At 52.3% G+C, this 57,671-nt stretch carries 50 protein-coding genes and 1 pseudogene (2 of these 51 cut by a window edge); 20 read left to right on the top strand and 31 right to left on the bottom strand.

All coding sequences use genetic code 11. The annotated features are described in order from the left end of the window. From M0220_RS02695 to M0220_RS02680, 4 genes are all read right to left on the bottom strand, one after another. A protein-coding gene (locus M0220_RS02695; RefSeq protein WP_264018601.1) for a YcjF family protein crosses the window boundary here: on the bottom strand, positions 1-159 show its beginning. Its footprint begins 879 nt before the window's first position; only the first 159 of its 1,038 coding nucleotides appear in the window; its start codon is at positions 157-159; its stop codon lies off the left edge, out of view. Next, positions 156-1,544 (bottom strand): YcjX family GTP-binding protein, encoded by a 1,389-nt coding sequence (locus M0220_RS02690; RefSeq protein WP_030070147.1) that lies wholly within the window; start codon positions 1,542-1,544, stop codon positions 156-158. Before M0220_RS02690 ends, M0220_RS02695 begins: the two co-directional genes overlap by 4 nt. 4 nt (positions 1,545-1,548) lie before the next feature. Continuing rightward, complete coding sequence (locus tag M0220_RS02685) at positions 1,549-1,737, bottom strand: hypothetical protein (protein WP_030070148.1); 189 nt, start codon at positions 1,735-1,737, stop codon at positions 1,549-1,551. A gap of 61 nt (positions 1,738-1,798) precedes the next feature. Further along, the gene (locus M0220_RS02680; protein ID WP_030070149.1) at positions 1,799-2,668 is read right to left on the bottom strand and encodes a D-hexose-6-phosphate mutarotase; all 870 of its coding nucleotides are present in this window, start codon (positions 2,666-2,668) and stop codon (positions 1,799-1,801) included. Between the two features lie 159 nt (positions 2,669-2,827). Between M0220_RS02680 and M0220_RS02675 the strand changes: the two genes are divergently transcribed. The 4 genes from M0220_RS02675 to M0220_RS02660 all read left to right on the top strand — a co-directional run bounded on the left by M0220_RS02675 (position 2,828) and on the right by M0220_RS02660 (position 7,813). Then, the gene (locus M0220_RS02675; RefSeq protein ID WP_030070150.1) at positions 2,828-3,070 is read left to right on the top strand and encodes a GlsB/YeaQ/YmgE family stress response membrane protein; all 243 of its coding nucleotides are present in this window, start codon (positions 2,828-2,830) and stop codon (positions 3,068-3,070) included. A 309-nt stretch (positions 3,071-3,379) separates the two neighbouring features. Continuing rightward, positions 3,380-5,845, top strand: a complete 2,466-nt coding sequence (locus M0220_RS02670) for a DUF1266 domain-containing protein (RefSeq protein ID WP_264018600.1) — start codon at positions 3,380-3,382, stop codon at positions 5,843-5,845. 105 nt (positions 5,846-5,950) lie between these two features. Next, positions 5,951-6,589 (top strand): C40 family peptidase, encoded by a 639-nt coding sequence (locus M0220_RS02665; protein ID WP_264018599.1) that lies wholly within the window; start codon positions 5,951-5,953, stop codon positions 6,587-6,589. A gap of 36 nt (positions 6,590-6,625) precedes the next feature. After that, a complete protein-coding gene (locus tag M0220_RS02660) occupies positions 6,626-7,813 on the top strand; it encodes an MFS transporter (protein ID WP_264018598.1) in 1,188 nt (395 codons plus the stop codon). Here the strand turns inward: M0220_RS02660 and M0220_RS02655 are convergent. The 5 genes from M0220_RS02655 to M0220_RS02635 are packed head-to-tail and all read right to left on the bottom strand — an operon-like array spanning position 7,770 to position 12,625. Further along, positions 7,770-8,414 (bottom strand): ABC transporter ATP-binding protein, encoded by a 645-nt coding sequence (locus M0220_RS02655; RefSeq protein ID WP_264018597.1) that lies wholly within the window; start codon positions 8,412-8,414, stop codon positions 7,770-7,772. The genes M0220_RS02660 and M0220_RS02655 overlap by 44 nt on opposite strands. Further along, complete coding sequence (locus M0220_RS02650; RefSeq protein ID WP_264018596.1) at positions 8,407-9,261, bottom strand: ATP-binding cassette domain-containing protein; 855 nt, start codon at positions 9,259-9,261, stop codon at positions 8,407-8,409. Before M0220_RS02650 ends, M0220_RS02655 begins: the two co-directional genes overlap by 8 nt. A gap of 15 nt (positions 9,262-9,276) precedes the next feature. Further along, a complete protein-coding gene (locus M0220_RS02645) occupies positions 9,277-10,077 on the bottom strand; it encodes an ABC transporter permease (RefSeq protein WP_030070156.1) in 801 nt (266 codons plus the stop codon). Beyond that, positions 10,074-11,054, bottom strand: coding sequence for an ABC transporter permease (locus M0220_RS02640; protein ID WP_030070157.1), 981 nt, complete (start codon positions 11,052-11,054; stop codon positions 10,074-10,076). The genes M0220_RS02645 and M0220_RS02640 overlap by 4 nt, the downstream gene beginning before the upstream one ends. After that, the gene (locus M0220_RS02635) at positions 11,045-12,625 is read right to left on the bottom strand and encodes an ABC transporter substrate-binding protein (RefSeq protein ID WP_264018595.1); all 1,581 of its coding nucleotides are present in this window, start codon (positions 12,623-12,625) and stop codon (positions 11,045-11,047) included. The genes M0220_RS02640 and M0220_RS02635 overlap by 10 nt, the downstream gene beginning before the upstream one ends. Before the next feature lie 119 nt (positions 12,626-12,744). Here M0220_RS02635 and nikR point away from each other — a divergent pair, with 119 nt between their 5' ends. Then, positions 12,745-13,146 carry a nickel-responsive transcriptional regulator NikR gene (gene nikR, locus M0220_RS02630; RefSeq protein WP_030070159.1) on the top strand — a complete coding sequence of 134 codons (402 nt, stop codon included), beginning with the start codon at positions 12,745-12,747 and terminating at the stop codon, positions 13,144-13,146. Positions 13,147-13,217: 71 nt separating this feature from the next. On the opposite strand, the gene M0220_RS02625 is transcribed toward nikR, so the two are convergent. Next, entirely contained in the window at positions 13,218-13,700 is a 483-nt protein-coding gene (locus M0220_RS02625) for an FKBP-type peptidyl-prolyl cis-trans isomerase (protein WP_009722554.1), read from the bottom strand. A gap of 178 nt (positions 13,701-13,878) precedes the next feature. Between M0220_RS02625 and M0220_RS02620 the strand changes: the two genes are divergently transcribed. Continuing rightward, positions 13,879-14,160 carry a hypothetical protein gene (locus M0220_RS02620; RefSeq protein WP_030070160.1) on the top strand — a complete coding sequence of 94 codons (282 nt, stop codon included), beginning with the start codon at positions 13,879-13,881 and terminating at the stop codon, positions 14,158-14,160. 161 nt (positions 14,161-14,321) lie between these two features. Here the strand turns inward: M0220_RS02620 and M0220_RS02615 are convergent, their stop codons facing one another. The 9 genes from M0220_RS02615 to M0220_RS02575 form a co-directional block, all read right to left on the bottom strand. Continuing rightward, positions 14,322-14,789 (bottom strand): outer membrane lipoprotein, encoded by a 468-nt coding sequence (locus M0220_RS02615; protein WP_030070161.1) that lies wholly within the window; start codon positions 14,787-14,789, stop codon positions 14,322-14,324. A 298-nt stretch (positions 14,790-15,087) separates the two neighbouring features. Further along, on the bottom strand, positions 15,088-16,686 hold the full coding sequence (locus M0220_RS02610; protein ID WP_030070162.1) for an isocitrate lyase: 1,599 nt from the start codon (positions 16,684-16,686) through the stop codon (positions 15,088-15,090). Between the two features lie 446 nt (positions 16,687-17,132). Further along, positions 17,133-17,555 (bottom strand): GNAT family N-acetyltransferase, encoded by a 423-nt coding sequence (locus tag M0220_RS02605; protein WP_030070163.1) that lies wholly within the window; start codon positions 17,553-17,555, stop codon positions 17,133-17,135. A gap of 2 nt (positions 17,556-17,557) precedes the next feature. Then, a complete protein-coding gene (locus M0220_RS02600) occupies positions 17,558-18,739 on the bottom strand; it encodes a cupin domain-containing protein (RefSeq protein WP_264018594.1) in 1,182 nt (393 codons plus the stop codon). 55 nt (positions 18,740-18,794) lie between these two features. Continuing rightward, positions 18,795-20,180 carry an adenylosuccinate lyase gene (gene purB, locus M0220_RS02595; RefSeq protein WP_030070165.1) on the bottom strand — a complete coding sequence of 462 codons (1,386 nt, stop codon included), beginning with the start codon at positions 20,178-20,180 and terminating at the stop codon, positions 18,795-18,797. 133 nt (positions 20,181-20,313) lie between these two features. Next, positions 20,314-20,952: a high frequency lysogenization protein HflD gene (hflD, locus tag M0220_RS02590; RefSeq protein ID WP_264018593.1), complete on the bottom strand. Its 639-nt coding sequence runs from the start codon at positions 20,950-20,952 to the stop codon at positions 20,314-20,316. Beyond that, on the bottom strand, positions 20,949-22,091 hold the full coding sequence (gene mnmA / locus M0220_RS02585) for a tRNA 2-thiouridine(34) synthase MnmA (protein WP_264018592.1): 1,143 nt from the start codon (positions 22,089-22,091) through the stop codon (positions 20,949-20,951). Before mnmA ends, hflD begins: the two co-directional genes overlap by 4 nt. Positions 22,092-22,164: 73 nt before the next feature. Beyond that, the gene (locus tag M0220_RS02580; RefSeq protein WP_030070168.1) at positions 22,165-22,626 is read right to left on the bottom strand and encodes an NUDIX hydrolase; all 462 of its coding nucleotides are present in this window, start codon (positions 22,624-22,626) and stop codon (positions 22,165-22,167) included. Beyond that, the gene (locus M0220_RS02575; protein ID WP_030070169.1) at positions 22,623-23,225 is read right to left on the bottom strand and encodes a pseudouridine synthase; all 603 of its coding nucleotides are present in this window, start codon (positions 23,223-23,225) and stop codon (positions 22,623-22,625) included. Before M0220_RS02575 ends, M0220_RS02580 begins: the two co-directional genes overlap by 4 nt. A gap of 286 nt (positions 23,226-23,511) precedes the next feature. On the opposite strand from M0220_RS02575, the gene M0220_RS02570 reads away from it, so the two are divergent. The 3 genes from M0220_RS02570 to clpA all read left to right on the top strand — a co-directional run bounded on the left by M0220_RS02570 (position 23,512) and on the right by clpA (position 28,805). Continuing rightward, positions 23,512-25,749 carry an NADP-dependent isocitrate dehydrogenase gene (locus M0220_RS02570; protein WP_030070170.1) on the top strand — a complete coding sequence of 746 codons (2,238 nt, stop codon included), beginning with the start codon at positions 23,512-23,514 and terminating at the stop codon, positions 25,747-25,749. A gap of 317 nt (positions 25,750-26,066) precedes the next feature. Further along, positions 26,067-26,390 (top strand): ATP-dependent Clp protease adapter ClpS, encoded by a 324-nt coding sequence (gene clpS / locus M0220_RS02565; RefSeq protein ID WP_035536235.1) that lies wholly within the window; start codon positions 26,067-26,069, stop codon positions 26,388-26,390. 138 nt (positions 26,391-26,528) lie between these two features. Then, positions 26,529-28,805, top strand: coding sequence for an ATP-dependent Clp protease ATP-binding subunit ClpA (clpA, locus tag M0220_RS02560; protein ID WP_030070172.1), 2,277 nt, complete (start codon positions 26,529-26,531; stop codon positions 28,803-28,805). Positions 28,806-28,999: 194 nt separating this feature from the next. On the opposite strand, the gene infA is transcribed toward clpA, so the two are convergent. From infA to aat, 3 genes are all read right to left on the bottom strand, one after another. Then, positions 29,000-29,218: a translation initiation factor IF-1 gene (gene infA, locus M0220_RS02555; RefSeq protein ID WP_007111068.1), complete on the bottom strand. Its 219-nt coding sequence runs from the start codon at positions 29,216-29,218 to the stop codon at positions 29,000-29,002. A gap of 139 nt (positions 29,219-29,357) precedes the next feature. Further along, positions 29,358-30,092: an arginyltransferase gene (locus M0220_RS02550; RefSeq protein WP_030070173.1), complete on the bottom strand. Its 735-nt coding sequence runs from the start codon at positions 30,090-30,092 to the stop codon at positions 29,358-29,360. 30 nt (positions 30,093-30,122) lie between these two features. Beyond that, entirely contained in the window at positions 30,123-30,875 is a 753-nt protein-coding gene (gene aat / locus M0220_RS02545; protein WP_030070174.1) for a leucyl/phenylalanyl-tRNA--protein transferase, read from the bottom strand. Positions 30,876-30,993: 118 nt separating this feature from the next. Between aat and M0220_RS02540 the strand changes: the two genes are divergently transcribed. Both M0220_RS02540 and lolA read left to right on the top strand, forming a co-directional pair. Continuing rightward, the gene (locus tag M0220_RS02540) at positions 30,994-34,386 is read left to right on the top strand and encodes a DNA translocase FtsK (protein ID WP_264018591.1); all 3,393 of its coding nucleotides are present in this window, start codon (positions 30,994-30,996) and stop codon (positions 34,384-34,386) included. Positions 34,387-34,554: 168 nt separating this feature from the next. Continuing rightward, the gene (lolA, locus tag M0220_RS02535) at positions 34,555-35,208 is read left to right on the top strand and encodes an outer membrane lipoprotein chaperone LolA (RefSeq protein ID WP_264018590.1); all 654 of its coding nucleotides are present in this window, start codon (positions 34,555-34,557) and stop codon (positions 35,206-35,208) included. A 69-nt stretch (positions 35,209-35,277) separates the two neighbouring features. Here the strand turns inward: lolA and M0220_RS02530 are convergent, their stop codons facing one another. Then, positions 35,278-36,621 carry a replication-associated recombination protein A gene (locus tag M0220_RS02530; RefSeq protein ID WP_264018589.1) on the bottom strand — a complete coding sequence of 448 codons (1,344 nt, stop codon included), beginning with the start codon at positions 36,619-36,621 and terminating at the stop codon, positions 35,278-35,280. 270 nt (positions 36,622-36,891) lie between these two features. Here M0220_RS02530 and M0220_RS02525 point away from each other — a divergent pair, with 270 nt between their 5' ends. The 6 genes and pseudogenes from M0220_RS02525 to M0220_RS02500 all read left to right on the top strand — a co-directional run. Further along, on the top strand, positions 36,892-37,437 hold the full coding sequence (locus M0220_RS02525) for a hemerythrin domain-containing protein (protein ID WP_030070178.1): 546 nt from the start codon (positions 36,892-36,894) through the stop codon (positions 37,435-37,437). Positions 37,438-37,549: 112 nt separating this feature from the next. Then, positions 37,550-38,347: a glutamate racemase gene (gene murI / locus M0220_RS02520; RefSeq protein ID WP_030070179.1), complete on the top strand. Its 798-nt coding sequence runs from the start codon at positions 37,550-37,552 to the stop codon at positions 38,345-38,347. A 57-nt stretch (positions 38,348-38,404) separates the two neighbouring features. Then, entirely contained in the window at positions 38,405-39,517 is a 1,113-nt protein-coding gene (gene trmA, locus M0220_RS02515; protein ID WP_264018588.1) for a tRNA (uridine(54)-C5)-methyltransferase TrmA, read from the top strand. A 173-nt stretch (positions 39,518-39,690) separates the two neighbouring features. After that, the gene (locus tag M0220_RS02510; protein WP_264018587.1) at positions 39,691-44,514 is read left to right on the top strand and encodes an NAD-glutamate dehydrogenase; all 4,824 of its coding nucleotides are present in this window, start codon (positions 39,691-39,693) and stop codon (positions 44,512-44,514) included. A 258-nt stretch (positions 44,515-44,772) separates the two neighbouring features. After that, positions 44,773-45,771 carry a quinone-dependent dihydroorotate dehydrogenase gene (locus M0220_RS02505; RefSeq protein WP_264018586.1) on the top strand — a complete coding sequence of 333 codons (999 nt, stop codon included), beginning with the start codon at positions 44,773-44,775 and terminating at the stop codon, positions 45,769-45,771. Then, positions 45,767-46,291: pseudogene (locus M0220_RS02500) on the top strand (quinone-dependent dihydroorotate dehydrogenase); the annotation flags it as partial. The gene M0220_RS02505 and the pseudogene M0220_RS02500, both read left to right, overlap by 5 nt. 103 nt (positions 46,292-46,394) lie before the next feature. Here M0220_RS02500 and rmf read toward each other — a convergent pair. Beyond that, entirely contained in the window at positions 46,395-46,604 is a 210-nt protein-coding gene (rmf, locus tag M0220_RS02495; RefSeq protein WP_030070183.1) for a ribosome modulation factor, read from the bottom strand. Between the two features lie 343 nt (positions 46,605-46,947). Here rmf and rlmKL point away from each other — a divergent pair, with 343 nt between their 5' ends. Both rlmKL and M0220_RS02485 read left to right on the top strand, forming a co-directional pair. Beyond that, positions 46,948-49,179 carry a bifunctional 23S rRNA (guanine(2069)-N(7))-methyltransferase RlmK/23S rRNA (guanine(2445)-N(2))-methyltransferase RlmL gene (gene rlmKL, locus M0220_RS02490; RefSeq protein ID WP_264018585.1) on the top strand — a complete coding sequence of 744 codons (2,232 nt, stop codon included), beginning with the start codon at positions 46,948-46,950 and terminating at the stop codon, positions 49,177-49,179. A 20-nt stretch (positions 49,180-49,199) separates the two neighbouring features. Then, positions 49,200-49,535 (top strand): glutaredoxin family protein, encoded by a 336-nt coding sequence (locus M0220_RS02485; protein WP_264018584.1) that lies wholly within the window; start codon positions 49,200-49,202, stop codon positions 49,533-49,535. Positions 49,536-49,563: 28 nt separating this feature from the next. Here M0220_RS02485 and M0220_RS02480 read toward each other — a convergent pair whose 3' ends face one another. Next, the gene (locus M0220_RS02480; protein ID WP_030070186.1) at positions 49,564-49,845 is read right to left on the bottom strand and encodes a WGR domain-containing protein; all 282 of its coding nucleotides are present in this window, start codon (positions 49,843-49,845) and stop codon (positions 49,564-49,566) included. An 84-nt stretch (positions 49,846-49,929) separates the two neighbouring features. Between M0220_RS02480 and pdxB the strand changes: the two genes are divergently transcribed. Further along, positions 49,930-51,078, top strand: coding sequence for a 4-phosphoerythronate dehydrogenase PdxB (pdxB, locus tag M0220_RS02475; protein ID WP_264018583.1), 1,149 nt, complete (start codon positions 49,930-49,932; stop codon positions 51,076-51,078). 91 nt (positions 51,079-51,169) lie between these two features. On the opposite strand, the gene htpX is transcribed toward pdxB, so the two are convergent. The 6 genes from htpX to M0220_RS02445 form a co-directional block, all read right to left on the bottom strand. Next, entirely contained in the window at positions 51,170-52,075 is a 906-nt protein-coding gene (htpX, locus tag M0220_RS02470; protein ID WP_009722583.1) for a protease HtpX, read from the bottom strand. A 123-nt stretch (positions 52,076-52,198) separates the two neighbouring features. Further along, positions 52,199-53,446, bottom strand: coding sequence for a pyridoxal phosphate-dependent aminotransferase (locus M0220_RS02465; RefSeq protein ID WP_030070188.1), 1,248 nt, complete (start codon positions 53,444-53,446; stop codon positions 52,199-52,201). A 55-nt stretch (positions 53,447-53,501) separates the two neighbouring features. After that, positions 53,502-54,455 carry a ribosome biogenesis GTPase YlqF gene (gene ylqF, locus M0220_RS02460; protein WP_264018582.1) on the bottom strand — a complete coding sequence of 318 codons (954 nt, stop codon included), beginning with the start codon at positions 54,453-54,455 and terminating at the stop codon, positions 53,502-53,504. A 116-nt stretch (positions 54,456-54,571) separates the two neighbouring features. Beyond that, complete coding sequence (msrB, locus tag M0220_RS02455) at positions 54,572-54,970, bottom strand: peptide-methionine (R)-S-oxide reductase MsrB (protein ID WP_030070190.1); 399 nt, start codon at positions 54,968-54,970, stop codon at positions 54,572-54,574. Positions 54,971-55,118: 148 nt separating this feature from the next. Further along, on the bottom strand, positions 55,119-56,705 hold the full coding sequence (locus M0220_RS02450) for a gamma-glutamyltransferase family protein (protein WP_030070191.1): 1,587 nt from the start codon (positions 56,703-56,705) through the stop codon (positions 55,119-55,121). Between the two features lie 26 nt (positions 56,706-56,731). After that, positions 56,732-57,671 carry the 3' portion of a TRAP transporter large permease gene (locus tag M0220_RS02445; protein ID WP_264018581.1) on the bottom strand. Its footprint extends 386 nt past the window's final position, so 940 of the gene's 1,326 nt are visible here — the last part of the coding sequence; its start codon lies off the right edge, out of view; it ends in the stop codon at positions 56,732-56,734.

Below are 57,671 nucleotides of genomic sequence, written 5' to 3'. Positions count from 1 at the left end.
GCTCAGGCTCGCTTCCGGAAGTGCTTTGACGTCTGCCTGGGTCGTCAGCGGCTGATGCGATTCAGTCGCGGCAAAACTTTCACGCTGACGCAACTGCTCAGGGCCAGGGACGGATGCTTCTTCTGTCTGGAAATCTCGGCGCGGCTGAGGGTTGCTCATATCAGTTTATCTCCAATCAGCCAGTCGATAGCGGCGTCCATACGGATGTGTGAAAGCGCTTCGCTGTCAACAGACATTGGGCGAAAGCTAGGAAAGTCGAAGCCCTGTTGCTGCCAAAAGTCGGGTTTTGGAAGGCGGTTGGGCACATCACCTGGGTAGACCAGCACATCTTCGCCTTCCAGGGTGGTGCCTTTTAGTGCGGGGGTGCGTTTACCTTCGTGGAGCACTTCACGGGCCTCAGTGGCGCGTATGGCTGCCAGTGACAATGCTTTCACCGGGATGTCGGCAAAACGCAGATCTTTAAGCGGTTCAGCAAGTAACGCCTCCAGCAGTTGCACAACATGGGCGTGCTGATCGGGCGTCACGTGATCAGCTTTGGTGGCGGCAATGGCGAGGCGGTCAATCTTCGGTGCAAACAGGCGCGTCAGCAGGCTGCGCTTGCCGTAATCGAAGCTTTGCATCAGTTGGCGCAACGCACGGGAAAGGTCTTCAAAGCGTTCCGGCCCTGCATTAAGCGCACCAAGCACATCGACCAACACAATCTGACGGTCGAAACGACGGAAATGGTCACGATAAAAGGGCCGCACCACTTGCTGCTGGTAGTAGCGAAAGCGTGCTGCCAAGGTGGCGTAAATACTAGTATCGGGTAGTGCTTCCAAGGTTTCTTTCGATGCATTTAATTCAGGTAGCGGGAAGAATTGTAGTACTGGCGCGCCATCTAGCTCGCCTGGAAGCAAAAAACGTCCTGGCTGAAGATCTGAAAATCCTGCCTGTTTGGCCCGGCGAAGGCCTTGGGCATAGGCATCTGCGAGCGCTGCCAGTTTAGCTTCATCGGCCTCGGCGGCAGGGTCTAGTTGTTCCGCCTCCGCTAACCATTCGTTGAATAACACCTTCCGGTGCGGTCCTTCATGCAATGACTGCGCCTGGCACCAGCTGTAAAAGTCGTGCTGTAACAGAGGTAAATCCAGCAGCCACTCGCCTGGGTAGTCGAATAAGTCGAGGGTTAAGTGGGCAATATCTGGGGTGAACCAGCCTTGTTGGGCAGGGCGGTAGCGCAGCTGTAAGCGCAGTTCACTGATGCCACGGGTGGGCTCTGGCCAGCGCGGTGGGGTGTCGCGCAGCGCCGCCATGCCAGGGTCATAGGGGAAGCGTGGCACACCAAGGTCGGGTTGGTTAAGACGTTGTGCACCAAGCAAACGGCCCTCTCGGGCAGCAGGCAGTAAATCTAACTGAGCTTCCACTCCCGCGTGGCGTAGCTGGTTAACTAACGATGTTAGAAACGCAGTTTTTCCTGCTTGAGACAGGCCCGTCACGGCCAGCCTTAATTGCCGGTCACGGCCTCGCTCTAATAAATTGCTCAGTTCGCGACTTAACGGCTGGCGCATCCTATCAATTCCTTATTAATACAACCTGGGAAAGCATGGGTAAGGTGGCGATAATAAACCCCACCACTGCGAGGCTATATCCTGGCCAGCGGCGCTTCATTTTCTGAGCAAGTGTTAAACCAATTAAGCATACCACCATGCCGATGAGGTTAAAGGCAAGCGTGGCAGCCTCCAGCCATTGCTGTGGATCCATCGTGTCTCCCGTGAAAATATTTGGTTGCCTTGATCATAACAAAGCGTTGATGAACCGAGGGTTAACCGCGGCTTAATGTCGTACCTAGCAGGTGTTGTGCACCGGGGACTAGCCATACTGGGTCTAGGCGGGTGTTAGCAGCTTCGACGCACAAAAAATGACGTGCCGCGTCGGCAGGCGTATCGGTGGGCAAATCGCTGTCTGGGTGCCACACTACGGTTGAATCGCTGGATTGTTTGGCAATACGAAGAGTGCGCTTTCCATCGTTCAACAGTACGGTCTCGTTGGTGTGATAAATACGGTCGACGGCGCCGCGAACGGCCAGTGTGCCCTGCTGTTGGTCTTCTGCAAAGCCGCGTAGCTTGTCTAGGTAACGTGCGCCAGCCAACCCTTCTATACGGCACTGGTGTACATCATGGACAGCCACATAGGTATGAAGTGCACCGCTGGTTTTGACCGGTGCTTCACCAATATTTTCGCTGATCAATTCGACGTTCAAGCGTTGGGCGTTAGCCTGAATGATGACGCGCGCGGTTAGCTGGCTATGTAAGGAGTCAACAGGAGAGAGGTGAACTTCAATACCTTCAGCATGATCATCAACCGCATCTAAGCGCCACTGAGCGTGACGAGCAAGCCCGTGGAAAGGGCCGTTACGGTCAGGGCTTTCATCGGCATAACGCTCATCGCCAAACCAGGGCCAGCACAACGGAATACCACCACGAATCGCGCCAGGAAGCGCCTGTGGCGTGGGTGTAACCCAAAGCCAGCCAGTGTCACCGTCGGGTTGAAAGTGCAACACTTGTGCGCCCTGTAGACTCACCGCCATTTCTCCCCAAGCCATCTTGAAAAGCACTATGTCGCGCCCCTGCCAAGTTACCTGTTGGTGGCCGTCTATATCAGATAGTAATTGCTTGAGAGAATCGGGAATCATAGGGTTTCCTTATAAGAGCGGGCATCAAGTAGGCAGAACAGTTGCGCCGTGTGCTATGGTAGGGCAAGCAATAGTTATACGTAAAACACTGCGGATAAAACGTTGCAGTTAAGATGTTATAGGTAAAACCCTGACGAAAGTGAACATCAAGGAGGCACTATGGGCTTTATTGCGTGGTTGATTATTGGTGGTTTGGCTGGCTGGATCGCTGGCAACATCATGCGTGGCGGTGGTTTTGGCATTTTAGGCAATATTGGTGTCGGTATTGTTGGCGCACTGCTCGGCGGGTTTTTATTTAGCTTGTTAGGTCTGCAAGCGGGTGGCTTTATCGGCTCGTTGGTGACTGCAACTGTCGGTGCAGTTGTGTTGTTATGGATAATCAGTAAAGTTAAAAGCGCTTAGCGTAGCCAACCTAGTGCATTATTTGCTGCCCGGCCCTGTGCCGGGCAGCGCTGTTTTGAGCGCTTGGTTTTAGCTTGGTTTTAGCTTGGTTTTAGCCTCGTTTTAACGCTTCTTCTCTATCGGCCTTAGCGCCACTTTCCGTTACACTATGTCCTTTTAGCGATGTCCTTTTAGCGATGCCCTTTTAGCGATGCCCTTTTGACGATGTCGCTATAGCGACGTCTCTTTTTTTTAAGTGGCCTCTCCTAGTAGGCTGCTCCCCTTTTTTTTAGCGTTTATTAATAGCTTCCTGTTTCTTAGAGGTGTCTTTTGGCCGATGCACTGAATGCCTGGTGGGCTCAACAGCTTGTGCTGTGCGATTGGGCCTTTACGCCGCATCCACTAACGGTGGATGCGGGAGCAGCCGAACAACGTCTGCTACAGCTAGGTATTGCACACCGTGGCGAGCTGGCTGATCAACTCTTTTTCGCCCTCGATGCCCCAGCCAGTGAGGTTGATCGACTATTGGGGGCGCTAGAGTGGGCAGCGCTAGCAGGCGCAGCAGGCTGGCTGACACAATCTCAGGCGCAAACGTGGGCACACCATATTACCCGCCGTATTACGTCTGATTACAGTGACCTGCGTGCTTGGCTTTCCGATCTGCGCCGTGCGCTTGGCGTGAAAGGGTGGGAAACAGGTGCAGATGACCGGTTTATTGATGCCTGCCAAGCATTAGCGGATTTAGAAAGTGAAGGCGAAGGCATTACGTGGGAAGCCCTTGTAACCGCCTTGGCACAGTTGCCTGAACCGCAGGCGCTATGGCCGGAAGACCTGTCAGCACAGCCGTGGCGACTATGTGCACTATTTCGTTCTATAGTCAGCTATCCAGCAAGTACTGCTGACTGGCCTGATGCTACCCAGTGGCTGGCGCGCATTTGGCAAGTTCACGACCGGGATCAGTTGCTTGAAGTAATACTGTGGCTAAGCGCCCAGGGAGAGCGGCAGAGTTGGGACATCGAGGCCCGTGAACTGCTCACGATGGATCATGCTCAACGCCAAGAGTGGCAGCGGAGTGCTGTTGCAGATGCCCCTTATGCACCTGTGTTGACCACATTTGTTAGTCAAGGGGAGCCATTGGAGTGGGCCGCGTGGGATTGGCTACGACTGGTGGAGTTGGCATGGGCAGGCGCTTGCTGTGGCTGGTTAAGCCAAGCGGAGGCTGATGATCTCGCAGCGCATGCGGCTGACTTAATAAGTCGGCGCTACCATGATTGGTATGCGGTGCTGAAAGCTTACATGCGCGGCCAAAGCCTATTTGAAGGAGTAGACCGGCGTGGTATGACGCCTAGTACTCGACATAAGCTGCTGACGCAGGCGCTTCACAGTCCGTGGAAATGTCCGCTAGGAGCATTGTTGAATGAGTCAACGCTGAGCGCTTCTCGCGAACGTATTAAACAGTGGAGAAATACTTCTCATCATTGGTTACTGGCCCTGGCTAGCGTGCGAGAGCCTGATGTGATGCTACGTCAGTTGAATCCATCAGCGCCTATTTCAGAGCAGCGCCGTGCTGAGGCGGCGGTCTATCTTCAGGATTCGTTAGGTCTGCATGCTGACGAGGGGCACCAAGCACTAGCGCGCTACTGGCTGCCTGCCCAGGCCCACCATCTTAATCAGCTTGCCGCAGATGCCGTTCATGGCGTAATGCCGCCGTCGCAGACACCTTTTGGTCAACCTACGCCTGACGAGCTAAAGCAGCGTAACGCCGTAAAAGGGGTTAGCCGTCACGCTGCTACTATCCATATGGCAGAGAAGTTTGCGTTCTACCTACACATGGCGCTGGATAGCAGCCTGTTTGAGCGTGAACCACTGATGACGCATGCCAGTGCGTTGCGGAGTTGCCTGTGTCGCTTTTATGCCACGCCAAAGCGTTTGCTAGAAGCATGGTTTGCCTGGGAAAGCTGCCTACCAGAGCCGGAGCACGATTCATTAATCAACGAAATTGCCTGGCACTTAGAAGACCCCGGTAGTCTTTTTCATTGGTTGAATTGGCGTCCTGATGCATGGTGCGAACCTGGCGAGCGGCCAACGCTTAGTCATTTTACGGCCATGTCGTTGGTTGGGCCTCTCAATAGTGCCGTGTGGAGCGAGCCTCAAGTGGAGAGTCCCAGAGAGTGTGCTGATATCCGTGAGTGGGTAGAAAGCCATTATCATCTGACGAGTGCTGATGACATGCAGGACTTTTTGACCTTCATGCTGGAATCTGGGGATCGTCAGGAGTACCAGATTAACTATGCGCCTTACACACTTAACCCTGAACGTTTAGATGCCGAAATCGCTATTTTAGAGTCGGGTGAGTGTGCCGAGGAGGAGCGTCATCATCTGCTTCGTTTACGCAGGGTACAAAGTAATGAAGATGGTTGTAATGATGTTGATATGGCTGCTTGGGACATTGCTCAATTAGTTGATCTCGCAATTGCCGCGCGCCAGCTGGGTTGGTTAGACCGCCAAGCGTTTGCTGACGTGTTGGATCGGGCTTATAAGTTGGCGGCTGACCACTATTCTGGCTGGCAAGAGTATTCAGCGGGAATGTACGCTGGTTTTTCATTTTTTATGGGCGACACACCTGAGCGAGAAAGTTTTCTGGCGGGGTTTCGACAGGCATTAGTCGCGTGGTTATGTGGTGCGCCTATATTGGCTGGCCCTTGGGCGAGTCTTGATTTTCCAGGTAATAAACCGCGTCATTTTGCACCGCTGCATATTGATACGCTGCCAGGCGATCAGCGAATCTTGCATTGAGGCTCGCCAAACATAGAGTAATTAGCTTATAGTCCTGGGTTTGAAAAAATGAGTTTTTTCATCTTTTTTTTGTTTAAACAATTTTACTTTTACGAGGTTAATCACATGGTTGCGTCGCCACACCCCGCTGTGACCGCTGTCCGTGTTGTAAGTGTTTGTGCTGTTGTCGCTGTTTTAGCTGGTTGTGCGGGCTCTGCCTCACGCCAGGGCATGGAGCCACCCGAGAATTATTTCTCAATGGCGCTGCCGGGATTGGCAAAAGGTGAAAGCCTCGCAATGTCTCCGGTCAGTAACGCCACTGGCCAACTGCGTAGCCTTCAGACGCCGCCACCTACGATCATTCGTCAAGCACTCTTAGAACAGCACCAGCGGTGGGCTGGGACGCCATACCGTATTGGTGGAACCTCGGAGCAAGGCATTGATTGTTCTGCTTTGGTCAGAAATGTTTTTCGTGACACATTCAATTTAGAGTTGCCACGCTCAACCTATGATCAAGTACATGAGGGACGCCCGATCGACCGCCAAGAGCTGCAGGCGGGCGATCTGGTCTTCTTCCGCCCCCCAGGTCAATATAATCATGTGGGCATTTATGTAGGAGATGGCCGTTTTCTACATGCCTCTTCTTCCAAGGGAGTAATGATTTCCCGTCTGGATAATAGCTACTGGCAGCGCTACTATTGGCAGTCTCGCCGCGCGCTAGAGCCGACCAACCTTGCCCAGCTAGGTAGTCGCTACACGCCATAAATGTCTGCTATCAGTGCTGCATAACGTGGACATCGCATGATTGAAGCTAAAACGCGCGCCTGGTGGCGCGCGACAGCGGCCCTTTGTTTGGGGTCGTTTCTTGTTTTTATTAACTTATATGTCCCGCAACCGCTGCTGCCCGGGCTAAAGGATACCTATGGGGTATCTACTTTGGGCGTCAGTTTTTTGATGTCTGTTTCCACACTTTCCCTTGCCTTTGCGCTGCTCATATTTGGTCCCCTTTCTGATGCGATTGGCCGTGAAACTATTATGCGCATTACGCTGCTAATGGCAGGCGGCCTCTCTATTGCGTTAGCGTTTGCGCCTACCTTTGAAAGTTTATTACTGCTGCGTTTACTGCAAGGCTTTGTGTTGGGCGGGCTGCCTGCCGTTGCTATTGCCTGGATGGGGGATGAGTTTGAACAACATGCCTTACTCAGTGCGGTTGGCTTGTACATAGGTGCTAACTCGTTGGGCGGTATTAGCGGTCGTATCGTGGGAGGGGGCGCGGCTGCCTTAGGTGGTCCTTCAGCAGCGTTTTTAGCTGTAGGTATTATGACGGTAATAGGGTGCGCGGTCTTTTGGCGACTGTTACCCAATAGCCGAGCTTTTACGCCCAAGCGTTTCAAATTTCGCCAAGCAGCTGGTGATCTGCTCGGGCATCTGCGCACGCCGGTGCTGCTAGCGGCTTATTGCCTGGGCGGTATTAATTTTTTAATTTTTATTAATCAGTACAGCTATATTACCTTTCGTTTGGCTGGCGAGCCTTATCAATTGGCGGCTAGCAGTTTGGGGCTAATTTTTCTTACGTATCTGGGAGGGACATTCGGGTCCACGGTATCAGGCCGGTTGGCCGGACGTTTTTCACCTGCGAGTTGTATGAGCATAGGCATCATTATTTTGATGCTTGGGACAGCGGTAACGCTGGTCGATTCATTGCCGCTGATTATTGTTGGTCTCACCATTAACGCGTTTGGGTTTTTCTTAGCGCATTCGCTGGCCTCTAGCTGGGTGGGCCGCTATGCCCAAGGTGCTAGGGGCAGTGCCTCAGCGCTTTACCTGGTCTTTTACTACCTTGGGGCAAGTGTTGGCGGGTTCTGGCTAGAGCCATTTTGGCGCTGGGCGCAGTGGCAGGGCGTCGCGATAGGGTCTTGGCTACTGCTTTGCGTCACGTTAATCATTAGCGTTGGTTTATGGCGCTTCGAGCATCGTGAACGGTACTAAGCGTACCTTGGGCTAAATGGAAGCGTTTAGAACACAATCGCCCTAGCAGCGCCGCGTCATGGCTAATTACTAACACGCCAAGTCGCTGGCGTTCTGCAACCTTTCTTACCGCCTGCCATAGTTCTACTTGGGTGATAGGGTCGAGCATAGTCGAGATTTCATCAGCGATCAGATAGCGCACGCCTGGGGCTAATGCCCGCAATACGCATACTCGTTGTAATTCTCCGCCAGATAAGGTGCTTGGAAAACGAGATAGCCACTCAGGTTGGATGCCAAAGTCCTGCATCAACGACTTAGGAGGGCACCATGCTTCGCAGAGTAATTTCTTTACTCGCCAACGTGGGTTGGCCGCAAGTTCTGGTGATTGCGGCAGCCACTGTACCGGCCGCAGCCCACGAGAGAGCAATGGTTTATCGTCGGCATAAATCTCACCCTGTTGTGGTCGCAGTAAGCCAGCTAAGAGTTTTCCTAGCGTAGATTTGCCTGCTCCTGAGTCACCGCTTAGTCCCAGCCACTCTCCCCGTTCAAGCGATAGCGAAAGTTGCGTTAACAGAGGTGCTTGTGAATGGAAGCCAAAGGTGATGTTTCGTGCATCAAGCAACGGTTAGCTCCTTAGGCAGGTCGATGGCATCAGCACGGGTGGTGCTTTCGTCAGCACGTACCTGAATACTAAAGGTGTTGTCGGGTAGAGCGTTCCATAGCGCGCTGGCATAGGCGCTTTTAAGCTGCTCCCCAGTGCCTTGAAAGGCACTGGCAGGAGTAGTTTCACTGCACTGTCCCTTGCGCAGTATGGTTACGTGGTCGGCAACGGGTAACGCATGGCGCAAATCATGGGTAATTAGCATGATTGCCTTACCCTCAAGCGCTAGCGCCTTAAGAGAAGCCAATACACGATCGCGCTGCTGAGGATCCAAGCCTACGCTAGGTTCGTCGGCAATAATCAGGCTAGCGTTACCTATTTGAGCCATGGCGGCTAAAACACGCCGCGCCATACCGCCTGAAAGCTGGTAGGGGTATGCCCGTTGGGCGTGCTGATTTAGCTGATAATGATTTAGTGCACGCTCTGCGCTGAGCCAAGCGGCTGTTTTGCTTTGCCCTGCTCGACGAGCTGCCCAGCTGACTTGCCGTTGGCTGCTAGCGAGAGGGTCTAGAGCATTTAGCGATTGCGGAATGAGGGCCAGTTGGCGGCCTCTTAGCTGGCGCTGGCGCTCAGTAGTCAACCGTGTATTTTTAAAAAATAGCTGCCCGCTAGTTTTTGCCCCTTCCGGCAGTAACCCCATAATCGTATAGGCTAGCAGGCTTTTTCCTGCGCCCGATGCGCCGATCACCGCATGTATTTCACCGGGTTGTAGGCTTAATGACAGGTTATCAATGCAGGTGGACCACTCTCTTCTCCACCAGTGCTTGTAGTAGGGCAATTGCAGCGTCAGGTTTTCTAACTGCAGCATGCTAATTTCCTCCCGTTATAGGGCACGACGCAATTGCGCCGCTAAACGATCAATCGATAGCACCATCAGCAGTAACCCTAGGCCCGGGAAGACCCCTAACCACCAAAACCCCCCGGTTAAGTAACGCATGGCATCGGCTAGTAATACCCCAATAGCGGGTTGGGTAGGGTCTAAACCCACGCCCAGAAAAGTCAGTGCGGCTTCATGCAAAATGGCGTGAGGAAATAACAACAGCGCGCCAACAATGCACTGGGGGAGTACATGGGGGAGTAAGTGGTGTACTAAAATAAAGCGGCGGCTTTTTCCTAGTGCCTGGGAAATGGCGATATAGGGGGCTTGTCGTAGGGAAAAGAGTTCCGCCCGCAGTATCCTGGCTAACCCTGGCCAGTGAGTAAGTGCCACCGCAATAATCACCGCCTGTGTGCCGCCGCCCAGCGCAAACGCCACCAACAGTAGCAGTATAAGGTGTGGGACACTTAACAGCGTGTCAATCAGCAGGCTAACGAGAGCGTCTAACGTGGTTGAGAGTGTAGCCAGTGTGGCGAGCGTTAACGCAATGAGTGTGCCGAGTAGGGCAGCGCTTAGCCCGACCCAGAAGCTGAGCCTTAACCCAGCCAGAGTTCGCGCCCACAGCTCACGCCCAAGAGCATCGGTGCCCAGCCAGTGATCGGTGCTCGGCGGCATAAGGCGCGCATCAAACTGCATGTGTGCTGAGCTATGACCTGCCCACCATTGGCTACTTATTAGCCACATCAGCAATATCAGTAGAAGACCAATATAGCCAGCGGCAGCTAAGCGTGGTTGGTTCATCCTCATGGCTGTTCCTTTGCCATGCGCGGGTCGATAAGTGGGTACAGGCTATCTGCGATCAGGTTTCCGACACTTACAAACAGCGCGGTAAACAGTGCTATCCCAAGAAGTAGGGGAACATCGCTGCGAAGTCCTGCTTCAATGGTGGCTTGACCAAGGCCTGGGTAGGCAAATACCTGCTCAATTAATAGGGAGCCGCCAAACAACTCACCCAGTGATGCGAAAGCGAGTGTTAGTGCTGGGAGGCTGGCATGACGTAGGCCATGACGCCAGGCGATATCAGATCGGCTGGCCCCTTGAGCGAAAGCGTGGAGGGCAATGTCGGAGTTCATCAGCGCTATCATGCGTGCGCGGGTATGAAGGGTGATGGTGGCAATACCTAGCAGAGCCAGTGTCGTTATCGGTAGTACTAAATGGTGTAATCGCGTCAGCGTGCTAACGTCTTGGTTGAGTACGCCTACAGGCCCGGCGCAGCAGGTTGGGGTCCAGCCGAGATAAACGGAGAACAGCATTACTGCCAGCATGCCAAGCCAAAAAGCAGGTGTTGAGGCGATTATATAGGCGTAGCCACTAATCAGTCGGTCAAGTAATGAACCTTCTTTCGCACCCGCGATGATGCCCAGCGCAAAGCCGACAGCCAACGACATTAGCCAAGCGCTACCCAGCAAGAGAAACGAGCGTTGGAAACGCTGAGTGATAACCTCGCTAACCGGTTGATTGTAGATATGGCTCCAACCTAACTCGCCACTTAGCAATTGGCTTAGCCAATGACCAAATTGAACGGCAGGCGAGGCATCAAAGCCCCACTTTTCAGCGATCAAGTCGCGCTGCTCAGGGCTGACCTGTGCCATTTGTGGGCCAAGGTAGGCATCCACAGGGTTAATTGGTGAGAGCATGACTAACCCAAATGACACTGCAGCGACGCATAGCAATACCAACGCTAGCCGTAGTAGGCGGCTTGCTAGTGTCTGAATCAACCGCACGTCCATCGCCACTCAAGTAAGTTGGCGGTAATCGGCCAGCCGTGGCCGTGAGGAGCAATGCCTAACTCTCCAAGATCCAGACAGGTGTTGGCGGCATACACATGGGTGAGGTTAATCAACCATGCCCAACTAGCATCACCTCTAAATCCATAGCCTGTATTGCCATCCCACTGGGCGGCTTGCCAGTGACGGTTAGCTTCCTCTGCTCCCGCGGCTGCTTGAGCAGCCTCTAAGTGGCTATCCACTATTGGGTTTGTGTAGTAACCACTGTTATAGAAGCCAAACCCCGCGTGCTGGCTATGAAACAGGTAGTACACTTCTTGTGGGCTGTGACTACCAAAGCCAAATACAATGGCGTCTTGGTGCAATGCTTCACGCTGTATTTCGTCCCAGTGAAGGCCAGTCGGCTGCATCTCAATGCCCAGGGGGCGTACCATCTCGGCGCTTACCTGAGCGAGTAGTTGGCGAGTGGTGTCACTGGCGGAGTAGGTCAGCCGAAAACGGGCGGGCTGGCCGTTTTTATAGCGTAGCCCGTCGGAACGGCGCTCCCAGCCAGCTGCATCAAGTATTGTATTGGCACGATCACTGTCAGGTGCTGTAAAGGCTTCGTCATCAAGGCTCCAGGGTAGCCCATCGGCAGGGCCAAACGCGGGACGGCCAAAACCGTTCAGAGCAACATCTACTAGCGTTTCGCGATCCAGTGCCAGGTTGATAGCTTGGCGAATGGCGAGATCAGACGTTACATCGTTACCGATAGGAGCGCCAGACGCGGCCTGCTCGCCTGTGGCAGGCTGCATAGGAAATAAAATACCTCGATTATCAACGCTTTCCATGACGATGCGCTGCATATGATTTGGCAGGTTGGTGGCAAGCGCTGGTGGTACCGCAGCAAGGTCAAGCTGCCCGGCATGGGCCGCACTTAACGTAGACTCCTCGCCAGTAAATACAAACACTAGTCGTTCAAAGGCCGGTAAGGGGCCATAGAAATAGGGATTCCGCTCAACGATTAGTTGCTCACCCTCTTGCCATTCGACTAGGCGATAAGGGCCTGAGCCAAGCGGTCGTCTGCCGTAATCTTCTCGATAACCGTTGTTTCTACTAGCGTTAGGAACGATGCCGAGCGTCATTAGCTGATCAATAAAGGTAATACGCGGCGCGTTTAAAGAGAGTTCTACGGTTGTGTTATCAATGGCGCTGGCTTTGTTTAGAGCACTTAAATCGGCTCGGCCGCCAGCTTGCTTGGCGGCATTAAAGGTGTAGACAACATCTTTGGCAGTCAGCGGTGTGCCGTCACCAAAGCGGGCATCATCGCGAAGAGTGAGCGTCCAGGTGAGTCGATCTTCTGACAGTGCCCATGCGGTTGCTAAGCCGGCTTCCGGAGAATGATCATGGTTACGTGTCAGCAGCGTCGATTGAAAAAGCGGGCTACCGTATTGGCCCCAGCCCAACAGTGGGTCGAAGCCCTGTTCGGGTTCACCACCTATCGCCAAAACTAATTGATCTTTGCTGAAGGCGGGGGAGCTAAGCGCTACGCACGTAGCCGCCAGACCCAGTAAGATAGTGCGACGCATTAGGCACCCCAGAAACCGACCGTATGATGTTTTTACAATAACATCATACTTTGAGGGCTGGAAGTCACGGCGGCGCCGCACTTGGGAAGTGTAGTGGCATAGTGAGTTGAGGAGAGAGTATGCAACGAGTAACGGTAACGCTGGATGAAGACCTGCTGAGCGAGGTTGATGCATTGATGCATGCACGCGGCTACCAAAACCGCTCAGAGACGATACGCGATTTAACACGGAGTGGATTAAAGCAAGCCAAAGAGGAGGTTGCGCCCGAAGCGCCGTGCATGGGGGCGCTCGTTTATGTTTACGATCATGCAGCGCGGGATTTATCGAAACGCTTAACCCGACACTCTCATGATCATCATGATCTAACGCTATCGACGCTTCATGTGCATATTAATCAGGATAGCTGTCTGGAAGTGGCGTTATTAAAGGGACAGGGTAGCGCTTTAAAGCAGTTTTCTGATGAAGTGACATCGTCACGTAGCGTGCGCTATGGCCAGTTAGTGATTATCCCAGAGGAGTAAAGAGGAAAAGTGGAGGAGCGCCCATTAAAAAGGGCGGCCCTAGGCCGCCCTTTAAGCACGCGATCAGCAACTTAGTGCTCTACGCCGCCTTCGCCGTGCACGTGACCGTGCTCGACTTCTTCCTGGCTTGCTTCACGAACGGTCGCAATCTCAACGTCAAAGTTAAGGTGCTGACCAGCCAGTGGGTGGTTGCCATCAACCACAACTGTGTCGCCTTCTACTTTCTTGACGGTAACCATCAGCGGGCCGCCTTGAGTCTGAGCTTGGAACTGCATGCCTGGCTCAATGCTTTCAACACCTTGGAACGCATCGCGAGGTACTTCTTGCATCAGCTGTTCTTGAACTTCACCGTAGCCCTCTTCTGGGGTTACTTTTACGTTCAGCTTATCGCCTTCGGCACGGCCTTCGAGTTCTTTTTCCAGACCCGGAATAATATTGCCAGCGCCGTGTAGATACGTCAGCGGCTCACGGCCTTCGGAACTGTCTAGCACTTCACCTGCATCATTGGTCAGGGTGTAGTGGAACGCGACAACCGAGTTTTGCGCAATTTGCATTTAATAACCTTTCGGTGAGTGCATGTCCCAACATGGTAACGCGTGAGAGCTTGCTTGTCAGGGGGTAAGCAGGCTTTTTCCACCTACCACACCTTTGGCGCTATTGCGCCACGGGGTAACCGGGGATACCCTACGACAATCTTTTTTCCCCCTAAGACAACCTTCACTGGAGTTGGTTATGACGATCTTATTGATTTGGGTTATTGCTTTTGTGCTAATTGCCTACTTTGCGAATAAACGCTGGGATAATGGTGTAAGCCAGGGATTGGATAAAATGCTACCTGGCGTATTAAAAACCCATGGGGAGAACCGCTATCTGTGGGTAATAGCATTAGCTGTACTGGGGGCAACTACCTTGATTCGCCCTGTCGACATCCTTCTTGTCGTTATCTTGCTGGCCATCATCGGCTTGATTATTGCTAAACTTGCCAACTGGGCCAGCAATAAAGTGACCCACTAATGCATTCAAGTGATCTACTAAGTTTTCAAGTGACTGACTAAAACATGCCTTGTTAATCGTCAACAAAGGCGAAAAAATGCCCGGCCAAATTGATTTGGCCGGGCATTTTTCTGTTACAGCGCTAACTACATTATTGAATGGGAGTGCTTGGTCAAGTGTGCTTAGTAGGGAGCTACGCTTAAGTTAGCGCCACTACCAATCAAGCGAACACGTTGCCCGGCTTGATACTGACGGTCAGCGCTCTGTACTACGATGACGTCGGTACCATCATCACGACGGATTTCCATTTCTAATGCATTAATACGGTTTGCGCGGTCTTCTGCCGCAGTACCAGCAATGGCACCACCCAATGCACCCGCGACGGTGGCTAACTGACGACCAGAGCCGCCGCCTACTTGGCTACCCAGCAGGCCGCCGATGACAGCGCCGCCGCCGCCGCCCAACAGGTTGCCTGTACGGCTGTCAGCCTGGATTTGTACAGGACGAACCGCAACGATGGTGCCATAGGTGACGCTTTGGCCTGTTTGCGCTTGATTGCCACGGTATACATCACCTGAATAAGGCGCAGTGTTTGCACAGCCTGCCAGCGTGAGAATGCTCAATGCTGCAATCGGTAGTAAACGTTTCATTCAAACCTCCAGTGTGTCTTGACCCGCATGGCTGCAGGGCAGCTGCGATGGCGATGCGTTGGTTAGTTATAGAACAGTGTTCGCTAAAGATAACCTAAGCGATTAGATTTGACTAGCTAACCAGAAAAAAGATCACTTGTTAAAGTGTAGACAAGTATTAAGAAAGCAATGTGTAAAAACCGGCACGATGCTTAATGGAAGGAGTTTAGGAAGGTAAGGGAAGAGTGTTCTTGATATAAAACGACAAAAAACAGGGGGCTTTAGCCCCCTGTTGTGTTCTGCAAACTTAACGTTGCGTTTAGCCGAACTGGTTCATGGTGTTGTCTTTACCGCCGGCTTTAAGGGCTGCATCACCGTGGAAAAACTCTTTATGATCGTCGCCAATGTTAGAGCCAGCCATGTCCTGGTGCCGTACAGTAGCGATGCCCTGACGAATTTCCTGGCGCTGTACTCCTGCAACGTAGGCCAGCATGCCTTCGTCGCCAAAGTAACCTTTTGCCAAGTTGTCAGTGGAGAGTGCGGCCGTGTGGTAGGTCGGCAGCGTGATCAGGTGGTGGAAGATACCTGCTTCACGAGCGCCGTCACGCTGGAAGTTACGTGTCCACTCATCTGCTAGCTGACCAAGCTCGGTGTTGTCGTACTCAACACCCATCAGCTTGTCACGCTGGTAAGCAGACACATCTTTGCCTTCTTTTTCCCAGGCATCGAATACTTGCTGGCGGAAGTTCAGCGTCCAGTTAAACGAGGGTGAGTTGTTGTAAACCAGCTTCGCATCAGGCACAACATCGCGGATACGATTAACCATGCTGGCGATTTGGCCAACGTGGGGCTTCTCAGTTTCAATCCACAGCAGGTCGGCACCGTTTTGCAGGCTGGTGATACAGTCAAGCACAACGCGGTCTTCGCCGGTACCTGGTTTGAACTGGTAGAGGCCTGATGCCAACCGTTTTGGCTTAACTAGCTTGCCATTTTGCTTGATGACTACGTCGCCGTTATTGATATCGCTAGCATTTTCGATGACATCGCCATCCAAGAAGCTGTTGTACTGGTCGCCCAGATCGCCGGGTTCATTGGTGACTGCAATTTTCTGAGTAAGACCTGCGCCTAGCGAGTCGGTACGCGCCACGATAACGCCATCTTCAATGCCAAGCTCAAGGAAGGCGTAACGCACTGCATTGATTTTAGCCAGGAAGTCTTCGTGGGGAACGGTGACTTTGCCATCTTGGTGGCCGCACTGCTTCTCATCGGAAACCTGGTTTTCAAGCTGGATACAGCAAGCACCCGCCTGGATGAATTTTTTGGCCAGCAGGTACGTTGCTTCGGCATTACCAAAGCCAGCATCGATGTCAGCAATGATCGGTACGATATGCGTCTCGTAGTTGTCGATTTTGCTGATCAGCTCTTGTTCTTTAGCGCTATCGCCTGCTTCTTTAGCATCATCCAGGGCACGGAAAAGGTGGTTAAGTTCCCATGCGTCTGCTTGCTTCAAGAAGGTGTAAAGCTCTTCAATTAGATTAGCGACCGACGTTTTTTCATGCATTGACTGATCGGGCAGCGGGCCAAATTCAGAGCGCAGGGCAGCAACCATCCAGCCTGAAAGGTAAAGGTAGCTACGCTTGGTAGTACCAAAATGTTTTTTAATGGAAATCATTTTTTGCTGGCCAATAAAACCATGCCAGCACCCCAGAGACTGCGTGTACTTAGACGTATCAGCATCGTAGGCTGCCATGTCTTCACGCATAATTTTTGCCGTGTAACGTGCAATGTCCAAACCGGTATGGAAACGGTTCTGAGCACGCATGCGTGCAGCGTATTCAGGTTTGATCGCTTCCCATTTGCCGCCTTGAGCTTCGCGCAGTTGGGCCATTGCTTTGATATCGTCGAGCAGTCCTGACATAAGCTGTTTCCTCCGGGGTCGTGATAGCTATTCGCAAGTTAGCTTATTCTTATGCTGCACCTGCGAAGATGTGTTCAGCATTATCGAAATTCACCGCGCTGTCTCTACGCCAATTGTCTCAGAGCAAAACGTCTCTTAGCCAAACGTCGCATCAAAGAGTAACTGTTGTTGAGGCGCTTCTTTAAACGTCGATTACAGCGTTTTCAGTTTGGCGACGTTAAAGTTTTCGCCATAACGCTGCGGTGCAATAACTATCAACGAGAACGGCAGGTTCAACAATTGTCACTTGGGGGCAGAAGGGGTTGTAGCTCGACTACAGGAGCGTCGTAAAACGCACTGTTTGTGTAGTCGTTTTTCGTCAGATGAGCTGTAAATAGGGCAAAAAAAGCGCCACATGGTTAATAGCGCTTTCATTGTTTGATTGCAACGGTGGTGAAAAAGGAAGATTACAGCGTTAGTGACATCTCCCGATGAGGTATTCCAGCATCCATAAAGATGTCGCCATGCGCTATAAAACCTAAGCGCTGATAAAAGGCCAGGGCGTGTAACTGAGCGCTCAGTGCTACATGGTGATGGCCAGCTTCTTGGGCAGCCTGTATGGCAGCTTCCATGAGTTGATAGCCAATGCCAGCGCCACGCGCGCCATCTACTACCGCAACACGCCCAATATGGCCGTCGGGTAGCAGTCGTGCCGTTCCCACTGGCTGACCCTCAAGATAGGCGATGAAATGGCGACACTCTTCGTCACGGCCATCCCATTCTTCCTCTTGCGGTACGCATTGCTCTTCGATAAACACCACGCGGCGTATTTCGGAGGCTTCGTCCTTTAGCGTACTCCAATCACCGTTAATGATTGTTATCGTCGTCACCGCTACTCCTCGTCATCCTCTTCGCCCATAAAGCCTAAGCTTCCAGTGTTTACTAACTGTGTTATCAGGGCTGCCGCCCCATCAATGGCGAGTACGTCTTCATACATGGGTGACGGGTCGGCAAGCCGCTTGGCAAGTTCTTTTGAACAAGGATGTCCGTCGCCGTCTACAAAGAGCGTGGTGCCGTTGGCATCGCTTCGCCAAGCAAAGCGGGAACCTGGCATATGAAACAGTGGTTCACCGTGTTGTAGTTGAGCAACAAGGTCAGCTTCAGTCATTGGCACTTCAAGGGGCGCTACTTGGTCAATATATTTCGGTTGGGTCATGACGCGACCGAACCACTGAGCTATTTGCTCAGGATTATCCAAAGTGGAAAGTACGAACTGGCGCATACGCTCAACGGCAGCATCATCGAACTCACCGACTTGGCTGGCAGGTGCCATGCCTGCATCGCTATAGCGGTGAGAGTCAGAAAGCTGCTCTCCGAGATAGTCTGCGTAGGATGTAATGGCTTCATCCGCTGATGGTGCCCTAAACCCTACCGAGATAGTCATGCAGTCGTCGGTTTGGCTAACGCCATGGTGCGCCCAACCAGGGGGAAGGTAGAGCATATCGCCTGGTGCTAACGTCCAGTCAGAGTCAGCTTCAATCTCAAAGGTTTCAAGAATACGTAGATCGATACCTTGGATAATGGGCGCATTGTCTGGCTGCTTGCCGCCTAGTTGCCAGCGTCGGTGGCCGCTAGCCTGCAATAGGAAAACATCGTATTGGTCGATATGTGGGCCGACGCTACCGCCAGGCGGCGCATAACTGACCATGATGTCGTCCAATCGCCAGCGGGGAAGGAAATCAAATTCATTCATTAGTGCAGCGATAGATGGTACGTAGTGATCAACGGCTTGAACCAGGAGACTCCAGTTGCCTTCCGGCAACCGCTCAAAGGTTGCGTCGTCAAACGGGCCGTGTGAAACCTGCCAGGGGCCATCAGGCCCTTTTTCTTCCACAAGACGTGCTTCTACACCGGGTTCGCAGGCAAGCCCGGCTAGCTCATCGGGGTCGATGGGGCTAATAAAGTCGGGGATAGCGCCACGAATCAGCAGCGGCTTCTGCTGCCAGTAATTGGCCAAGAAGTCTTCGGGCGTTAAATCGCCCAACAATGTGAGTGGCTTATCGTGTTGGCTCATGGCGTTATCCTAGTTCAAATGAGCGCTGCGTCTTACTAAGGGCGCAGTGCGTCGTTTAGAGTGCAGCAAGCCGCTGGTTAAGTGCTTCGGCTTGAGCCTTCGCATTACCAATATAGCTGGCAGGAGAGAGGGCTTTTAACTCATTTTTAACCGACTCGGGTAGCTCAAGCGTATCAATAAAAGCAGCAAAGCCTGCTTGATCAATACGTTTGCCGCGGGTTAATTCTTTAAGCTTTTCGTAGGGCTTTTCGATGCCATAGCGACGCATAACCGTTTGAATTGGCTCGGCCAGTACTTCCCAGCTGTTATCCAGGTCTTCGGCTAGGCGCTCAGGATTCGCTTCCAGTTTGCTGATCCCCTTGAGGCTGGCATGATAGCCAATCAGACCGTAGGCCAAACCAACGCCTAAGTTACGCAGCACCGTGGAGTCTGTCAGGTCGCGTTGCCAGCGTGAAATCGGTAGCTTTTGAGCTAGGTGGCTTAGCACCGCGTTAGCCAGGCCCAGGTTGCCTTCCGAGTTCTCAAAGTCAATCGGGTTAACTTTATGCGGCATGGTTGATGAGCCAATTTCGCCTTCAACAGTGCGCTGCTTGAAGTAGCCCAGCGAAATATAGCCCCATACGTCGCGATCAAAGTCGATCAAAATGGTGTTGAAGCGGCAAATTGCATCGAAAAGCTCGGCAATGTAGTCGTGGGGCTCAATCTGTGTGGTGTAGGGGTTGAAGCTTAGTCCTAAGCCTTCCACAAAGGTGCGTGCGTTGGCTTCCCAGTCAATGTCTGGGTAGGTTGTCAGGTGGGCGTTGTAATTACCCACAGCACCGTTAATTTTACCTAGTATTTCTACACGTTCGATTTGTTTGAGCTGGCGCTTAAGCCGATAGGCCACATTGGCCATTTCCTTGCCTAGCGTTGTGGGGCTGGCAGTTTGTCCATGGGTGCGCGAAAGCATCGGTTGAGCCGCGTGCGCAATGGCCAATTTAGCAATCTCATCGGCGACTTCATGCAGGGTGGGCAGAGTGGCTTTTAGGCCATCCGCCAGCATAACGCCGTAGGAAAGATTGTTGATGTCTTCGCTGGTGCAAGCGAAGTGAATAAATTCAGTGACCGCGTTGAGCTCGGGTTGCCCCGCAATCTTCTCTTTCAAGAAATACTCAACCGCTTTGACATCGTGGTTGGTGGTGCGCTCTATTTCTTTAATGCGTTCGGCATCTTCGACAGAAAAGTCACGAATCAACTGCTCAAGAAAAGCCGTCGCTTCGACTGATAGCGGCGGTACTTCGACAATTTGGCTGTGGTCTGCAAGGCGCTGCAGCCAGCGCACTTCCACAATCACGCGAGCACGGATAAGACCGAATTCGCTGAAGTGCTCCCGTAGGGCGGCGGCTTTTGCGCCGTAGCGTCCGTCAACGGGGGAGAGGGCGGTCAAAGCAGAGAGTTGCATGGCTTGGTTTCCAAGGTGGTCTGAAGACAGTGGTTCTAAAGGCAAGAGTTCGAACATAATGGTTCGAAAACAATGATTCGAAAACAATAGTTCAAAAAAATGGCTCGAAGTGCCTAGATGAGCGGTGGGCGCGTTAGCCAAGGCTATCAAGCGCCCGCCTCAACGCTTTACGCTGGAAAACAAGCTTCCAGCGACGGCCGCCTTGCTGATGCCATAACAGCGCAAAACGAATGCCGGCCATCAAGCAGGCGCGCACCCTTTCAGGCATCATACGAGTCTGCAGTAAAGAGGGATCGCCCTGAACCACGATGCGGGTTTTAAACGTCGAAATGGTCTCTTGGTAGGCATCACCGAGGCTTGCAATCACATTTTCATGGGTGCTGCCAAAGTGCTCTGCCTGTCCCTGTACATGGGAAAGCTTTTGACCAAGTAACTCCATCATATGGCGGTCGGTGCGCAGTTTATTCATTAAAAGTAGCAGCGAAAAACCGTAACGGAGAACCACAGGATTAGCTTGTTTACGGCCAACCAGGGCTTCGAGTGTTTCTAATCCGCGGCGTAAATTGTTGGGGTGGCCGCCATAAATAGCCTCAAAGCTTGCTGGGTTGGTGTCCACGGTTGCATTGATGAGTGTTTCCCAGGCACGGGGATCGACTTGCCCGGTGCGCGCGAGTTCATCTACTAAACTAGCGGATTGAAAGACACCGGCCAGCGCTAGTGCTTGACGCGCGGCTTGAGAATCTGGTGCGCGATGAATAGGGGTAGCGCTCATGCAGCGGTCTCCGTGGTGTTCCAAATGGCGCGAATAACGCCGCCGCCTAAGCAAATATCATCATCATAAAGTACCAATGACTGGCCAGGTGTTACCGCCCACTGAGGATCATCAAACACCACTTCAACAGTGCCGTCGGGCAACGCATGGACTTCACACGGGCAATCACTTTGACGATAGCGGGTTTTGGCGGTGTAACGACCATGTGCGGCTGGCGGTTCACCTGCTACCCAGTCCATGGCTTCAGTGGCCAATGCATTGGTGAACAGCAGGGGGTGATGCTTGCCTTGGACGGCAATCAATACATTGCGCTCAAGGTCTTTGGCCGCCACGTACCATGGGTCTTCCGAATAGTTGGCTAAGCCACCAATGCCTAGCCCTTGACGCTGTCCCAGGGTGTAGTACATCAGTCCCATATGCTTGCCAATGACATCGCCTTCGGGCGTTTCAATGTTGCCGGGTTGTGCGGGCAGGTATTGCTGCAAAAAGTCGCGGAAGCGGCGCTCACCGATAAAGCAAATACCAGTAGAGTCTTTTTTCTTGGCGGTAATAAGATCGTGCTGTTCTGCCAAGGCTCTAACGACAGGTTTTTCCAGCTCACCAACAGGAAACAGAGTACGGGCAATTGCCGCTTCAGGCACAGCGTGTAGGAAATAGCTTTGATCTTTATTGCTATCCACACCTTTTAGCAGGCGTGGACGCCCTTCGCGAACTCCTTGTCGAACATAGTGCCCGGTTGCGATTTTATCGGCGCCTAGCATTTCAGCGTAGTCTAGAAAGACCTTAAATTTGATCTCTCGGTTACATAGAATATCGGGATTGGGCGTTCTGCCCGCTTTATATTCGGCCAAAAAGTGCTCGAAGACGTTATCCCAATACTCGGATGCGAAATTGGCCGTATGCAACTTGATGCCCAGCTTCTCACACACGGCCTCTGCATCGGCAAGGTCTTCTTTTGCCGTGCAGTATTCGGTGCCGTCGTCTTCATCCCAATTCTTCATAAACAGGCCCTCAACCTCGTACCCTTGTTGGAGTAGAAGGAGAGCAGAAACCGATGAGTCAACGCCGCCCGACATACCAACGATTACTTTTTGGGTCTCGGGCGCTTCAGGAATAGACGTGCCATGGGTGGATGTCATTGGCATCCTCAGTTGAAGTAGTGTGCAATTGGGCGCTGATTATACACGATGGAGGCTTGGTGCTTCGAGTGCTTCACTCATGAATCACAGCCAGAGGGTAACAGTGGCCCTTAATGGCGTTTTCGATTCGTTTAAGCACTAGGGGGCTGCGCAGCCGACCGGCATCGCCGAGGACTTTAATGTCATCCAATGTGAGCCAGTGAGTGGCGGTGATATCGCTATCAATGGGTGACGAGAGCATGACGTCTGGTGTCGCTATAAAACCATGACTATGAAAGGTAAGGCCTTCTGGCGTGTGGAATACGTAAAGACCTAAATAGTCGGTTAGCGTCACCTGCCAAGCGGTCTCTTCCTGCACTTCGCGCAAAATGGCTGCCATCGGCCCTTCGCCAGGCTCTACATGCCCAGCCGGTTGGTTAAAAACGGTTTGCCTACCGCCGCGGGCTTCTTCCACCATCAAAAAACGGTCGTCGCGCTGAATCACGCAGGCAACGGTGCTTCTGATGATGGCGTTTTTGATTGTCTTACTGCTCATTTTGAGTGCCTGTGCCGAGGAGTGCCGCTGCGCTTTGGTGCTTTAGTGGGGCGTGGGGCGTGTAGTGTTTCTTTGCGCCACTCGCCAGGGGCCAGATCGCCAAGTTGCCATGGGCCAATGGCTGCGCGTACTAACCTCAGCGTGGGAAAGCCCACGTGGGCGGTCATGCGACGAACTTGGCGGTTGCGGCCTTCAGTAATGGTTAACTCTATCCAACTGGTGGTTGGGTGGCGCTTAGGGTCAATCCTTGGGTCGCGTTGGGCGATGGCAGGTGGCTCAATGCGCCGCGCTTTTGCTGGCTGGGTGGGGCCATCTTTTAACGTGATGCCGTTTTTCAGGGCACTCATTGCCTCATCATCAATCTGCCCTTCGAGCTGCACCCAGTAAGTTTTGGGCTGTTTGTGTCGCGGGTGGGCAATACGGTGGATAAGGCTTCCATCATCGCTTAATAGCAAAAGGCCTTCCGAGTCGTAGTCAAGCCTGCCTGCGGCGTAAACGCCAGGCATATCGATAACATTGGCTAATGTGTCTCGGCCTTGCTTATCAGTAAACTGGGAAAGCATGCGATAGGGTTTATGCAATAAATATAGGGTGCTCATAATTTCGTTTAGGGGTCGCCCTTGATTTGTCGACAATCTCTCATGCGATTAAAATGCAGCGCTGGTATACTTCGGGCTAGCTCTCAAACAGCGGTCAAATCGCGCTGGAGTTGCCATTATTATCACTGCAAAACTATAGAAAGAACTGCCGTAAGAACCACCGATTGATAACCGGGAAAGCCAATTATATGGCCCCGCCTGCTTCGCGGCATGGTCTCTCGTTCAATGAGTCGCGTCGCTCAGGATCTTTATAATCACAGCGATAGAAAAAAGAGGTTAACGCAAAATGTCTAAAACGCCGAAGATCATCTACACGCTCACCGACGAGGCACCTGCGCTCGCGACATACTCTTTGCTACCGATTATTGATGCATTCACCGACGCTGCTGGTATCGAGGTGGAAACCCGTGATATCTCCCTGGCGGCTCGCGTTCTCTCTCTGTTCCCAGACTACTTGACCGAAGAGCAGCGTATCGAAGATCACTTGGCTGAATTGGGTGCTCTGGCTAAGGTTCCCGAAGCCAATATCATCAAGTTACCAAATATTAGTGCCTCTATGCCGCAGCTGCGTGCTGTGATCAAAGAGCTGCAAGAACAGGGTTACAAACTACCCGAATATCCGGACGACCCAAGCAGCGACGAAGAGAAAGATATCAAAGCGCGCTATGACAAAGTGAAAGGCAGCGCAGTTAACCCCGTATTGCGTGAAGGTAATTCCGACCGTCGCGCACCAAAGGCCGTGAAAGAGTACGCACGCAAGTATCCGCACTCGATGGGAGAGTGGAGCCAAGCATCGCGTACCCATGTTTCGCACATGCATAGCGGCGACTTCTACCATGGTGAGAAGTCGATGACCCTGGATCGCGCCCGCAACGTCAAAATGGAGCTGATCACCGCCAGCGGTGAAACCAAGGTGCTCAAGCCACGAGTCGAGCTGCTTGACGGCGAAATCATCGACAGCATGTTTATGAGCAAGAAAGCACTGCTGGATTTTTACGAGCGTGAAATCGAAGATGCGCGTAAGACCGGTGTGATGTTCTCACTGCACGTTAAAGCAACCATGATGAAGGTCTCGCACCCCATCGTGTTTGGGCACTGCGTTAAAATTTTCTACAAGGACGCCTTTGAAAAGCACGGTGAGCTGTTCAAAGAGCTAGGGGTCGATGTTAACAACGGTATCGCTAATCTTTACGACAAGATTGCGACCTTGCCGGAATCTCAGCGTGATGAGGTCATTAGTGACTTGCATGCGTGCCATGACAAGCGCCCAGAGCTGGCAATGGTTGATTCGGCTCGTGGCATCACCAACTTCCACTCGCCCAGCGATGTGATTGTAGACGCTTCTATGCCAGCGATGATTCGTGCTGGCGGCAAGATGTACGGTGCCGATGGTCGTCTCAAGGACGTCAAAGCCGTCATGCCTGAGTCGACCTTCGCGCGTATCTATCAGGAAATGATCAATTTCTGTAAATGGCACGGTGCGTTTGACCCAGCCACTATGGGTACCGTACCTAATGTTGGTCTGATGGCGCAGAAAGCTGAAGAATACGGCTCTCATGATAAAACCTTCGAAGTGCCAGAAGATGGCGTGGCGAACATCACTGACCTAGATACCGGCGAAGTGCTGTTATCGCAGAACGTAGAGCAGGGCGATATCTGGCGTATGTGTCAGGTTAAAGACGCGCCGATTCGCGACTGGGTTAAGCTGGCCGTGGAGCGCTGCCGTGACTCTGGTATGCCCACCGTCTTCTGGCTCGACCCTTACCGCCCGCACGAAAACGAGTTGATCAAGAAGGTCAAAACGTATCTCAAGGATCACGACACTGATGGGCTTGAAATCCACATCATGTCCCAAGTTCGGGCGATGCGTTACACCCTTGAACGTGTGATTCGTGGTCTCGACACGATCTCGGTGACAGGCAACATTCTCCGCGATTACCTGACCGACTTATTCCCGATTCTTGAGTTGGGTACGAGCGCCAAAATGCTTTCTATCGTGCCGTTGATGGATGGCGGTGGTCTGTTTGAAACAGGCGCTGGTGGTTCTGCACCTAAGCACGTTCAGCAGTTGCTTGAAGAGAACCACCTGCGTTGGGACAGCCTGGGTGAGTTCTTGGCGCTAGTTGCTTCTTTGGAGCACCTTGCCAAACGGTTTGGCAATGACCGTGCTAAGCTGCTGGCGAAAGCGTTGGATGAAGCTAACGGCAAGTTCCTAGAAAGCAACAAGTCACCTTCACGCAAAGTGGGTGAGCTTGATAACCGTGGCAGCCATTTCTATCTGGCGCTGTATTGGGCAGAAGCATTGGCAAACCAGGATCAAGATGCTGAGCTGAAAACACGCTTTGCTCGCTTGGTAGAAACGCTGAAAGCAAATGAAGCTACGATCATTGACGAGCTGAATAGCGTGCAAGGCCAGCCTGTTGACCTTAAAGGCTATTACCACCCGAATGGGGAAGTAGCGAGCCAAGTCATGCGCCCGAGCAAGACGCTCAACGAAGCCCTTGCAATGGTCGCTAACGGTTAAGGTCTTAAATCACAAGCAATCTGCGCTGCCGCTGAGCAACGCGTATGAAAACGCTGTGATATCCCTCGCCCGCCTTAGTGGGCGAGGGTTTTTTGTCTTATGTAATATGCTAATTTTATATTTTCCATGAACCCTTGCTGGGATTGGGCGTCTTACTGTGGTAAGCCAAGCTGGAGTAATGAGATTTCGAGTCATTGACGCCTAGGATGGATGACTCAAGCACCGTAAGACACCACCCGCCAGCTAAGAGACGATAAACCTTGCTGCTTATGCCTATTACAGACAGCCCATACATCGTGGCTACCCTGCATGCAGGGATGACTCGGCCTGATGCGCCTGATTATGATGATGACTTAGCCGTTCAACCGGCTGATCCTGAACTAGCTCGGCCACCCTTGTACAAAGTGATACTTCATAACGATGATTACACGCCGATGGAATTCGTTGTTGAGGTATTACAAGGGTTTTTTAATATGGATAGCGAGCAAGCGGTACAAGTGATGCTTGCAGTGCATACCCAAGGCAAAGCGACATGCGGTATCTTTACACGGGATATTGCTGAAACGAAAAGTTACCAGGTAAACGAATATGCCCGCGAATGCGAGCATCCTTTAATGAGCGATATCGAAGCTGCCGACTGAAAGCGTTGAAAAAAATTAGCGATGGGCCTTGCAAGTGCGCCGTTTGTACCCGATGTTGAAAGTGCCGGTCGATTAAACTGATCCGACGCAAGCCCTAGGTGGCGACACGCCCTAGGTAGTAGCGAAAAGGGGACTGCCATGCTGAGCAAAGAACTTGAACTTACCCTGAACACGGCCTTCACCGTGGCTCGCTCAAAGCGCCACGAGTTTATGACCGTTGAGCACCTGCTTCTGGCGTTGCTGGATAATGCGTCAGCAGTTGACGTGTTGAAGGCGTGTGGGGCGAATCTCGATAAGCTGCGGTCCGATCTGCAGGATTTTATTAATTCGACCACACCATTGATTCCTGAAAGCCAAGCGGACCGCGAAACACAACCAACGCTTGGATTCCAGCGCGTACTGCAACGTGCGGTATTTCACGTGCAGTCATCTGGCAAGAGCGAAGTTACCGGTGCTAATGTACTGGTCGCTATTTTCTCTGAACAGGAAAGCCAAGCGGTTTACTTCCTAAAACAGCAAAGCGTTGCGCGCGTAGATGCGGTTAACTACATCGCTCATGGTATTTCTAAAGTCTCCGGTCATGGCCCTGCGCCTTCGCCATCTTCCCAAGAGAGTGAAGATGCTGAAGAGGGTAGTGCAGAAGGTGCTGCGCATCCGTTAACCGGTTACGCTACCAATCTGAATGAGCAGGCGCGTCAAGGCAAAATAGATCCATTGATTGGCCGTGACCATGAGCTTGAGCGTGTGGTGCAAATTCTTGCCCGCCGTCGTAAGAATAACCCACTTCTAGTTGGTGAAGCTGGCGTTGGTAAAACTGCCATTGCAGAAGGCTTGGCGAAACGTATAGTTGAAGAAGATGTGCCTGACGTTATTGCCGATGCAGTGGTCTACTCGCTGGATATGGGTGCGCTATTGGCGGGTACTAAATACCGCGGTGATTTTGAAAAGCGTCTGAAAAGTCTGCTTAGTGAATTACGCAAGCAGCCTAATGCCGTGCTCTTTATCGATGAAATCCATACCGTAATAGGAGCTGGTGCAGCGTCTGGCGGTGTAATGGATGCCTCTAACCTGTTGAAGCCATTGCTTTCATCCGGCGAGTTGCGCTGTATTGGTTCAACAACATTCCAGGAGTTCCGCGGCATTTTTGAGAAAGATCGTGCTCTGGCTCGTCGATTCCAAAAAGTGGATGTGCTGGCACCTTCGGTGGATGACACCATCAAAATCCTTAAAGGATTGCGGTCTCGCTTTGAAGAGCACCATGAGCTTAAGTACACCGATGGCGCCTTAGAAAGTGCCGCACGCTTAGCTGATCGCTACATTAATGACCGTTACCTACCCGATAAAGCTATCGATGTGATTGACGAGGCGGGCGCGCATCAGCGTATGCTGCCGCCAGAAGTACGGGCGAATACAATTGATGTTGAGCAGGTAGAAGCGGTAGTGGCGTCTATTGCGCGTATTCCACCCAAAAGTGTTTCAAGTTCGGACCGTAAGTTGCTTGAAAAGCTTGATCGCGACCTGAAAATGTTGGTGTTCGGACAAGATGAAGCCATCGATACCCTGTCGGCTGCTATCAAACTTTCCCGTGCAGGTTTGAAATCGCCAGATAAGCCGGTGGGGAGTTTCTTGTTTGCTGGTCCAACTGGTGTTGGTAAGACCGAAGTGGCTAAGCAGTTGGCGCATATCATGGGTATTGAGCTAGTACGCTTTGATATGTCGGAGTACATGGAGCGCCATACGGTTTCGCGTTTGATTGGTGCCCCGCCAGGCTACGTAGGCTATGACCAGGGTGGGCTGCTAACTGAAGCTGTCACCAAGCAGCCGCATTGTGTATTGCTGCTAGATGAGATTGAGAAGGCGCATCCTGAAGTGTTCAACCTGCTGCTGCAGGTCATGGATCACGGTCGTTTGACAGATAACAATGGCCGCGAAGCGGATTTCCGTCACGTTATCCTAATCATGACTTCCAATGCTGGGGCAGAGCAGGCATCACGGCGCTCTATCGGTTTCCAGAACCAGGATCACTCAACGGATGCGATGGAAGTGATTCGCCGCACCTTCTCGCCTGAGTTCCGCAATCGTTTGGATGGCATTATTCAATTCCATGCGCTGCAAACGTCGGTTGTGCGTAACGTTGTCGATAAATTCCTAATCGAGTTGCAGGCACAGTTAGACGAAAAGCGTGTGCAGCTTGAAGTCGATGATATGGCGAGAGACTGGCTGGCAGAGAAGGGGTATGACCCCGATATGGGGGCACGCCCAATGGCCCGCTTGATCCAGGAGAAACTGAAAAAGCCGTTGGCTGAGATGATTCTATTTGGCGAGCTGGCTGATCAAGGCGGTATTGTGCATGTTAACCTTGAAGAAGGTGAGCTGCATTTATCAACGGAGTCGGAGATGGCGGATGCGCCCTGAAAAGGGCGCTAAGGCTGACTAAGTTTTACACCTAAAACCTCACGCTCTTACTTCACTAAAGCACAGCGCCCTGTCATCGACGGGGCGTTGTCGTTTCCAGAGAGCGGCGCCGTACTTACGCTATGTTTGCACTGCATTTAAAAACGGGATGCGTGCATGCGCGGGCAGTGTTTGCTTGAAAGCGTTACCAAGTCTTAGCGCGAGCGATAAACAATACGGCCTTTTGACAGATCGTAGGGCGTCAGCTCTACTTTTACCTTGTCGCCTGTCAGGATACGGATGTAGTTTTTGCGCATCTTGCCTGAAATATGAGCGGTAACGACGTGGCCGTTTTCCAGCTCAACACGGAACATGGTGTTGGGAAGGGTATCAACAATAACGCCTTCCATTTCAATATGATCTTCGCGTGCCATATAGGCAGATCCTCACTTATTTAACGTAATGGTTTGGTCTAATCAGTCACTTCAATGGGCGTCGTCAGGTGACGGTTACCCAGTAAGCAGCGCTATATTGTGCCGTAAGCCTGCCAGCAAGGCAAAAAAGCTGGCAAGTTTAGTAAATTAAAGGCCGCCAATGGCGTCCGTCGAGTACTTCAATAGGGGTGAACGCCCGCTTATAGCGCATTTTTCGGCACTCCTCAATCCAATACCCAAGGTACAAGTGAGGTAGCGATTTTTCACCGCAAAGTTCTATTAGCTTGAGAATAGCAAAGGTTCCCAAGGATCGCTTTTCCAAGCCCTCATCCACACTGAAAAACGTATAAATAGCTGATAGTCCATGCTCAAGCTGATCAAAGGCTGCTACTGCGACGAGCTTTCCTTCTAAACGCATTTCTAAAAGATGCGCATAGGGTTCTTCAAGCGTTAAAAAAGTACGATACTGCTCTCTGCTCGGAGGATACATGTCGCCATCAGCATGACGTAAACGAATATAGTCTGCATAAAGCGTGTAATGATCAGCCTCATAGCGGGCAGGTACTATGCGCGTAACAATATCGGCATTGATGCGACGAATTTTGCGTTGGGTACGATTAGCGCTAAAGTCGCTGACGGGAATGCGTACCGAGCGACAAGCATTACACCCCTCACAGTGGGGGCGGTATAAATGGCGTCCGCTACGGCGAAAGCCTAGTAACGAAAGCGAGTCATAAACGCCGGGAACGGGAGATTCCTGGGGATCCAGAAACAGGGTGGTTGCCTCTTTGCCTGGAAGGTAGCTGCAAGCATGAGGAACGGTTAGGAAGAAGCGCAAATCCCGCACAGGGCGGCGAGGAGCGTTACTACTCACGGCTTGCCTCCTTGGTTAATCTGAATACGTTTACCATTCTGGGTGATGAGTCGAAGCGATGGCGTCGAGCCACGGCGATCCAGGTACAGTAGGCGCTTCATTGGTCATAGTCGTTAAGTTAAATGCCTTGTCAGGCAACCACTTTTCAAGATAGTTGATGAACGACGTGCGGGCGACTGTTGTCGCACCAAGGCTTGCCAAGTGGGGGGTATGCATCTGACAGTCGATAAGTTTACCCTCATGGTGCTGCATCGCATGGGCTAAGTGGGCGAGAGCAATTTTAGAAGCATCGGGCACTCGCGAAAACATCGATTCACCAAAGAAGACAGGCCCCATTGCTACGCCATAAAGCCCTCCCACTAGCTGGCCTTCAAGATGTACTTCAATGCTATGTGCGATACCTAGCTCGTGCAGGCGTTGGTAGGCGTCACGCATATCTTGATTGATCCAGGTGCCGGGCTCACCAGGGCGTGGCGCAGCGCATGCTTTAACAATGTTTTCAAACTGTTGATCCAAGGTGACAATAAAACCACCATGACGCAATCGCTTCACAAGGCTACGACGTCGCTTAAACTGTTCTGGTTGCAATACCATGCGTGGGTTGGGGCTCCACCATAGAATAGGCTCATCGTCGCTATACCATGGGAAAATACCTTTCTGGTAAGCACTGATTAGCCAGCATGGAGAAAGCTCTCCGCCGGCGGCAAGAAGGCCGTTAGGGGAGTCGAGAGCTAGGTCGGTAGAAGGAAAGATAGGCTGTGGCGATGAAAGCCAGGGTAACATTGATTGCTCCTGTTACTAGACACTTCGATAGAAGCTCTGTGACGGCGAAAGGATGCTCGGTATGATGCAAACTCGCAAGTGGATTAAAGACACCATTAAGGTGTAAAGGGAGAATCGCTTGAAAGTAAATAAGGCGGTAGACAAGCGAACGCAACGTAACTCGCGTCAACCATCATCAAAGGCCACTACTGGGCGAGTGACGGCGGCAAAGGAGAAAGCTCGCCGGTTTGGCCTGCGCTTGCAGGGTGCGGCGCGCGAAGGCGTAGTTGTGGTGCTGCTTGCGCTATGTGTATTTTTGTTATTAGCACTGTTTAGTTATGACCCAGCTGACCCAGGTTGGTCTTATCAAGGGCCAGAAACGGATGTTCAGAACTGGATGGGCCCTGTAGGGGCCTGGCTTGCGGATGTGCTTTATTCACTGCTGGGTGCCAGCGCTTTATGGTGGCCGGGCATGTTTGGTTATGCTGCTTGGTGGTTAATGAGGTCGCGCCAGGTACGATTTGAAATCGACCCAGTGGCGATTGCCGTGCACTCTGCTGGGTTGGTACTGCTTATGTTCGGCACCACTATGCTGGGAGCACTCCATTTTTACCATCCTGACAGTCTGTTGCCCTACGCATCAGGGGGGATATTAGGCGAGGGGTTGGTAAATACTTTAAAACCACTGGTCAGCAGTGGTGGCGTGGGCCTTATTTCTGCTGCGCTAATATTGATCGGTTTTCCGCTGTTTAGCGGCATGTCGTGGTTACAGGTGGCTGATGAGCTTGGTCGTCGTCTATGTAAAGTAGGGGGCTGGGTCAGCGCTCGGCGCGCTAAAGGGCGTGAAAAGCGTGCACAACGTGCCGCTGTGCGAGCTGCCGCAAAGGCTGCCTCTCAAAAAGTAAAAGAGAAGCCGCTCACCGAGTTTAAAACAACGAAGCAAGAAAGTAATACGCAGCGCTCTAACCTAGAAGACGAACATCGCCAGCCGGAGCCTGCACGAGAAAACCGCCAAACACGTCGTGAGCCTAGTTTTTCTGCCACGACAGATACGTCTATTCCATGGGAAGCGGCTGCATTTTCGGGAGCGTTGCCAGCCCAAGCAATGCCTAAGCGTGAACAGCCAACGCCTGATATAAACGCTTCTCAAGATATTTCGGTTGAGGCTGGACAGTCTTCAGCATCCGCTGAAGTACAGCCTGCAGCTAAAGCAGACACTAAAAAAGAGCCCGTTGCCGAACATAGAGCGGTGAGTAATGGAGATCATAAGGACGAAAAAGACCTAGAAAAAGAGGTGGAAAAAGAAAAAGAGGTTGAACGCACTTTGGCAAGGCCGGACAGCGCGCCACGTGAAGATGCTTTTGCGGTGCGCATCAACGATGAAGACAGCGAGCCAACGCCTTCGATACCGCTGTCCACTCAAGAGTCTGAGCCTGAACGTGAGCCGAGTGAGCCTGCGTTTAAAGAGCCTGCTTTCGATGAGCCCGCAGATCAACAGCCAGCTTCACGACCTGCTCCTGGCTTACCCGGAGAAGAAGAGCTTTCATTGCACTCACCTTCAGACGTTTCAGGCGATGACACAGAGCATCAGTCACCGCCGATGTCTCAGTCAGCGCATGAAATACAGCAGCGCGATGCAAGTACACCTCAGTGGAACGATGACCATGAGTGCGATGATATAGCACCCGTTTCCACGCGCTTGCCTGAACGCGAACAAGCACCTGCTATAACGCCTCCAGGTGATGACGTTCGCCCTTCGCCGGCCGTTGAACCACGCTCTGAAAGAGTGCCCGAAGTCGTGCCTGAGCCAGTATGGAATGATGAGGAAGACGACGACGCCCCGTCGGCAGTAACACCAGCCAGCACCGCGACACGCCGAGAGCCAACGCTCTCTGCACAATCGCCCGAGGCTGGCTCACCAGGCTTGAGGGCTTCTGAGGAAAAAGAGCCAGACAGTACTCCTACCCTATGGACTGTTGAGCATCTGCAGAGTCAGCGTCCAGCATTTGAAACGCTCGATGAGCCAGAAGGGGATGTGCCTAGTCTTCAGTTGTTGACACCTCCTGAGCCGCATGAGCCTAACTATACGGAGCAGCAGCTGGCTGATATGGCAGAGCTGTTAGAAGTGCGGCTACGTGAGTATGGGGTTAAGGCAGAAGTCGTTGATACATGGCCTGGTCCGGTTATCACCCGATTTGAAATTAAACCGGCGGCTGGGGTGAAAGTTTCTAAAATCAGTAACCTTGCCAAAGACCTTGCACGCTCATTAATGGTTAAGAGTGTGCGTGTGGTTGAAGTCATTCCAGGACGCCCAACGGTTGGCATTGAAATACCTAACCCTCATCGGGCAATGATCCGTCTGCGTGAGGTAATCGACTCTGACCGCTATCAACAGGAAAGCTCGCCGCTGACCATGGCGTTGGGGCAAGACATTGGTGGAGGGCCCGTTGTCGCCAATCTCGGTAAGATGCCCCATCTGCTGGTGGCGGGTACAACAGGGTCAGGCAAGTCAGTCGGTGTTAACGCCATGCTGATTTCCATGCTGCTAAAAGCGACCCCTGATGAGCTTAAGCTGATCATGGTTGACCCAAAAATGCTGGAGTTGTCGGTTTACGATGGCATTCCGCACCTTTTGGCGCCAGTGGTCACTGATATGAAAGAAGCTGCTAATAGTCTGCGTTGGTGTGTTGCGGAAATGGAGCGCCGCTACAAGCTAATGGCGGCGATGGGGGTGCGTAACATTGCAGGTTTTAATGGGCGTTTAGATGAGGCTAAAAACGCAGGCGCCCAGGTGGCTGACCCGCTTTGGGAGCCGCAGCCTTGGGAAATGCATCAAACGCCGCCGATTCTTGAAAAGCTGCCCTACATTGTAGTGGTGATCGACGAATTCGCCGACATGTTTATGATCGTCGGGAAAAAAGTTGAAGAACTAATTGCTCGCTTAGCACAAAAAGCGCGTGCAGCGGGAATTCACTTGATTTTGGCTACCCAGCGCCCATCGGTTGATGTGGTAACAGGGTTAATTAAAGCGAATATTCCGTCGCGTATGGCCTTCCAGGTATCGTCACGGATTGATTCGCGTACCATTCTGGATCAGGGTGGCGCAGAGAGCCTGCTTGGCCATGGCGATATGCTGTACTTACCCGCTGGCTCAGGGCCGCCTAACCGGATACATGGTGCTTTTGTAGATGATGACGAAGTGCATCGGGTCGTAGATGATTGGAAACGACGTGGTGCGCCTGAGTACATCGAAGAAATTCTGTCAGGTGGTGTGACTGCAGATGCGCTGGCGGGTCTTGAGGCTGAGGGCGTAGATGGTGATGATGCAGAGCAGGATGCGCTTTACGATGAAGCAGTTCAGTTCGTTACTGAAACGCGCAAAGCTTCTATTTCTGCCGTGCAACGTCGCTTTAAAATCGGCTATAACCGCGCTGCACGCTTGGTAGAAGCAATGGAAAGTGCTGGCGTGGTTACTTCTATGGGGTCTAACGGTGCCCGCGAAGTGCTGGCGCCGCCACCGATAGGCCACTGACTTATCTTTTAACAAGTGTCTGGCGTTTGCTTCAATAATGCAATAAGCGTGAAAGTCGCGCCGTAGGTGAAACCCTGCGGCGCGTTTTGCGTCTGAGAGGCTACACGGATCGTCTTCACGCTCCTTGCCTCGTCCGCTATCCGGCAATGACTGCCTAGGGAGAAAATAATGCGCGATACCCATATTCGACGCTCATCATCGTTAGCGTTAGCAGCCAGCGCGCTAGGGCTAGCCTTTGCAGCGCCTATGGCGTGGGCCAATGACGCCGCAGAGCGTCTTACTGAGCGGCTTGACCCGCTAGAAAACTATCAAGCGACGTTTGAACAGCAGATTTTAGACGGTGGTGGCGAGCGCTTACAAAGCGCCCGTGGGGAAATGTGGCTCTCGCGTCCTGGCATGCTGCGCTGGGAAGTGGAAGCGCCTTACTCCCAAGTGGTAGTTTCTGATGGAGAAGATGTTTATCTTTACGATCCGGATCTTGAGCAGGTCACCGTTCAAGCGATGGATGACCGAGTCACACATACCCCAGCGCTGTTGCTTTCAGGCAGTGCAAACGATCTAACTGCTAGCTATGACGTATTTCATGAACAGCAGGACGGTGACGACGTGTTTACGCTGATTCCTATCTCAGCGGATACGCTATTCGAAGAGCTGAGCATGGTCTTTGACGATCAGACTTTAACTGAACTGTGGATGATGGACAGTACCGGCCAGCGTACCGCAATTACGTTCAGCGACATTACCCGTAACGGTAATATTGACCGCAGCTTATTCAATTTTGATATTCCTGATGGCACTGATGTTATCCGTGAAGAGCTGTAAAAAAAGCTGTGAGAAAAGTAATATACTGCTTGCAATAATGTACTCTGCACAATGATTGGACCAGGCACCCTAGGGTGCCTGATCGGCTTCCTGATCACGCTGTTCCCGCCACGCCATTATCTCGCCAAAGCGCTTTTCCTGACCAAATTCGCTCGGTTCATAAAAGCGCATTTTGGGCAATTCGTCTGGCCAACAGTCATGGGCGCTGCCAGCAGGATAGCCATAGGGTTCGTTATGCGCGTAGCGGTACCCTTGGCCGTGCCCCAACTGCTCCATCAATTTGGTCGGGGCGTTACGAAGGTAGTTGGGAACTTCCAGTTGGGGTTGCTGCTGCACAAACTGCTGTGCAGCCTTCCAGGCACGGTCAATACGATTGCTTTTTGGCGCAACCGCTAGATGAACGGCGGCGTGGGCAATCGCACGCTGGCCCTCGTAGTCGCCTAAACGTAAATAGGCATCCCAAGCAGCAATGACCAGGGGCAGTGCTCGTGGGTCAGCATTTCCTACATCTTCTGAGGCAATCGCCGTTAAGCGGCGCACAATATCAAGCGGGTCGCCGCCGCCCTGTAAAAAACGTGCCATGTAAAGTAGCGCTGAATCAGGACGTGATGAACGAATTGATTTATGAATTGCTGATAATAAATCGTAATAAGCATCACCCTGCTTATCAAAGGCGCTTGATTGATGACCTACAACATCGGCTAATACCGCTTTATGTAGCACCTCTTTATCACCATGTTGCACAGTAAAGTCACAAGCCGTTTCTAGCAGTCCCAGTGCGCGACGTGCGTCGCCTGCACTGGCATGAGCAAGCGCCTCTAATACTCCCTCTTCCACCTCAATGCTGCGTTTTCCTAGGCCATGCTCCGGGTCGTTTAACGCCTGGGATAGGACCTGGATAAGTTCGTCATGGCTCAGTGGTTTAAGTACATAGACCCGAGCCCGGGAGAGTAGCGCCGAGTTAACTTCAAAAGAGGGGTTTTCTGTCGTTGCGCCGATCAATGTTAGCAGGCCAGACTCCACATGGGGCAGCAACGCGTCTTGTTGACTCTTGTTTAGACGGTGGATTTCATCTAAGAATAGAAGTGTAGGCGATGTGCGTTGTTGGGCTCGCTCTACTGCTGAACGAATTTCTTTCACGCCGGCCATGACAGCACTTAAATGCTCAAGATGAGCGCCAGAAGCACGTGCTAGTAACTCTGCTAGCGTGGTTTTCCCCACGCCGGGTGGCCCCCATAAAATCATTGAGCGTACGACCCCGGATTCTGCCATTCGACGTAGGGGTTTTTCAGGCCCCACTAATGCCTGCTGGCCGACAAAATCGTCAAGGGTCAGTGGGCGCATACGGTAGGCAAGGGGAGCTTCTTCACCCATAGTGGTCGCAGTAGAGGGCGTGCGGTCAAACAAATCCATATAAACGTTCCCTAATAAACAAACCACCTAAACTTCCAGCGTAAGTGTCGTTGTTGAACAACCAACGATTCACACGTATCTGTGGTAAATAATGTAACGTCAGGCTACCTTTGGGCATAACCGATTGATAATCGTCTGCTTGCCTTGGTGATGGCAAAGGGCGCATGGTAAAGATTAACACCAGTGTAGTTGAACCCAGCTCATGCTCACGTGCCTAAGCGTTGGTAAGGTATGGGCGAAAGGTAAGGCACTTACAAAGGAGACGGCAAGATGTTAAACCAACTGCGTCTAGATCATGCCAACATGGCGCGAATGCTCCATGTGTTACAGCTTAAACACAAAACGCTAGCGAGCGGTGAGCGTCCCGATTTTCAGCTGATGCGGGAAGTAGTGGACTACATTTTGTCCTATATGGATGGCTTTGCGTCACCGCTGGAAAAAATTTGCGTCGAGCGCCTGCAGGAGCAAGCGCCAGAACACCTTCCATTGATGGAGCAAATGGCCAGCGACTATCGTAAATTAAAGCCGCGCCTTTCCCGCTTATCCGATGATATCGACATGATCTTAATGGATAACGTGTTGCCAATGGATCGCTTTGCTGAGGCGTTGAAAGCGTATCTTGATGCACACCGTGCCTACCTCCGTCATGAAAGAGAGGGGCTGTTCCCTCTGATTGACAAACATTTTAGCGAAGAGGATATGGAAGAATTGCGTCAAGCATTGCCCGAGGGTGCCGAAAAGGAATTAGAGCGCTTACAGCAAGCCTACCCAGAGCTATATGCCGAATTACGGGGTGCTGAAGTGCCATCGTTATAGCGTGTAAGGCAAACAGTCAAAGTGGAACGGGGCATGCTAAACTAGCGCCCCGTTTTTATTGGCGGTTTGAGAGGTTAGACGTGCCTATAGCATATGAAATGGGTAAACAGTGATGTTGGGGCCTGTACTGCTGTTTGATTCAGGTGTGGGCGGGCTTTCCGTTGCTCAGGCGCTTCGCCGACACTACCCCCATTTAGCAATGTGTTATGCCTGTGATAACGCTTGGCTGCCTTACGGTCTTCGCGATGATGTGACGCTTTCTAAACGTATTGTGGCGGTGTGCAAAGCAGCGGTAGACGCCTGCCAGGCAAGTGTCTTGGTGGTTGCTTGTAATACTGCCAGTACGTTGGCGTTAGAGGGGTTGCGAAAAACGCTGGATATTCCGGTTGTTGGTACGGTGCCTGCGATCAAGCCTGCTGCGCTAAGTAGTCAAACGCGTCATATCGGGTTGCTCGCCACAACGGCGACCGTCAACAGGCCGTATACTCAGGCGTTGATTAACAGCTTCGCAAGTGACTGCTTAGTCACTAAGGTGGCGGCAGATGCGCTGGTTACGGAAGCAGAAGCGTGGCTATCAGAGGCGCCGATAAATGAGCAGCGATTAAACCAAGCACTGATGCCTTTATGGCAAGCTACCCAGGCTAACCCAGCGCTCGATACTGTGGTGCTGGGCTGCACTCATTTCCCGTTGTTGAAGCCCAAGTTAATTAGCCTGTCGCCGGTACCGCTGGTGTGGGTAGACTCTGGCGACGCCATTGCCCGTCGAGTAGGCCAAGTGGCAACTATTTTAGATAACCACACCCACGATGGGCGTTGCTTTACAACAGCGCCAGCAGAGCAGCTTACTAACGGACTGGCACGCTTTGGCTTTCAAGCGCCACAACGATTAACAATTCCTAATGTAGTGTAGTCACCCTGTTAGATTGTTTATTTTTATTCATGTTATTGACTTCAAAGAGGAGCCACCTTGGCGATCCCCACTGTAGAACCCGAACGTTATGCTGAACAGCTTGCTGAAAAGCAAGCCTACGTGGAGAAGACCTTTGCGGCGTTCACCACACCTACGCTTGAAGTTTACCCTTCGCCGCCCAGTCACTACCGGCAGCGCTGTGAGTTTCGCATCTGGCATGAAGATGATGACCTTTTTTACGCTATGTTTGAGGTCGATCCGGACAATCCCAAAAGTAAGCGGGTTGTGCGCTTGGATCAGTTTCCTGTCGCCAGTGAGCATATCAATGCGCTGATGCCGCGTCTGCGAGAAGCGTTTCTTGCCAGCGATGAACTTCGCCGCCGCTTATTTCAGGTTGAGTTTTTAACCACATTGTCTGGTGAGGCGTTGGTCACGCTGATTTACCATCGCCCACTAAGTGATACCTGGGAAGCTGAGGCCCGCGCACTGGAAGAAGCGCTTGGCATCATGATTATTGGTCGTTCTCGCAAACAGCGCCTAGTGCTAACCCGTGATCACGTGTGGGAACGCTTAACCGTTGATGGCCGCGAGCTGGTTTACCAGCAGGTCGAAAACAGCTTTACTCAGCCAAACGCGCATATCTGCCAGACCATGCTTAGCTGGGCGAGAGAGGCCACCGCCGGACGACAAGATGAAGACCTGGTGGAGCTTTACTGTGGTAACGGTAATTTTACCATTGCGTTAGCAGAGAACTTCCGACGCGTACTGGCAACGGAAATTTCCCGCACCTCGGTAGCCAGTGCTAACGTCAATCTAGAGGCTAACGGCGTGACCAATGCCCAGGTGGCAAGAATGTCCGCTGAGGAGTTCGCGCTGGCGCTAAAAGGCGAGAAAACAGGCCGCCGAGTGACGGAGATGGCGTTGGATGCGTATGAGTTTTCAACCGTACTAGTCGACCCACCAAGAGCGGGGCTGGACGCGGAAAGTTGTCATCAAATCAGCGAATACGCCCAAATCGTCTATATTTCATGCAATCCAGCGACGCTTGCTGAAAACTTAACCATACTGACTAAAACACACTATATTGAACGGTTTGCGTTATTTGATCAGTTTCCGTTCACAGAACATTGTGAATGCGGTGTATTACTCACGCGCAAAAACAGTGGGTAATAAAAGCTTGTCAATAGTACTTATGATGCACAAGCGGCATACACCATGAATAACCTGTCAGATGGTTAGGGGGACGAGCATCGGTAGCGTAAGCTAATGGATAGTTTGGCCTAAAGGCCTATTGTCCTTCGTTTTTTGGCCTAAATAGTGGCCCCAGGCAGTCGAGGTGATGGATGCATTACGTTGCGATCGAAGAGAGTCGGCGAGACCTTTTAAAGCAGCTACAAGAGCGATTGGATGCGCGACTGGAGCCGGAGCGCTCAGCAGAGATTGAAGCGTTTGCTCGCCATTTTTATGCCACCGTTCCCGTGGAAGATTTGGTAGATCGACGCTTAGACGACCTGTATGGGGCCACACTATCGATTTGGCAGTTTCTGCAGCACCATGACTTAAAAAGTCCCAAAGTACGCATCTTTAACCCTGACTTTGAAGAGCATGGCTGGCAGTCAACTCACACCTTTGTTGCTGTTTTACACGAAGACATGCCATTTCTGGTTGATTCGGTTCGAATCGAACTCAATCGTCGTGGCCTAACGGTTCACGCTATTCAAAATGCCGTCTTCGCTGTCGCTCGTGATGATCAGCACCAGCTCAAAAAACTCGCTTCACCAAGAGATGAAAACGCGCCTGAAGCGCGCGAATCATTGATGGTCATTGAAGTTGATCGCCATTCTGATGCTGAGTCATTGACCAAGATCGAGCATAACCTTCACGAAGTATTGCGTGATGTGAGAACGGCGGTTAGTGACTTTGATGGCATGTGTGGACAAATTACTGAGGCTATTCAAGAGCTAGAGAAAAACTGTCCGCCGCAAATTGACCCTGATGATCATGAAGAAGCTATTGCGTTTTTAGAGTGGTTACTTAAAGACAACTTTACCTTCCTGGGTTATGACGAGTATCTGCTAGAAGGCAAAGAGCTGCAGCGTGACCCCAACAGTGTGTTAGGTGTTTTCCGCCTTGACCAGCCACGCTACCGTGAGCGTATCCGCACTGAAGAAGGCATTGGTGAGAATGACGATTACGTGCTAGTGCCTCAGCTACTGTCGTTTGCTAAAAGCGCGCATCACTCCCGGGTGCATCGCCCCACGTATCCTGATTACATTACCGTCGACCGCTATGACGATGACGGCAATGTGATTGGCGAGCGGCGCTTCTTTGGCTTGTTCACTGCCACGGTTTATAACGAATCGCCACGTAATATTCCGCTGCTGCGTCGCAAGTTAAAAGCCGTGATGGATATTGCTGGATTTAACCCTCAGGGGCACAACGGCAAACAGCTGCTGCAAGTGTTGGAAGTGTATCCTCGTGATGACCTGTTCCAGATCAGCACGGAATCCTTGGCCAGCACTGCGCTTGGTATCCTCAATATTCGTGAACGCCGCCAGGTGCGCTTATTTATTCGCGCGGACGTCAGCGGTAAGTTTTACTCTTGCTTAGTATTTGTACCAAGAGACGTTTTCTCTACTGACCTGCGTCAGCGTATACAAGCAATGCTGTGTGATGAGTTAGACGCTCGCTTTGGTGATTTCAATACCTACTTGTCAGAGTCGGTGCTAGCTCGTATTCAGCTTATTCTGCGCTTTAATGGGGAAGGGCCAAGCCAATACGATCTTAAGCGCTTAGAGAGCAAAGTGGCACGTTTGGCGCGCAGCTGGCGCGATGAGCTTCAAGAAGCAATGATAGAAGGCTTTGGTGAAGAGCGCGCTAATCACCAAATGGACCATTTCCATGATGCCTTCTCGGCCAGTTATCGAGAAGATTTCAATGCTCGCACCGCGGTGTTTGATGTTCAGCATTTACTGACCCTAGATAGTGGTGATGACCTCTCGCTGTCGCTTTATCGCCCCCTGGAAGAGCAAGCAGGTGGCATGAACCTTAAGCTTTTCCATCGTGAAACACAGATTCCGCTGTCTGACGTGCTACCAATGATGGAAAACTTGGGACTGCGCGTTATTGGTGAACGTCCCTACGACATTAATGCCCCGCAGCAACGTTACTGGATTCATGATTTCGAGCTAGAGCATAGTCGTGAAGGTGTGAATTTAAGCGAAATGCGTGACACCTTCAGCGAAGCATTTAAGCGAATATGGGCAGGAGAGGCCGATAACGACGCCTTTAACCGTCTGATTATTGGTGCTGGTCTTGATTGGCGCGAAGTGGCCATGCTGCGCGGTTACGCCCGTTACCTTAAGCAAATTCGCTTTGGTATGTCGCAGGACTATATCGCAGCCACTTTGGCTAGTTACCCGGCTATTACCCAAGCGCTCGTTGAGCTTTTCCGGCTACGTTTCGATCCCGCGCGTCAGCCAAGCAGTTTAGATGACTGCCTTGCGCGCTTAAACGAGCACCTAGAAGGTGTTGCTAGCCTAAACGACGATCAGTTGCTGCGCCGTTTTATGGAGCTTATTCAAGCGACCTTGCGCACTAACTATTACCAGAAAGCTGATGGCGGTCGTTTCAAAGATTACATCGCCTATAAATTGGAGCCGTCGAAAGTCACCGGCATGCCCAAGCCTCGCCCGGCGTTTGAGATCTTTGTTTGCTCGCCACGTGTAGAAGGTGTCCACCTGCGTGGTGGCAAAGTAGCTCGCGGTGGCTTACGTTGGTCAGATCGTCACGAAGACTTCCGCACCGAAGTGCTAGGCCTAGTGAAAGCCCAGCAGGTGAAAAACGCAGTCATCGTGCCGGTGGGTGCTAAAGGCGGCTTCGTATGCAAACGCATGCCAGAAAATGCTGATCGTGAAACCCAACAGAAAGAAGGCATCGCTTGTTACAAAATCTTTATTCGCGCACTGCTGGATGTCACTGACAACCTGGTGGGTGGAGAGGTTGTGCCACCGCAAAATGTGGTGCGCCATGATGGCGACGATAGCTACCTCGTGGTAGCTGCCGATAAAGGGACCGCAACTTTCTCGGACATCGCAAACGAGATATCCATAGAGTATGGCCACTGGCTCGGTGATGCTTTTGCCTCTGGCGGTGCTAACGGTTACGACCACAAGAAAATGGCGATTACCGCGCGTGGTGCCTGGGAGTCCGTCAAGCGTCATTTCAAAAATCTCGACGTAAACACCCAGCAAGATCTGTTCACTGTGGTTGGCATTGGCGATATGGCTGGCGACGTTTTCGGCAACGGTATGTTGTTGTCGGACAAAATCCAGCTAGTAGGCGCATTCAACCATCTGCATATTTTTGTCGATCCAAACCCTGACGCAGAAGCTGCCTTCGCTGAGCGTAAGCGTATGTTTAACCTCCCTCGCTCCAGCTGGGAAGACTACAGTGCTGAACTGATCTCCCAGGGTGGCGGTGTCTTTAGCCGCAGTGCTAAATCCATTCCAATATCTCCGGAAATGCAGCAGGTGTTTGGTATCGAAGAGACGCGCCTTTCACCCAATGACCTGATCCGTGCCATGCTGATGGCTAAGGTCGATCTGTTGTGGAATGGTGGTATCGGTACCTATGTGAAGAGCTCCGATGAAACCGACGCAGACGTAGGTGACAAAGCCAATGACGCGCTGCGCATTAATGGCGCCGAGTTGAACTGCCGCGTTGTTGGTGAGGGCGGCAACTTGGGCTTGACCCAGCGTGGTCGTATGGAAGCGGCTGCAAAAGGGGTGCGCGTTTATACTGACTTTATCGATAATGCCGGTGGCGTTAACTGTTCTGACCATGAGGTCAATATCAAGATATTGATCGATGAAGTGGTTAAACGTGGCGATATGACCGACAAGCAGCGTAATCAGCTGTTAGCCGATATGACCGAAGAAGTCGCCAACCTGGTAATTCTCGATAACTATCGTCAAACCCAAGCGCTGGATCTGTCAGAAATACTGTCTCACCAAGGCATGGGGCCATACCGTCGCTTTATTAGTGAGCTTGAGTCAGCCGGCCAAATTGATCGTGAACTAGAATTTTTGCCTGCCGATGACGTGCTTAAAGAGCGTGCCAGTCACGACCAAGGCATGCGGTTGCCTGAACTCGCGGTGCTGATTTCTTACGCTAAGAGCACTCTTAAAGGCGATCTGATCAACTCTGAGGTGCCAGATGATCTCTACATTCACCGTCACCTAGAGCGCTTGTTCCCTGACGTATTGACGCAGCGCTATCAGACAGAAATGTATGACCACCGCCTAAAGCGTGAAATAGTGGCTACTCAGGTAGCCAACGACTTAGTCGATCATATGGGCATTGTATTTGTTCGTCGCCTAATGGACTCAACTGGCGCAGGGCGTGCTGATATTGCTCGCGCTTATGTGGTCGCGCGAGATGCGTTTAACCTCACGTCTCTGTGGGAGCAAATCGAGGCGCTGGATAACCAAGTGCCGAACCGTGTTCAGTACTCGATGATGCTTGACCTAATGCGCATGATTCGCCGTGCAACGCGCTGGTTCCTGCGTCAGCATTTGGGGCTGTCCACTCAAGATACAATTGAGTATTTCGGTCCTCGTCTTGCTCAACTGCAAGAAGGTATTGGTGAACTGCTTAGCGGAGAAGAGCAGTCTGCATGGCGTAAGCGGTGTGACGAGCTGCTAGAGGCCGGGGTGCCGGAAGCGCTGGCCTCTACCGTAGCTGCGGCGCCCAGTCTCTACGCAGGTTTGGGAATTATTCACGCAGCGCGGGTTGCCAATGAGAAGCCTCAGCGTGTGGCTGAAGTATTCTATGAAATCGGTAGTCGTCTAGAGCTACCCTGGATGATCCAGCAGGTGACCCAGCTTGAAGTGCGCGATGCATGGCAGGCACAAGCGCGAGAAACCTTCCGTGATGACATTGACCGTCAGCAGCTGGCCCTAACCACCAGTGTCTTGAAGTTGGAAGCGGGTAGCCGCGACACCCAAGAGCGGGTCGCCCAGTGGCTTGAACAGCACGCAGAGCTACACCGTCGTTGGTGTCGTTTGATTGATGAAGTGCGCGGTGGTAGTGAAGTTGGCTTTGCACTATTTGCCGTTGCCGTGCGTGAATTGGTCGATCTTGCTGAAAGTGATAGCGAAGCGTAAGTCACAAGCTCACTATCCACTTGCTCGATGAGTAACACCACCTACCGCGCCCCTAATCAGGGCGCGGTTTTTTGTGACTGTTCTTGAGACCGCTCTTGAGACCGCTTTTCCACTGCATCGCCTTTCTCGCTGCTCAACGCTGCGAAGATAACTTGATTTACGCTATACTCTGCGCGCCGCGCGCTATGCTGTCTATTTGTTCACAAGTAGCGTGCTCGTTCGCCTGCTTCATGCCCACTGCTCTGGAGAACCTCGCTGATGTATAACTTCGCCCGTTCGCTGCTATTTCGACTCGACCCTGAAACATCTCATGGGTTGGCGCTGGGTGCGTTAGATACTCTGCATCGGGTTGGCGGTGTGCAGCGGGTATATGGTGAGCCTGTGAGTGACCCTGTTGAGCTAATGGGGCTGCGTTTTAGTAATCGGGTAGGGTTAGCCGCAGGGCTAGATAAAAACGCCGATCATTTGGATGCGTTGGGCGCGTTGGGCTTTGGGTTTGTAGAAGTAGGTACCGTTACCCCCAAAGCGCAGCCAGGAAACCCAAAACCGCGCCTGTTCCGGCTTGCAGGTCACGAGGCGATCATCAACCGCTTTGGGTTCAATAACAAAGGGGTTGAGCACCTTGTCGCCCAGGTGAAAAAGCGCCACTACAAGGGCGTGGTGGGCATTAATATTGGTAAAAACTTAGCCACCTCTGTGGAAAACGCGCTTGATGATTACCTGCTTTGCTTAGATGTGGTGCACGGTGTGGCTGATTATATTGCAGTGAATATTTCCTCGCCTAACACACCAGGGCTGCGAACGTTGCAGTTCGGTGAGCAGCTGGATGCACTGCTAGGTCCTATTCGTTCGCGCAGCCAAGCGCTGGATGATGCGTTAGGCCGCAAGGTGCCGCTACTGGTTAAAATCGCCCCAGATATGAGCGAAGAAGAGGTGGCGTTGGTGGCGGGTAGTATCGCGCGTAACGGGTTGGATGGTGTGATTGCGACCAATACAACGATATCTCGCGAGGCGGTAAAAGGTGATCCACAGGCAGAAGAGGCAGGTGGATTGTCTGGAAAACCCGTTTTTGAAGCGTCAAATACGGTCATTCGTCTGCTGCGTGCACAGCTGCCAACGTTACCTATTATAGGTGTCGGAGGGATTGATAGTGGTGAGACCGCCGCTGCAAAAATTGCTGCTGGTGCAGATCTGGTGCAGCTCTACTCGGGGTTGATCTACCAAGGGCTGCTTTGCTTAGATGTGGTGCTGGGCTGATTATATTGCAGTGAATATTTCCTCGCCTAACACACCAGGGCTGCGAACGTTGCAGTTCGGTGAGCAGCTGGATGCACTGCTAGGTCCTATTCGTTCGCGCAGCCAAGCGCTGGATGATGCGTTAGGCCGCAAGGTGCCGCTACTGGTTAAAATCGCCCCAGATATGAGCGAAGAAGAGGTGGCGTTGGTGGCGGGTAGTATCGCGCGTAACGGGTTGGATGGTGTGATTGCGACCAATACAACGATATCTCGCGAGGCGGTAAAAGGTGATCCACAGGCAGAAGAGGCAGGTGGATTGTCTGGAAAACCCGTTTTTGAAGCGTCAAATACGGTCATTCGTCTGCTGCGTGCACAGCTGCCAACGTTACCTATTATAGGTGTCGGAGGGATTGATAGTGGTGAGACCGCCGCTGCAAAAATTGCTGCTGGTGCAGATCTGGTGCAGCTCTACTCGGGGTTGATCTACCAAGGGCCTGGGTTAGTAAAAACGTGCGCCTTGGCGCTTAAGCAGCATCGTTAAGGTGGTAGGTCAGCCAGTGCTCGCAAGGGGCGCGATGGCAATAAAAAAGCCCGCTTGTCAGCGGGCTCCGTACTCCGAATGTCATGTTTGAAAGGTAAAATAACTAGGTCATTACCAAGGGGTTTTTATGGATACCGGAGACGCCGGTCATCCCATCCCACTGATCACCGCGACCTTCACGCCAACCACTCATCCAATACTCGCGTAAATTAACATCTTGACTGGGGCAGTCATCTCGGGAGCGACCCGTAATGCCCGCTTTATAGCCGTGAACATAAGCCCGTTGGAAGCGATCACGTTTTTGTCGTTTCATTGGCTAACCTCTTTTCACGAAAGCCTTTGATAAGAAAAGCAAACTGGGCAAAAATGTCGTCTTTGCATCAGCGCTATTTCGATAGATAACTTCAGCAAGCCGCCACTCAACGCTAGTGCCTAGCACTCACGTGCTGAACGGGCAAAGCGGCAGACTCGACAAGCTAGAGATCTTGAAAGCAAGTTTGCTAATAGACCCCTGACAAACAACGCATGCGTTTTTCAGTAGCTACACTCCTATTGTTAGCTCATTATGGGGTCACTTGTCGACCATCAAATTGTCATAAGACGTAAACTCATTTGCCATATATAGGAATATCGCGCTCTTACGCGCGGCGATAAACATGACCGAGTCGAGCCAAACTGCCCCTTTAAACCTCCTTGCCACCTGTCCTAAAGGCATTGAAAGCCTTTTAGCTGATGAGCTGTCAGCGCTAGGAGCCGAGCCAGGTAAAACGACCGTGGCGGGCGTTTATTTTTCCGCTAATCTAGAAACCGCCTATCGCATATGCCTGTGGTCACGGTTAGCTAACCGCATTATTTTGCTGTTGGCTCGGGAGTCGATGATCGATACTGCCGAGCAGGTACGTGACGTGGTTGCCCGACTGCCCTGGACACAGCATTTAACGCCAGGCAAAACGCTGGCAGTCGATTTCCATGGTCGTAGCGATCACATTCGCCATACCCGCTTTGGTGCCCAAACGGTGAAAGATGGCGTTGTTGATTCGCTACAGTTAGCAGGTCAGGAGCGTCCCAATGTTGATACCAAAACGCCCGATTTGCGCATCTATGCCCACCTACACCGTGCTAATTTAAGCCTGGGAATTGATCTTTCAGGCGAAAGTTTGCACCGTCGTGGCTACCGCCGCGATGTGGGCCATGCGCCGCTGAAAGAGAACTTGGCAGCGGCATTGCTAGTACGTGCTGGCTGGCCTGAGCGCGCAAAAGCCGGTGAGCCGCTGTTAGACCCACTTTGTGGCGCAGGCACACTATTGATCGAAGCGGCGCTAATGGCCGCTGATCAAGCGCCCAATCTCAATCGGGAGCGCTTCGGTTTTCAAGGCTGGGCAGGGCACGAAGAGCCAGTGTGGAAAGAGCTAAAGCGCGAAGCCGAGGCGCGGGCTTCGATAGGCCGTAAACGCTGTAAAACGGCGCTAGTGGGCTTTGATCAGAGCCCGGCGGCACTGACGGCGGCAAAAGCCAACGCCATGCGTGCTGGCATTCCTGCGCTAATTACCTTGCATGGGCAGAGCCTTAGCCAGCTAACTAGGCCAGAGACTATTACTGCTGAACGTGGGTTATTAATTACTAACCCGCCTTATGGCGAGCGCTTAGGCGAATTGCCTGAGCTGGTGCGTTTGTATGCCCAGCTGGGTGAAAAGGCAAAAGCACTGTTTCCTGGCTGGACGTTGGCGCTTTTTACCGGCAATCCCGATTTGGGCCATCGCCTGGGGCTACGGGCTCATAAGCAGTATGCGCTGAAAAACGGTGCGCTGGATGCCAAACTGCTACTGATGGAGATTGCCCATCACACAGCAAGCTCGGCCAGCCAGGCAGACAGTGAAAGCGCCTCATCTGCTTCAGACAGCGGTGAAATGGTGTCGGCAGTAACCGCCAGTGCCAAGCCTGCGGTGTCGGAAAATGCCCAGATGTTTGCCAATCGTTTGGCGAAAAATCAAAAACGTCTGAAAAAATGGCTAAAGAAGAGCGGTGAGACCTGCTATCGCGTTTATGATGCCGATATGCCGGAGTATGCGCTGGCCGTCGACCGTTATGGTGACAGAGTGCACGTTCAAGAGTACGCAGCGCCTAGTTCCATTAACCCTGCTCAGGCTCAAAAGCGCCTGTTTGACGCCTTGGAAGTGATGCCTGAGGCCCTCGACGTTGACCCAAGTAAGATTTATATCAAGCGTCGTGAGCGCCAAACTGGCACTGCTCAGTACCAAAAGCGCGATGCCAGCGGCGAACGATTTGAAGTGCGCGAAGGCGATGCGCGGCTATGGGTAAACCTGCGTGATTACTTAGACACCGGCTTATTTTTGGATCATCGTCCCGTACGTCGCATGCTTAACGAGATGGCTAGCGGTAAGCGCTTCTTGAATCTATTTTGCTATACCGCCACAGCCACTGTGCAGGCAGCCTTAGGGGGGGCAAGCGACAGCGTCAGCGTCGATATGTCCAATACCTACCTTGAGTGGGCGAAAGATAACTTTGCGTTGAATAAACTCGACCCGAGGCTGCATCGCGTGGTGCGGGATGACTGTTTCCGCTGGCTTGAAGCTGCGAATGCCGAATTTGACCTGATCTTTATGGACCCGCCGACGTTCTCTAACTCCAAGAAAATGCGCGACACCCTAGACGTGCAGCGTGACCATCCTCGGTTAGTGGAGCTTGCCATGGCGCGCCTAGCGCCGGGCGGTACTTTAGTCTTCTCAAACAACCAACGGCGTTTTAAGCTGGCCGAAGAACTCAGTGAGCGTTACGCAGTGGAGGACATAACGTCGCGCACCTTTGACCCGGATTTTCAGCGTCGAACCAACCTGCACCATGTGTTTGTATTACGGCATAAACAGTAGAGAGAAATAACGCACCGGTTATGATTCAGCTATCGATTTACACAACTTTAGGCTGCCACTTATGCGTCCAGCTAGAATCACTGCTGGTGACAATGGCTAACCAAGAAGTGTCGCTTCATCGCATCGAAATTAGCGACGACGACGCCCTGGTAAAACGTTATGGCGTACGCATTCCGGTCTTGATGGATGGTAACGGAGAAGAGCTGGACAGAGGCTTTGATATCGAACGACTGAGCGCATGGTTACAAGCGCGCGGTTGGCTGGACGAGGCGTCTCTTGCAGCGCTCACCACCCCGCCCGAAAGTGCGCCACCCATTGGGGCGCACCAGCGCAGCGGGCGGCGTTATTTAGGTTAAACGTAATGGCTCAGGCAGGAAGCGTGCATTACAGTGCATCAAGTAGTGACAGCTGCCGCATAGCTTCCTGTCCTTCAGGCGTATGATCGGCTGCTTCTAGCACCTTGCGAAATCCTCGCGAGGTCTGGATAGTGGCCTCATCTTCCATCCACATTTGCGCTTGTTCCAGAGTATCTGCCAACTGGTGCTTTAGTCCGCCAAACTGGGTGCCGATTTGCCCCCAGGCGCGGCTGAAAATCCAGTCGCCAAACATATCCTGGTGAATATGAACCAACACATAGTCATGGTCGGTTTCCCAGCGTACGATCACACCCATCTCCTTAACTGCTTATTGATCACGCCTGCACAGCAAGCCGTTGCGGGCGTATTGTAAAGCCCGGATACGAAAACGCCTATGAAACTTGTTATCGATGCGAATATCCCCGCTGCTGATCAGTGTTTTGAACCGTTTGGCACACTGCAGCGTCTGTCTGGGCGTGAGATTCGTCCTGTCGATGTAGCCGATGCCGACGCGCTGATCGTACGCTCGATTACTCAGGTAAATCAGGTGCTGCTGGCAAAAAGCCCTGTTCGTTTCGTGGGTACCTGCACCATTGGCACTGACCATATCGACCATGCGCTATTAAACGAGCGTGGTATTGGTTTTGCTAGCGCTCCTGGCTGCAATGCCGATGCCGTGGTGGATTATGTGCTTAGCAGCCTGTTGCTGGTGAGTGAACGTGAAGGGTGGTCGTTGCTGACGCGCACGGTGGGGATTGTGGGTGCTGGCAATGTAGGTGGGCGCCTACAGCAGCGCTTACAAGCACTGGGTGTGGCTACTTTAGTGTGTGATCCACCGAAGGAAGAAGCAACAGGTGCGCTGGGCGAGTTTTTCTCACTTGATACTCTAATCGAGCGCTGTGATGTGCTATGTCTGCATACGCCACTAGTAAAAGATGGTCCCCATACTACCTATCAGCTGCTTAACGCCGAGCGCATTAACGACCTAGCCCCAGGGGCTGTGTTGCTGAACGCTGGACGCGGAGACTGTATTGACGGCTTAGCGCTACGTAGTCGTTTGGCGGGTAAAGGTGATATCACGGCTATTCTCGATGTTTGGGAAGATGAGCCGGAGATAGATGCTGGGTTGCGTGATTTAGTCGCGTTGGCGACCCCCCATATTGCAGGGCATAGCCTTGATGGCAAATTGCGCGGAACGTGGATGATTCAACAAGCGTTCGCTGAGCATATAGGTCAGCCCAGTCCGTTACGTTTTAGTGAACTTTGCCCGCTACCAGCGCTTGCTGAGCTAACGTTGCAGCAGGCTTTGCCAGTAGAAGATGCGCTGCGGCTTTGTGTGCGAGCGGTATACGATGTGCGCCGTGACCACGATATGCTGCAGCGGCACGTGTTTCATCAGGGAATCAAAAAGGGCTTTGATGATTGTCGATCAAACTATCCCCTGCGTCGAGAGTTTGCCACGCTGCGCGTGTTGCTAGAAAACGATGCAACGGTGCTGGAAGCGCCATTGCTAGCGGCTGGTTTTCAAGTCCAGTGCGCATAGGTGTGCGGTGGCGGTGGTATTGGTAGTGAGGTGATTTAGAAAGCACAAGGCCCGCATTTGCGGGCCTTGTGGGTTATGCGGCGAATATGTGTTACTGACGGTAAGCCGCTTCTTTTAAAGCACGAATGCGATCATCTAGCGGCGGGTGGCTGGCAAATAGCTGCTCTAACAGAGAGCGCGTCTGGCCTTTGGTAATAGCCATTGCGCGCAGCGTGTCAGGCATTTGGTCAGGCATTTCAGTTTCCGCTTTCAGGCGTGCCAGCGCATTCACCATTGCACCGGTGCCTGCCAAGCGTGCACCTGCTTCATCGGCACGGTATTCGCGATAGCGCGAGAACCAAGCAACGATTGCAGAAGCGACAATACCAAAGACAATTTCTGCCACGATCACTACGGCAAAGTAACCGATAAAACCAAGGCCACCTTCGCCGTCGCTGCGGCTTTTTAAGAAGTTGTCAACTAACTGTGCCACTACACGGGCAAAGAACATCACAAAGGTGTTCACAACGCCTTGTATCAGCGCCAGTGTCACCATGTCGCCGTTGGCTACGTGGCCAATTTCGTGGGCCAGCACCGCGCGCACTTCTTCAGGACGCATACGGTTTAGTAGTCCAGCAGATACAGCGACTAATGCATCGTTTTTATTCCAGCCGGTGGCAAATGCATTGGACTGCTGAGCCGGAAAAATACCCACTTCTGGCGTTTTAATACCCGCTTCGCGGGAAAGTTCGGCCACCGTATCCAACAGCCACTGCTCAGTTGAATTGGACGGTGTTTCAATAATTACGGTGCCAGTTGAACGCTTTGCCATCCACTTGGAAATAAACAGCGATATCAGCGAGCCGACCATGCCGAAGATAAAGCAGAAAATCAGCAGGCTAGTAAAGTTGATGCCCTGACTGCTTAGGTAACTTTCCACCCCAAACAGGCGCAGCGTTAAGCTGGCAACCAGCAACACCGCTAAGTTAGTGGCTAAAAACAGCACAATTCGCATCATGGTGCAGGTTCTCCCTCAAAGGTCATTAAAAAAGCGTTAGTGGAATGACAGTTTAGATACGTGCTGTTAACGTCAGTTTCAAGACGCCGTTTTTATTGGCGGCTGTTTTTATCGACGGCTGTTTTATTGACGATAACGGGACAAGAAATTGGCAAAACGGTCAAGTGCATCACCAAGTTGGTCTGCCCACGGTAAGGTGACGATGCGCACGTGATCCGGTTCTGGCCAGTTAAACGCGGTGCCCTGCACCAGCAGTATTTTCTCCTGGAGCAGTAAGTCCAGCACTAGCTGTTGGTCATCTTTTATATTGAACACTTTCGGGTCCAGGCGGGGAAAGGCATAAAGCGCGCCTTTAGGTGTCACGCAGGAAACCCCGGGTATGGCGTTGAGCTTTTCTACCGTGATATCCCGCTGAGCCAGTAGCCGCCCGCCTGGAAGAATTAAGTCGTTAATTGACTGGTAGCCACCCAGCGCGGTTTGGATAGCATGTTGGGCGGGCACGTTGGCACACAGGCGCATCGAAGCCAGCATGGTTAGCCCTTGAATGTAATCGTGCGCGCGCTGCTTTGCTAACGTGCCGGAAATGGTCATCCAGCCAGAGCGGAAGCCTGCACAGCGGTAGCTTTTCGATAGGCCATTCATAGTGATGACTAACTGGTCATCATCCGCTAATGCGCCAGTGGCGGTGTGCTCTACGCCGTCATAAAGAATCTTGTCGTAGATTTCATCGGAGAACACCACCAGGTTATGCTCTTTGGCAATCTCCAGCACTTCCCGTACTACCTCTGGCGGGTAAACCGCGCCAGTGGGATTATTAGGATTAATAATCACAATGGCTCGGGTGCGGCTGGTAACTTTTGCGCGAATATCTGCCATGTCTGGCGCCCAGTCAGCTTGTTCATCGCACAGATAGTGAACGCCGTGACCACCAGATAAATGCGCTGCAGCGGTCCACAACGGATAATCGGGCGCAGGGATAAGCACCTCATCGCCATCGTTGAGCAGCGCCTGCATAGCCATCACAATTAACTCAGAGACACCATTGCCGATATAGATATCTTCGATGCCGACGTTGGGTATCTGTTTACGCTGGCACTCTTGCATAATCGCCTTTCGCGCAGAGTACAAGCCTTTAGAATCACAGTAGCCCTGGGCAGTGGGCAGGTTGCGCATCACGTCTTGCAGGATTTCTTCCGGCGCTTCAAAGCCAAACGGTGCAGGGTTGCCAATATTCAGCTTTAAAATCCGTTGGCCTTCTTCTTCCAGGCGCTTGGCATGGTCGAGTACTGGGCCACGAATGTCATAGCAGACGTTATGCAGTTTGTGTGATTTTTTAAGTGTGTGCGATTCTTTAGGCTGCGGGGTGTCCATGGGGTTTATTATCCAAAATTTCCTGTGGCCGTTAGTGTTACCAATAATTTGCCCATTATGCGTCGGATGGTAGGTGGCTGTCTTCGTCGATTTGTATCGGCGGCGGTGGAATATCGTCTGGGGTTTCTAGGGTAAGCCGACCGAGCTTTCCATCGCGTAGTTCATGAAGCAAAACCTCGGCACCGCGGTGTATGTCAACCTCGCCGCCAGGGCGTAAGCCGCCGCGTTTGCCAGCAATTTCTTTCAAAATGGCGTGGCCGTCAAAACCGGCAATGGCTAAGAAATCCGGTTTTTGTGGACCATCAGCATCTACCTCTTGGGTGATGGGGGCTTCGTAGCTGGGCAACGCTTTCAGTTTATAGCGAGCGGTTAGCTCTGCTGGATAGCGCTTGGCAAGCTCGGCACTGGTAACGATGGCCACATCGGTATACTCAATTGCGGTATCACGAATGGCACCACTGGCAGCTAGACGATAGGCGCTGGCCTGGTCTTCGATTTTTGGCCACAGCACTCCTGGGGTATCGATCAGCGCGACGCGACCATCAATGCGCACCTTTTGCTGGCGCTTAGTGACGGCGGGTTCATTTCCCGTCTTGGCAATTTTGCGGCCTGCCAGTCCGTTAATCAGTGTTGATTTCCCGACGTTGGGAATACCCATAACCATCACGCGTACATCCCTGTCAGCACGCACTGCACCTGCCAGCTCGTGGCACAGTTTAGGAATTTTCTTTAGTTCGCGGACATTAGTAGTAGTGATTGCCAGTGCGCGAGTATCCTCTTGAGCATCAAAAAACGCTACCCACTCTGCGGTACGTTCAGGGTCGGCAAGATCTGCCCGCGACAAAATCTTCAAGACGGGCTTATGACGCGTTAGCTCGGCCAGCATCGGATTGGCGCTGGAGTAGGGCAGACGCGCGTCAAGGACCTCAATGACGACATCAATTTCGGGCAGCGCGTCCTTAATCTGGCGGCGGGCCTTGTTCATATGTCCGGGGAACCAGCCGAGCATGAGTCTCTCCTAATGAGCGCAAAACAAATACAAGCAAAAATGGGCATAAAAAAGCGGGCTGCCATTCTAGCAGATGGCGCCCGCCTTGCTGGGGTTGATCGAGGATTTAGTGATAATTACTCGTCAGGATGAAATTCTAGCGACACTGAATTAATGCAGTAACGCAACCCGGTGGTATCTGGTGGGCCATCAGGAAATACGTGGCCTAGATGGGCATCGCAGTGCGAACACACTACTTCAGTGCGCCGCATACCGTGAGAGGTGTCGCTGTGCTCTTCAACACAACGTGTTCCCAGTGGGCGGTCAAAGCTTGGCCAGCCGCAGCCCGCATCGAATTTATGCTCGTTTTCAAATAGCGGGGCATGGCAGCACACACAGTGGTAGATACCTTGGGAGTCGCTGACTTGATAATCACCGGTAAAGGGGCGTTCGGTGCCTTTTTCACGCGCTACACGGTACTGTTCTGGAGTGAGTTGCTTGCGCCATTCGTCGGGGGATTTTTCTATTTTCGCCATGGGGGTCTCCTCTCCCTCTGGTTACCGTTAAACAGAGGCTTACTAAGCAGGCTAGCGTATCACTAGGTAGAGTGACAATAACGTAACGAATCGATAGCCTGCCTAGATTCAGCATGTGTGAACAGTAAGAAAACCGCCAGTTGGTTGTTTACACGCTAGCCGCGCCGCCGTTGCTGCGAGGATCGTGGGCGCTTTCAATTAAGCCGTCTGGGTGCCGAACAATGCCTCCTGCATGGCCCATGGTGTCGCTAAATGAGTCAGGTAATACTTCGACATCGTGCCCAGCCGTCGCAAGTGCAGCGACTAAACGGTCATCAAAGCGGTCTTCAAGTTTAAGGTTGGTGCTAGAGTCTCCCCAGGTACGGCCCAGTAGCCAGCGCGGAGCAGTTACCGCTTGCTGTAGCGGCATGCCATGCAGGGCATAGCGAGAGAAAACCGCCGCCTGGGTTTGTGGCTGTCCTTCGCCGCCCATGGTGCCATAAACCATGGTGCGGCCATCATTAAAGGTGGCAAGTGCCGGGTTAAGGGTATGGAAGGGCTTGCGGCCTGGGGCAAGGCCACGTAAATCATCTTGGTTAAGTGAAAAGCTAATCCCGCGGTTTTGCCACAATACGCCGCTTTCTGGTAGCACCACGCCGCTGCCAAACTCCCAATAGATGCTTTGGATAAAACTGACCGAGCGACCTTCGCTATCGACGGTGCCCATCCAAATAGTATCGCCAGGTGCGGGTTCATGGGGCCAGGGTAGCGCCTGTTCGGCACTGATTTCAGCGGCCTCTGCGCTAATGCGCTCCTCACTCAACAACTGTTGCAAGGGAACCGGCACACGACGAGGGTCGGTTACGTAGCGGTCACGCAACATAAAGGCACGCTTGGTAGCTTCAATAAGGCCATGCAGGTGGTCAAAGCCGTTTGGCTCAGCCGCTTTAATACGTTCGTAAATACCTAAAATCATCAGCGACGCCATACCCTGGGTAGGGGCGGGCAGGTTATACAGCGTAGCGTCTTGCAGGCGTACGTGAAGAGGTGTGACTTGCTGAGCATGGTAGGCGTGGAAATCGTCTAAGCGCAGTGGACTGCCAAGTGTTTCTAAATCCCGTGCCATGCTGGTGGCCAGCTCACCGCGGTAGAAATCATCCAGCCCCGCGCTTGCCAACCGTTTTAGCGTGGCGGCAAGACGTGGCTGTCGAAGACGCTGGCCTTCACGGGGGACCTGGCCGTCAATCAACAGAGCATCGCTAAAGCCAGGGCTTTGGCTTAGGCGCTCCAGGTGCTTGGCAGTCAGTGTTTCCTGGCTCTGGGTGACGGCCACACCCTCATCTGCATGACGAATGGCATCGCCGAGCAGCGTGGAAAGGGGGAGCGACTCTCCCCAACTAGCCGCTACTTTTAGCGCCTCTTGCCATCCACTAATAGTACCCGCCATGGTTAGCGCGGCCTTTGGGCCACGTTCAGGAATACTTGCTTCGCCAGCATAAAAATCGCTATTAGCAAGCCCCGCAGCGGGGCCGCAGGCATCAATAGCGATAGGGGCTTTACCGGGTTCGTGAATCAGCCAGAAACCATCACCCCCTAGCGCATTCATATGCGGGTACACCACGGCAATCGCAGCCGCTGCGGCGACCATCGCCTCTACTGCGTTGCCGCCTTGTTTCAACACATCACGCCCTGCGCTTGCAGCAAGATGGTGGGGGGCAACACAGCTACCGCCATAACTACGTTGAGTGTGGAGCATCGTCCTTCCTGTGTTATTGATTAGGATTACCAGCCAATGGCGTCAGGTAGCCAAGTGGCAATGCTTGGAAATAGAAATACCAGTGCAACGGCTAAAAACTGCAGAGCGATAAAGGGGAGTGCGCCCTTATAAATATCCAGCGTAGAGACTTCTTTAGGTGCGACGCCCTTCAAAAAGAAGAGTGACCAGCCAAACGGCGGGGTAAGAAACGACGTTTGCAGTACCAAGCCCACCAATATGCCCAGCCACACCATATCGACTCCCATTTGTACAAAAAAGGGAAGAAAAAGAGGTAGGGCAATATAGCTAATTTCGATCCATTCCAGGAAAAAACCAAGCACGAACATCAATAGCAGCATAAACAGTAGTGCGCCTAGCTCGCCGCCGGGTACCCAATCAAACATACGCGCAACTAAGTGCTCTCCGCCCAAGCCGCGAAAGGCGAGACCAAACACTTGTGCGCTGATCAAAATAAAGAACACCATGGCAGAGATAACCAGGGTTGCCTTAGCGACATCGGTAAGCAATGTTAACGTCAAGCGGCCTGAACAGGCCACGAACAGTAAAGCACCAAGTGCACCCATGGCGGCGGCTTCGGTCGGTGCTGCAATACCACCAATAATCGAACCAAGCACGGCAAATACCAGACCAACCGGCGGACCCACAACGGTGACTACTTTAATGAGCAGCTGTTTTTTACTCAGCTGGGCGCGCTCTTCCGCAGGAATTGGAGGCATCATGCCAGGGTACAGCTGAGCAACCACTAAAATAGCAATAATATAAATACCTGCCAGTGCTAACCCCGGCACCATGGCTGCAGCAAACATAGTACCCACTGACTCACCTAAAATTTCCGCTAACAAAATCAGCACTAGGCTGGGCGGAATAATTTGCCCCAATGTCCCTGAGGCACAGATCATGCCGGTGGCCAACGTCTTAGGGTACCCGCGTCGCAGTAGGGTGGGC

The organism is Halomonas qinghailakensis (assembly GCF_025820815.1).
Classification (GTDB): domain Bacteria; phylum Pseudomonadota; class Gammaproteobacteria; order Pseudomonadales; family Halomonadaceae; genus Vreelandella; species Vreelandella qaidamensis.
The sequence above is the reverse complement of the archived record's forward strand: the minus strand, read 5'-3'. Positions and strand labels throughout refer to the sequence as shown.

Excerpts from the sequence above, each read along its gene's own strand:
- M0220_RS02690 (WP_030070147.1), bottom strand. The coding sequence starts at position 1,544 with ATGCGCCAGCCGTTAAGTCGCGAACTGAGCAATTTATTAGAGCGAGGC.
- M0220_RS02685 (WP_030070148.1), bottom strand. The coding sequence starts at position 1,737 with ATGGATCCACAGCAATGGCTGGAGGCTGCCACGCTTGCCTTTAACCTC.
- M0220_RS02680 (WP_030070149.1), bottom strand. The coding sequence starts at position 2,668 with ATGATTCCCGATTCTCTCAAGCAATTACTATCTGATATAGACGGCCAC.
- M0220_RS02675 (WP_030070150.1), top strand. The coding sequence starts at position 2,828 with ATGGGCTTTATTGCGTGGTTGATTATTGGTGGTTTGGCTGGCTGGATC.
- M0220_RS02665 (WP_264018599.1), top strand. The coding sequence starts at position 5,951 with ATGGTTGCGTCGCCACACCCCGCTGTGACCGCTGTCCGTGTTGTAAGT.
- M0220_RS02660 (WP_264018598.1), top strand. The coding sequence starts at position 6,626 with ATGATTGAAGCTAAAACGCGCGCCTGGTGGCGCGCGACAGCGGCCCTT.
- M0220_RS02650 (WP_264018596.1), bottom strand. The coding sequence starts at position 9,261 with ATGCTGCAGTTAGAAAACCTGACGCTGCAATTGCCCTACTACAAGCAC.
- M0220_RS02645 (WP_030070156.1), bottom strand. The coding sequence starts at position 10,077 with ATGAGGATGAACCAACCACGCTTAGCTGCCGCTGGCTATATTGGTCTT.
- M0220_RS02635 (WP_264018595.1), bottom strand. The coding sequence starts at position 12,625 with ATGCGTCGCACTATCTTACTGGGTCTGGCGGCTACGTGCGTAGCGCTT.
- nikR (WP_030070159.1), top strand. The coding sequence starts at position 12,745 with ATGCAACGAGTAACGGTAACGCTGGATGAAGACCTGCTGAGCGAGGTT.
- M0220_RS02625 (WP_009722554.1), bottom strand. The coding sequence starts at position 13,700 with ATGCAAATTGCGCAAAACTCGGTTGTCGCGTTCCACTACACCCTGACC.
- M0220_RS02620 (WP_030070160.1), top strand. The coding sequence starts at position 13,879 with ATGACGATCTTATTGATTTGGGTTATTGCTTTTGTGCTAATTGCCTAC.
- M0220_RS02615 (WP_030070161.1), bottom strand. The coding sequence starts at position 14,789 with ATGAAACGTTTACTACCGATTGCAGCATTGAGCATTCTCACGCTGGCA.
- M0220_RS02610 (WP_030070162.1), bottom strand. The coding sequence starts at position 16,686 with ATGTCAGGACTGCTCGACGATATCAAAGCAATGGCCCAACTGCGCGAA.
- M0220_RS02600 (WP_264018594.1), bottom strand. The coding sequence starts at position 18,739 with ATGAGCCAACACGATAAGCCACTCACATTGTTGGGCGATTTAACGCCC.
- purB (WP_030070165.1), bottom strand. The coding sequence starts at position 20,180 with ATGCAACTCTCTGCTTTGACCGCCCTCTCCCCCGTTGACGGACGCTAC.
- hflD (WP_264018593.1), bottom strand. The coding sequence starts at position 20,952 with ATGAGCGCTACCCCTATTCATCGCGCACCAGATTCTCAAGCCGCGCGT.
- mnmA (WP_264018592.1), bottom strand. The coding sequence starts at position 22,091 with ATGACATCCACCCATGGCACGTCTATTCCTGAAGCGCCCGAGACCCAA.
- M0220_RS02580 (WP_030070168.1), bottom strand. The coding sequence starts at position 22,626 with ATGAGCAGTAAGACAATCAAAAACGCCATCATCAGAAGCACCGTTGCC.
- M0220_RS02575 (WP_030070169.1), bottom strand. The coding sequence starts at position 23,225 with ATGAGCACCCTATATTTATTGCATAAACCCTATCGCATGCTTTCCCAG.
- M0220_RS02570 (WP_030070170.1), top strand. The coding sequence starts at position 23,512 with ATGTCTAAAACGCCGAAGATCATCTACACGCTCACCGACGAGGCACCT.
- clpS (WP_035536235.1), top strand. The coding sequence starts at position 26,067 with ATGACTCGGCCTGATGCGCCTGATTATGATGATGACTTAGCCGTTCAA.
- clpA (WP_030070172.1), top strand. The coding sequence starts at position 26,529 with ATGCTGAGCAAAGAACTTGAACTTACCCTGAACACGGCCTTCACCGTG.
- infA (WP_007111068.1), bottom strand. The coding sequence starts at position 29,218 with ATGGCACGCGAAGATCATATTGAAATGGAAGGCGTTATTGTTGATACC.
- aat (WP_030070174.1), bottom strand. The coding sequence starts at position 30,875 with ATGTTACCCTGGCTTTCATCGCCACAGCCTATCTTTCCTTCTACCGAC.
- lolA (WP_264018590.1), top strand. The coding sequence starts at position 34,555 with ATGCGCGATACCCATATTCGACGCTCATCATCGTTAGCGTTAGCAGCC.
- M0220_RS02530 (WP_264018589.1), bottom strand. The coding sequence starts at position 36,621 with ATGGATTTGTTTGACCGCACGCCCTCTACTGCGACCACTATGGGTGAA.
- M0220_RS02525 (WP_030070178.1), top strand. The coding sequence starts at position 36,892 with ATGTTAAACCAACTGCGTCTAGATCATGCCAACATGGCGCGAATGCTC.
- murI (WP_030070179.1), top strand. The coding sequence starts at position 37,550 with ATGTTGGGGCCTGTACTGCTGTTTGATTCAGGTGTGGGCGGGCTTTCC.
- M0220_RS02510 (WP_264018587.1), top strand. The coding sequence starts at position 39,691 with ATGCATTACGTTGCGATCGAAGAGAGTCGGCGAGACCTTTTAAAGCAG.
- M0220_RS02505 (WP_264018586.1), top strand. The coding sequence starts at position 44,773 with ATGTATAACTTCGCCCGTTCGCTGCTATTTCGACTCGACCCTGAAACA.
- rmf (WP_030070183.1), bottom strand. The coding sequence starts at position 46,604 with ATGAAACGACAAAAACGTGATCGCTTCCAACGGGCTTATGTTCACGGC.
- rlmKL (WP_264018585.1), top strand. The coding sequence starts at position 46,948 with ATGACCGAGTCGAGCCAAACTGCCCCTTTAAACCTCCTTGCCACCTGT.
- M0220_RS02485 (WP_264018584.1), top strand. The coding sequence starts at position 49,200 with ATGATTCAGCTATCGATTTACACAACTTTAGGCTGCCACTTATGCGTC.
- pdxB (WP_264018583.1), top strand. The coding sequence starts at position 49,930 with ATGAAACTTGTTATCGATGCGAATATCCCCGCTGCTGATCAGTGTTTT.
- htpX (WP_009722583.1), bottom strand. The coding sequence starts at position 52,075 with ATGATGCGAATTGTGCTGTTTTTAGCCACTAACTTAGCGGTGTTGCTG.
- M0220_RS02465 (WP_030070188.1), bottom strand. The coding sequence starts at position 53,446 with ATGGACACCCCGCAGCCTAAAGAATCGCACACACTTAAAAAATCACAC.
- ylqF (WP_264018582.1), bottom strand. The coding sequence starts at position 54,455 with ATGCTCGGCTGGTTCCCCGGACATATGAACAAGGCCCGCCGCCAGATT.
- msrB (WP_030070190.1), bottom strand. The coding sequence starts at position 54,970 with ATGGCGAAAATAGAAAAATCCCCCGACGAATGGCGCAAGCAACTCACT.
- M0220_RS02450 (WP_030070191.1), bottom strand. The coding sequence starts at position 56,705 with ATGCTCCACACTCAACGTAGTTATGGCGGTAGCTGTGTTGCCCCCCAC.